The following is a 49,835-nucleotide window of genomic DNA, read 5'->3' as shown; positions in this document are numbered from 1 at the left end:
TTAAATATTTTTTGATAATGTCCTTAAAAACTCTAAAATGAAGTTTTCTCAAAAGTACAAGACACTGGAGTTTCATCCCGACAAACTACTACAATCTGCCACGTTGAACTGAAATGTGCAACATTTTTCATTAGTACTTTCAAAAATCAAATTTGTTAGTATGTCTATTAAAAATCTTTTTTAGCTATGGATGATCCGAAAGTTCAGTTTATTAGCCCTTAAGTCTATGCTATTAGCAAACCAACTCATATATGAAAATCATTATAAAAAAACAAGCTTTTCTGTTCAATACAGAAAAGCTTGTTTGGTTGTAATTTTTAATTTGAAATCTATGAATTTTCTTTTGAATTTTTATAGCCATACAAGGTATAAATCAATGCTCCAATAATTGTTACGATTCCAAAAGAGATCCATGTTTGCAGCATGTATTGACTCATAAAAGAAGCACAAATAATAATAGCTACAATAGGAAGAAATGGTACTAATGGTGTTTTAAATTCACCCTCTTTAGGTTTACCCTCATTTTTTCTCAATTTAATAATAGCATAAGACATGATAATCAAGTAAGCAAGGGTACAGATATTAACAAATTCTGCTAGAGTCGCCAGTGGAAAAACTCCTGCACAAATCATTGCTAAAAAGCCCACAACTAATGTTGCATTTTTAGGAATTTTGTTTTCTGTGGTAATTTGATGGAGGAATTTTGGTAACAATCCATCTCGACTAATGCTATAAATAATTCTAGCCAATGCGTAAGTCATTGAAATACACACTGTAATCAAGGTCATGATTGCTACAATAGAAACATAGTCAGCAGCCCAGTTTAGTCCAATGGTTCTGAGTGCAAAGGCAACTGCATCTGGGACATTTAATTTAGTATAATGAACAATTCCTGTCAATACTATTGTAACAACGATATAGAGCACTGTAACAATACCTAGTGAAAAAATAATTCCCCTTGGAATTGTTTTTTGCGGGTCTTTAACTTCATCAACAGTCATTGAAATGGATTCAAATCCTAAAAAAGCAAAGAACATGACCGATGCGCCTGCAAAAATCCCTGATTTTCCACCATAGATTTGTCCCCAACCATAAGGCGAAAAACTAGACCAGTTATTCCCATCAATGAAAAATAGTCCTACTATGATAAACAAGGCTAAAGCAGAAAATTTTAGCACCACTAATAGACTGTTAAATCTTAAAGCTGCTTTTGAATTCATAAGAACGATTGCAGTAACGAAAAACATGACTAAGACTGGTAGAATATCAATATAATGTCCTAACTTTGGATTAAAGGTACCATTAAGTGCTGCTGGAAGATGAAATCCATAATTAGCTAAAAGCCCCTTCAGATAGCTCCCCCATCCAACAGCAACACTGGAAATTGCTGTCAAAAACTCCATGATGATATACCAACCTACAATCCATGCTGGGAATTCCCCGAGGGTCGCATATACATAGCTGTAGGCTCCTCCATTTGCTGGGATACGAGATGCAAATTCAGCATAAAAGAGGGCTAGGATGCCAATAGCAATCGCCGAAAGGATAATTGAGATAGTTAGCGCTGGACCTGCATAGTTAGCTGCTCCGATACCTGTTATGGTAAAAATACCAGTACCAACCATAGAGCCTAGACCTAAAAACACTAGGTCAATGACCTTGAAATGTCTGTTCATTTCTGTTTTATTGCCTATATTATTTTTTTTCCGAAGTAGGTTCATCTTGTCTCTTTTCTATATCTAAACAATTTATTTTTACTAGTTTATCACAGTTCTCAAAGAATGTAAATTTCTCAAACCTAAAAAATTTCAAAAATCTGATAACTCTAATGAATTTATTTGTTAATTGATTTGATGATTCTATAAAACATTTATCAAAAAGAAAAAAGAACCCTAGGGTTCTTTTTTTGCGGCGTTCAAATTAGTCTTCAGTATCTGCTAGTTTTTCTTTAACTTCTTCGTAAGATAAAGCATGAACGTCAGTATCTTCAGAGTCTAAATCATTTGGCATTTTACCAGTTTCATAAATAGACTTAATTTGTGCTGCGTCTAGAGTTTCATGTTTCAGAAGCGCTTCTGCAATAAGTTTGTGAGTTTCTCTATTTTCATTGATAATGTCAGCTGCTTTGTTACGAGCTTCATTTAATAGTTCACGAACTTCATCATCAATAATACGAGCAGTGTGAGCTGAATAAGATTTCTCAGGAGAAAGTTGGCCAGGCATCATCGCATGATTACCCTCATATTGAACCGGTCCAAGTTTTTCACTCATACCATATTCAGTTACCATAGCTCTAGCCATTTGAGTCGCTTGTTCAAAATCGTTTGAAGCGCCAGTAGTTTGGGCATTGAAAATAATTTCTTCTGCGACACGACCACCCATTAAGCCTGCAAGTTGTTCTTTTAAATCATCTTTAGATAGAAGCATTTGATCTTCTTTAGGAAGTGCTATCATGTAGCCACCTGCACGTCCCCTAGGAACAATTGTTACTTTGTGAACAACACGTGCATTTGACAAGACTAAACCAACAATCGTGTGTCCTGCTTCATGATAAGCAACCATTTCTCGTTCTTTTTGAGAAACCGTACGATCTTTTTTCGATGGTCCGGCAATAACACGGTCTTCTGCTTCATCAATATCACTAGCATCAATTTTTGTTTTGTTTCGACGTGCTGCAACTAATGCTGCCTCATTTAATACGTTCTCAAGGTCTGCACCAACAAAACCAGGTGTTTGTTGTGCCACAACTTTAAGATTAACATCTTCTGCAAGAGGTTTATTCTTAGTATGAACACGCAAAATTGCTTCACGTCCTTTAACATCTGGACGACCTACTAGAACCTTACGGTCAAAACGACCAGGTCTTAGCAAGGCTGGATCTAAAACATCGCTACGGTTTGTTGCCGCAATGACAATAATGCTTTCGTTACCTTCAAAGCCATCCATTTCAATAAGTAACTGATTAAGGGTTTGTTCTCTTTCATCGTTGCCTCCCCCCATACCAGCTCCACGACGGCGACCGACAGCATCGATTTCATCTATGAAAATAATAGCACGTTCAGCTTTTTTCGCATCTTCAAATAATGAGCGGACACGGCTTGCACCAACACCGACAAACATCTCAACAAAGTCTGAACCTGAGATGCTAAAAAATGGTACGGCTGCTTCACCTGCAACTGCTTTTGCAAGTAAGGTCTTACCTGTCCCTGGAGGGCCTTCTAAAAGGACACCTGAAGGAATGCGTGCTCCTAATGCTTTGTACTTTTTAGGATTTTTTAGAAAATCAACGACTTCGACCAATTCTTGTTTTTCTTCTTCGGCTCCAGCAACGTCTGTAAACCTTACTTTAACCTTGCTTTTCGATTGTGTTTTTGCTTTGTTTTTACCAAAGCTCATGGCACCTCGAGCACCACCGCCACCTTGATTCATCATCATCATCATAAAGGCTGCAAAAATCACAATTGGTAAAAAGCTCATCAAGAACGTAATCCAAGTACCACTTGAGCTTTCTTGTTTAACTGTAATATCAGTGCCGTTTTTATCAGCAGCAGCAACCATTTCTTTCAAAATCGAATCACTTGGTAAAATCAGCGAGGTAAATTCTGTTACTTTGGTTGCCGCATTGCTTCCCAAAAACGACAAGTTTTTGTCTACAGATACTTTTTGAGGTTTGTCGTATTTTCCTTTTACCTCAATAATACTTCCACTGGGCTGATAACTCAGTGATTTAACATCTCCAGCTTTTATATGCTTGATTAGTTTTGAATAACTAATCTGTTGGCTTTGTATACTTGTTCCTTTTAAATAATATTGAAATCCTGTTATAACAATAACAATCATCAATAAATATATGAAAGAATTTTTAACAAAACTATTATTTTTATTATTTTTCATACAGTAATAATTGACCTTTTCCTATTTTGAATAGACTTCTTCCTTTAAGACACCTACGTAAGGAAGATTTCTATAATTTTCTGCATAATCTAAACCAAATCCTACAATAAATTCATTTGGCACATTATAGCAAACATAATCTGCTTCAATGTCAACCACACGTCCTTCTGGTTTGTCAAACAAGGTAGCTATTTTAATTGAGCTTGCCTTACGGTATTTGAACATGTCGCGCAAATATTTCAGTGTACGACCAGTGTCGATAATATCCTCAACAAAAATGATGTCTCTACCTTCTATATTGGTGTCAACATCTTTTAAAATTTTGACTTCTCCACTACTAGTAGTGCCCCCGTGATAGCTAGATACCACCATAAAATCAATTTCAACATGTGTGTCAATATGTTTCATTAATTCTGCCATAAAAGGCACAGAGCCCTTCAAAACACCTACCATCAAAGGGTTTTTCCCTTGATAATCCTTGGTCAGTTGTTCTCCTAGCTCTTTTGTTTTTTGGATAATTTCTTTTTCGGTGTAAAGAATTTTTTTAATGTCTTGCTCGAGCATGCCGTCACCTTTTTTCTAATTTTTCAATATACAGTTTAGCCAACATTATATCATGTTTAGAGGCTTTTCTCAAATATGTTTTATCGCCAATCATGACAAAGATGACTTGCCCATCTTGCTCACCTATAATGGCATATTGTCTATCTAGAAGAGGAATCTTTTCATCTATAAACAGCCGTCTTAATTTTTTTGAAAATTTCCCTAAAGAAATGCTATCACCTGCTTGACGATGTCGTAAAGTAATTGGGGAGTTGCTATATAAAGGGATTGTCAAGTCATAGTCCTTTTTTAAGGGAGTTTGAGCAAATACAAAAGAGTACCGTTGGTAGTGAGTCTGACTGTCATATTCTAACACAATCTTAGAAGAAGTTGACTCAGTCTTTGGAATGATTTTAGTTACTTTAAAAGATTCGCTACCAATAACTAGAACATGTTGATTTTTTAAGGGATAAATTCCTTTTTTTTGACTTCTTATGATATGAAGCAAGGTATCAAATTGTGTCTTTTTGATATTTAAATGTGAAAATTCCTCTAAGTATTGCTGCAATAAAAAATATTGTACAGACCTGGTTTGGCTTAAAAAATCGTCCAAACAGGTTGTGTCAATCGTTGAAGTAAGATCATTCAGTGCTTCAAAGAGAAGTTGACTTTCCTTAGATAAGTCACTGAGTGCTTGTTTGATTTGAGGATTTTCACGACTCAGTTCGGGTAATAATTGGTGCCTTACCCGATTACGAAAATATCGAAAACTTTCATTAGAACTGTCTTCAAAATGAAAAGTTTTTGGAAAATCTGATTTGTTAATTGTCAAAAATGGTCGAATTAACTGCCCATTGGCAAATTCTTGAACTTCTTTCATAGCAGCAAGGTGCCTCAATCGACTTCCTCGAATCAACCTCATCAAAACGGTCTCTGCTTGGTCATCGGCATGATGCGCAGTAACCACCGCAGAATAATGATAAGCTTGCATTGTTTCTTTAAAAAAGCGATAGCGGCAATCACGCGCTGCTTTTTCAGAAAATTCTCCCTCAAAATAGGCAACGTGGATAGGGATAGATTGTTCTTTGGCCCACAGCCTCAAGTAAGCTTCCTCATCATCTGATTCTGGCCTTTGCTTATGATTGATGTGAGCTATGCCGATATCAATTTGAAGTTGCTCTTTAAAATGGTGTAAAAATTGTAATAAAGTCATTGAATCGATACCACCAGAAACAGCTATTAACACGCGACGGTGGTTTTCAAAATAAGACTTGCCTTTGATAAAGTTATAAATTTCTTGATAGGTCATTTTAAAATAGAATAAACATCATCAGCGATGTTTGTAATGTCATCATAAGAAGCCTTATCTGTCATGACGGATAGGATAAATGGGGACTTGCCGTAAACAATAGCAACATCATGTTTATAGTCATAGGCATCTCCAATTTTATGGGCCACAGGAACAGGGATGTTTTTTGCTATTCGAGAATCATCAAAATCCGTTGCCGATAAGTATGAAATAATATCTCCTTTTTGATAATAGATAGCCTCCATCACATTTGCTGCGGCTTTTGAAGAAATCAGTCGTTTTTCCATATCCCAGTCAATTCCAGAAAGTGCTCTTAGCTCATTTTGGAAATCTCCTTGGTACTGCTGGCAAAGATAATAACCTAGTAAATTAGTTGCCACATTATCTGAGTGCTTAGCAACAGCCTTAAGGAGAGTTTTGATGCTGTAATCTTTATGATCTGCTGTTTTACTCATTTCGCCACTACCTGTAGGATCGTAATCACCATAAAAATGATTAACAGCATCAATATAGGTTAACATGTCATTATCAGAATATTTTTTTACATTTAATTGCTTTTGAACATGATACAAGGTAGCTAGTTTAGATATGCTTGCTGCATACATGAGTTTATCTGCATTAATTCCCGCACTTGCCTGGGTATCTAGCTGCTTAACAAAAATAGAATACTGATCCTTGTTGTATTTATTGGTCAGCATTTCTTGAACCTTGCTCATGCGGTTATCAGAAATAGAGAGGTCTTTTTCATGAACCCACCCTTTTTGATCAATCAAATAGTAAGTGCCGTGATGTGTTTGTGCCATATTACTGGCATGAACACTGACGTTTGGTTCAACGGCCATCTTTGTTTCTTTAACCCCTAAAACATAAGGACTAGGATAAATAGTCATATGTTTTTGAGTCCAAAACTTGAGGTCTACAGATGATTGGCTGATGACCTGATCCTCATAAATGATGTAACGGCTAGCTTCGATATATTTGCCGTCAGCTAACTCAAATACTGGCACTTGATGATTATTAACTCCTAGATTGACAATCTGAATAGGGGTATCAGGTTCTATCAAGTGATCTGCCACAGTCAAATCCATATCGTCATAGACAACTGAATCTTGGAAGAGATTTGGATTTTTAGGAATCTGATGATAGTATTTTGTTGATTTTACGATGTCTTGTCCTAATTGATATAGGTCAGTATTTGACAAAGGAATCACTTTTTCGGTACTAATAACAGGTAAAGGAGTCCAAAAAACTGGCATTAGCATAACAGCTAACAGTTTTTTCATTTGGTTTTGTTCTCCTTTCTACTTGTCTGCTAGCTTTTCTATGTTCTTGTCCATGAGTTTAAGGTTTTGATTTTCTTTTTCTAGCTCAGCTAGCTTGGCATCAGAAAAAGAAAGAAATGTCTCGATTTTTTCAATAATTGTTTTATTAGTCATTTTATTTTGGCAATAATCCTGGAACAGGATAAATCATTTCCCCTTCTCGTGATAGATAATACTTGGAACGAGCGTATTTTTTGACAAACTCATCGTCTTTTAGCTGTTCTACCAAAAGTTGTTCTGATTTTGTTTCTTGTTCTAAAGTTTGATACTCTTTTTGCAATTTGATGACTTGCTGCTGTTGTTTTTTAAAATCAACATAATTTTTGACTAAATTATATGTTGGAAGAATCAACAAAAACATCATACTCACTAAGAGCCATCCCATAAAGCGATTACGTTTTTGAAGTTCTTCTTCTTCAAACTTTTTTTTGACGTTCTCTTTGTTGATGTACTGATTGTTTAATTGAACAATGCTAGGCTTCTTCATTGCTATCAATCCTTTTTTCACTGATAATCTCATAAAGTTTGACAGCATCTTCTTTTTTAGTGCTATCTTTCATGTCAATAACACGCACAGACAGTAACTTATGCCCAAATCGTATATCGATTTGATCTCCTAGTTTTAAGTCCGTTGAACTTTTGGCAAGTATGCCATTTACCTTGATACGTCCTTTATCTGCAACCTCTTTGGCGACAGGACGACGTTTAATAATTCGTGATACTTTTAAGTATTTATCTAATCTCATAATTTACCCCACAATTTCTTTCATTTTATCATTTTTATTTCGTAAATGGTAGAAAAGACCATAATTTTGAACTGAAGACCCCCAACTGCTTAGAAAGCACTAAAAAGCTAAGCAATCCCAAACTAGCAGAGACAAATAAACTAAGAAGAGAGTCTAATCGTCCTTTAGATGGAAGTAGAGATTGACTGACATAGACAGTTAATAGCATAGCGCACAGAGTTAGTACATATTTCCAACTGATAAGTTCTTTTATAGACGCTCCTGTAAATGAGCTATACAAATAGTAGACTAAACCTAAACTAATAAGGGTTGACAAGGAGCTCCCAGTAATTGAAAAATAGACAGTCAACAGCGGTGTCAAGAATAACTTCGCTAATAAGCCTAACACTAAAATATTCAGTGATTTTTTCACTTGATGCTCAATAAAGCATTTGTGGTGGAAAAATTGAATCATGCTCGATACAAATATAACCATCACATAAACCATCAAAGCCCACAAGTACTTAGTATCACCAAATAACACTTTATTCATTACTCTCAGAACACTAATAAAACCTAGTGTCAAGGTAGCACTAAAATAGAAGATGAAATCGAAAAAAGTCTCGCTTTCTTTAAGATAAAGGCTGTGATTATCGTGATATAAAGCGCTTAATTTGGGCAGATAGGCTGTAAATAGAGCTGTTGAAAATAGCAATCCAAATTGGATTAACGGTTGTCCCCGATCATAACCTCCTTTGATAGCTTCTGCAATAGTGTTTGAATAGCCAAAAGTAACCAAACCATTTTTCACAAATAAGGAATCAATAAGCTGAAACACGAGTAAATAAATGGAAAACAAGATAAAGATAAGAGGAGATAGCCCTAAATCTTTAATGTCTTTTAAGGCAAAGTGGCCTTTTTGAACATAACTCCATAGCTGATAAGGGCTAGTAACTTTGAGGTAGCCTAAAATAACTAAGCTGGCCAATAAATTACCACTCGCAGCAAGGTTAGCCGTAGCATAAATATCCCAGTTAAAAATACGGTAACAAAGAGCGGCTGCGATGATGATAGACACTCTAATGAGTTGTTCGATAACCTGGCTAATAGCTGTTGGAAGCATTTGATAGTCAGCTTGAGCTAGCCCTCTATAAAAAGATATAAATGGAACTGGTATTAAGGTAATTGCTGTTATTAATAAGGCGATTTTTAACTGAGGAGCACCCATGACATTCGCAAATATTTCATGCCCCATCAATAAAACTCCCGATAAAAACCAGCATATCAATAACTGTACTTTAAACAGAGTGATGAGTTGCAAAGGATTTCGTTTTTGAGCGAGGCTAGAAATAAGATTAGGAAAGGCGATTAAAGATAAAGAAGAAATAATAGCAAGTAATGGGTAAATCTGTTGGTAAGCATAAAATCCTCTATCACCTACCAAGTTCTGATAAGGAATACGATAGATGGCAGCCAATATCTTTGACAATAACCCACTAACAATAATTAATATGCTAGAGGTTTTAGCGTGATTCTGGACGTTTTCTGAGTTTAATTTCACTGAGTGCCTCTCCAAATATGATCATTTCTTCCAATATCTCATAGTCTTTTTTATTTCGAACATCAAAGACAATCTCAACTTTTCCTTGATTATCACTAATGATGGCTTTTAATCCCGTTTTTGAAAGAGCCTCGAAATAATCCTGTGTCAAATAATAACTTAGTGACACAGTCTCAAATCGGATTGACACTTTTTGTTGTTTTCTGTCAACACTCTCAGCAAAAGCACTGTCCATGTAATATTTTAATAGCCCAATTTCTAAAAGATAAGCAACTTGGTCTGGATACTCTCCAAAGCGGTCCATGATTTCTTCTTGAAGATTAAGATAGGCTTCTTTGGAATCAATCTCACGAATGCGTTTATAAATGTCGATTTTTTGTCTCTCGTCTTTAATGTACTCGCTCGGTAAATAAGCATCTATCTGTAAATTGATTTCGGCGTTTCCTTTTTGTCTTACTGTTGATTTTCCTTGTTTACTTGCTATTGCTTGTTCTAGCAGTTGTGAATACAATTCAAAACCGACTGAGTCGATAAAACCACTTTGTGAAGCCCCTAGGATATTTCCTGCGCCTCTAATTGATAAATCTCGCATGGCAATTTTAAAGCCTGACCCTAATTCTGTAAAACCTTTAATTGCCTCTAACCTTTTTTCAGAAATTTCGGTTAAAACTTTATCAGGTTTGTGCATCAGATAAGCATAAGCAATGCGATTGCTACGACCTACTCGTCCTCGAAGTTGATATAAGGTTGACAACCCCATATGATCAGCATTTTCGATAAACAAGGTGTTAACATTAGAAATATCTACTCCTGTTTCAATAATGGTGGTAGCCACTAAAACATCGTATTCACCATTAATAAAGTCAATCAGAGTGTTTTCGAGCTGTATCTCACTCATTTGACCATGGACAAGTCCGATTGAAACTTCTGGAACTAATTCCTGAAGTTCCGATACTTTTTTGTCAATCGTGTCAACCTTATTGTAAATGTAAAAAACTTGCCCTCCTCGGTCAATCTCTCTAAGAATAGCTTCCCTAATCAATCCAGGATTAGTTTCCAAGACATAGGTTTGTACAGGATAGCGATTGGTAGGAGGAGTTTCAATGACAGATAAATCTCTGATCCCTAACATGGACATATGCAGTGTCCTAGGAATTGGTGTTGCTGTTAAGGTTAACACATCAACTTTTGTTTTTAATTCCTTTAATTTTTCTTTGTGCTTAACACCGAAGCGCTGCTCTTCGTCTATAATAATCAATCCTAAATCTGAAAAAACAACATCTTTTGATAATAATCTATGAGTCCCAATAATGATGTCAACTTGTCCTTTGGACAATGCTTCAAGTGTTTCTGTCTGTTCTTTTTTACTGCGGAAGCGACTCATAACATCAATTGCCACAGGATAGTTTTCAAATCTTACTTTAAAATTTTCATAGTGTTGTTGGGCTAGAACTGTCGTTGGTACTAAAATAGCTACTTGCTTATTGTCATTGACAGCCTTAAAGGCTGCTCTCATTGCTACCTCGGTTTTACCAAAACCGACATCTCCAACCAATAACCTATCCATAGGCTGGGCACTTTCCATGTCTGATTTTATCTCTTGGATTGATCTCAGTTGGTCTTGAGTTTCAACAAACGTGAAATCTTCATCAAAAGAGCGCTGCAAGTCATCATCTGGAGAAAATTGAAAGCCTTTTTGTTGACTTCTTTCAGCATAAAGTTTTAGCAAATCATCTGCAATATCCTCGACCTGTTGTGCAACCTTTTGCTTGGTTTTTTGAAAACGACCATCATTGAGTTTATTGATTTTAGGCTGTTTACCATCTGCAGATACGTATTTTGATAAACTTTCTATCTGTTCAACAGGTAAGGAAATACGGTCAGAATTTTGATATTGAATCGTGACATAATCTCGATGAATTCCCTGGACTTGGATGGTTTCAATCCCTAAAAACTGACCAATCCCATGAACATTATGCACCACATAGTCACCTTGGCTCAACTCATTATAATCTTTTAAACGCTCTGCATTACTAATTGCTGAACGTCGAGCCCGACGTTTTATTTTTTTATGATAGATTTCATGTTCTGTAATGACGGCTAATTTTTCATCTGCAAAGTAAAAGCCATTTGACAAACTACCGATAATAATTTGTGCTTGCTTTACAGCGATATCATTAGCAGCAACCATGGGCAGCTGAAAATCATATTCTTCAAAAGCTTTGTGCAGGCGTTCGTAAGCTTTTTGAGAGTCAAGTTGTAACAAAACGGTTGTTTTGTTTTTTTGATATCTCTTAATTTCATCAATCAATAATGGGAATTGATTGAAAAATTCTTGCATCGCATATTGAGTAAAGGAGTGAATCTTGTCAAACTTGATATTGCCTAGTCCTTTATGGAAATTTGAAAAAAATGTAGCCGGTTGATAATGACGCAAGTGTTTATAGGTATCGGCAAAATAGTTTAAAGAAGAAATAGCTTTACCCTGTTGTAAATCTTCTGTCAACAAATTGGCAACTTCTAAATCTAGTTTCGCATTCTTGTCGACTATTTTTTGAAAGTCATCAAAAAATAATGGAGCTTCTTTTGGAATGTAGTCAAAAAGACTCCACTCTTTCTCATAAAAAAGAGATTGAAATTTTCGGATGTCAGCATGCCTAAACCCATCTTTTGAGACTGCTAATAAATCCTCTAAATAGGCTTTACTTAGATCATTTGCAGATTCAATTGACTTTTCTAGGTTTTTGACGCCCCTTGAAAAATCATCTGAAGTAAATAGCAAATCACTAGCTGGAGTAATAGTGAATTCCTCTATTGCTCTTAATGATTGTTGCGTATTAGGATCGAAAATTCTAATACCATCTACTTCATCTCCAAAAAATTCAATCCGAACAGGACTCTCTTGTGTGATTTCATAGACATCTAAAATGTCACCCCGTTTGCTAAATTCGCCTGGTCCCATAACTTGCGATACTTTTTGATACCCTATCTTTACAAGTTCTTTTACAAGTCTGTCAAGTTGATATTCCATTCCAATACGGAATGATAAGGTGCTGTGCTGAAATACTTTTGGATCTGGTAACAAGGTTCTCAATCCAGCTATTGAAACAAGTAACATGCCTCTTGACTCTGAGCTTAACAAAAAAGTTAGCGCCTCTACGCGAGATATTGTCTTGTCCATAGAGGCAAAGATGAATTCTGCAGCTGCCACATCATCTGCAAAAAATTGAAAAATATGCTCTTCCCCTAGAAGACTTGACAGTTCAAAAGCTAATTTCTCCATATCATTTTGTGTCGATGTGACAATAACTATTTTTTCTTGATGAGAAAGATAGGCTGATGCCATTGCTAAGGCTTTGTTTGAACCAGAAAGTCCCATAATGAGCTGTCTGTTGGAGGTTAGAAGATCTGAATGCCACTCCTGAATAGCTTTGTTTTGACTAAATAACTCTAAAATATTCATAATTAACCGTTAAATTTTTGCATGGTCTTTTCAAAATTGTTTTCCTGTAAATAATAATTGACAGCATTGACAACTTTGTCAAGTGTTAATGACATTGTAATAGCATCATCTTTAGAAAAATCTCCCAGAACGTGGTTAATGACTGTCATTCCATCTTTCGGTCTACCGATACCAATTTTAATCCGATCAAATTCCTGTGTTCCAATATGAGCAATGAGCGATTTTATCCCATTATGACCTCCTGCAGAACCTTTTTGACGAAATCTAATCTTCCCAACCTCAATATCTAAGTCGTCATAAATCACCAATAAATCAGCTATTGAAATATTATAATAGGTCAGCAAAGCTTTTACTGCGATACCACTATTATTCATAAACGTGATTGGTTTAACAAAATAGATTTTTTCTTGGTTAATAAAAGTACTTCCTACTAGAGCCTTAAAGTTTTTTTCTTCTGTAAAGGATACGTCAAGATCTTTTACAATTCTGTCAACTGCCATAAAACCAATATTGTGTTTGGTCTTATCATATTTTGAACCTGGATTTCCCAGACCAACAATCATTTTTACCACTAGCTTATCTCCAATCTTTTTGTAAATGTCAAAAGGACTGGAATCTTTTTCCAGCCTGATGTATTGTCTAATTTAATAAATCATCACTTGGTTACACGTTAAATCGAAACTCCATGATGTCACCATCTTGAACGATGTATTCTTTTCCTTCTTCGCGTAAACGTCCTGCTTCTTTGACGGCTTTTTCTGAACCATAAGCAATCAAGTCATCATAAGACATGGTTACCGCACGGATAAAACCACGCTCAAAATCAGAGTGAATAATCCCTGCTGCTTGAGGTGCTTTAATGCCACGCTTAAAAGTCCAAGCACGAACTTCTTTTTCGCCTGCTGTGAAGTATGTCCCAAGGCCAAGTAAATGATAAGCCGCACGCGTTAATTTATCAACCCCAGACTCTGTAAGTCCAATAGCCTCTAAAAATTCTGCCTTGTCTTCATCATCAAGCTCTGAGATTTCTTCCTCAGCACGCGCTGAAATCACAACTACCTCAGCATTTTCTGTTGCTGCAAATTCACGAATTTGTTTCACATAGCTAATATCATCTGGATTAGCGACCTTATCCTCATCTACATTCGCAACATAAAGGACTGGTTTGGTCGTTAATAAAAATAATTGCCTAACGATACGCTGCTCTTCTTCTGTAAACTCAATTGTACGAGCAGACTTGCCATCTTCCAGTACAGGTTTTATTTTTTCTAAAATAGTAAACTCAGCAACTGACTCTTTATCTTTTTGAGTGCGGGCCATCTTTTCAACACGCGCATAGCGCTTGTTAATAGATTCTAAGTCAGCTAAGATCAATTCGAGGTTAATGGTATCAATATCAGCCATCGGGTCCACAAAGGCATCCTCACGCCCCTGCTCGCGCATCACATTTTCGTCATCAAATGCTCGGACAACATGTACAATCGCATCTACCTCACGAATATTAGCTAAAAATTTATTTCCCAGCCCCTCTCCTTTAGAAGCGCCTTTTACAATTCCTGCAATATCTGTAAATTCAAAAGTTGTTGGAATTGTTTTTTTAGGAACAACAATTTCTGTCAATTTTTGCAAACGTTCATCTGGGACTTCTACCATTCCAACATTGGGATCAATAGTTGCAAAAGGATAGTTAGCAGCTTCTGCACCTGCTTTTGTAATTGCATTAAATAGGGTTGATTTACCAACATTAGGTAAACCAACGATACCTGCTGTTAAAGCCATTTTATCTAGTCTCCGTTCAAAATTTCAATCAAAACTATTATAACAGAAAATAGCAGAAAAAACGGTATGATGAGAAGAAAATTTCAGACTCTCTTGCTAACATACGACTTTTCTTTTTAAATAATCTATTTAGAAACAAAGGCATCAAAAAATTCTAAAACGGTTATAATAGCTCATTTTGTTAAAGCACATATCATTTTAACATAGCCTAGAGAGGATATTCAGTATTGCAGCACTTTTTTTAGTTTGCGCTCAAAATCGTAACGACTCATCATAATAACATGCTGACAGTTAGTACACTGAATTTTAATATCGGCTCCTACTCTGAGCACTTTCCACTGATTAGCTTTTTTACCTGTTTCTTTAATGACACAGGCATGGGGTTTTTTCATTTCAATAAGTGATCCAACTTGATACATTTTCTTCTCCACTCATATTGTCTTTATCATTTATCATAACAAAAAAAGCTCCTAAAAGGGAGCCTTTTTGTGATTAGTTGGTACGAACTGGCGTAATCAACTGAATGAAACCTTCTTCATCATCTCCTGGTGTTAAGGTGAATGGTCGAACTGGTGATAAGAAATGGATTTTAACCGTTTCACTCTTAATCGCTTTTAAGGACTCAATCAAGTAAGTGGGGTTAAAACTGATGGTCAACTCTTTTCCAGATTGCGTTACGATGTCTAAGTCTTCATTCACTTTACCAACTTCTGGCGAATTAACATGGGCTGAAATACGATTTGCTTCAATTTCTAGTTTTACCGTCCCGTTTTGCGTCGCATTTGAAATCAGATAGGCACGTTCCATAGCGTGGCGCAAGGCTTGTGTGTTAAAGACCACTTCTGTTTCAAATTGATTCATGAGTAAACGATCGGTATCAGGGTAATTGCCTTCTAATAGTCGAGTGTAAAATGAAATGTGCTCACTTCTGAATAACATTTGACTTGGTGAGAAAAATACCTCAACGGTTTCAATATCGTCAGTAAAGACGGCTGAAAACTCTCTCAATGATTTGCTTGGAATGACCACATCAAAGTCATTAGAGGTTTTTTCCAAGGTAATAAGGCGTTGACTCATGCGATGCGAGTCTGTTGCTACCGCTTTGAAATCTTTATGGTTACTTAAGACAAAATGAACACCAGTCAAAATAGGGCGACTTTCTTGAAGACTAGCTGCAAAAGCTGTCTCTGCAATAATTGTCTTGAGTAGTTTAGTAGAAAGTCGTAGCGGATTCTCAGCAGAGACTTCTTGGAGACGAGGGTATTGATCAACATCTTTCCCTTTTAGAGTAATCTCTGATTTTCCACTCGTTAAAACAACTTGATGTTGTTCAATTTCTTTAAACTCAAGGCTAACGTCTGGAAGACTGGAAATAATGTTAATGAAAAAATTAGCCTCTAATAAAATCGAACCAGGTGACGTTATCAACAGTCCAGCATTCTCATTGCTGACAGGAATGGTATTTTCAATAGAGATTTGACCGTTAGAACCTGTCAAGGTGAGATAAGACTGACTAACTTCAATTTTTATGGTTGATAAAATAGGAATAGCGTTTTTACTGCTAATGGCTCTTTTAGTGGTATTCAAAGCTTGGATAAATAAAGAGCGGTTGATAGAAAATTGAATCATGGGAACTCCTTTAGTTTATAAGTATTAGATATAGTAGTAGTAGTAGGTCTTGTGTATACAGTGGATAAGTGGGCTAGGAGCTCTGCTCAAAAGGGAAAGAGGTTGTTCACAACATGTGGACAACTTTTGATTAAGATGATAAGTTATCCACAAGGCTTATTTGATTTTATTTTTGATGGTCTCAATTTCAATTCTGAGACTATCGTCTTGGGCAATCATATTTTTTATTTTGTTGTAGGCATGTAAAACAGTAGAGTGATCGCGTCCACCAAATTCTTTCCCAATTTTAGGCAGACTATTGTCAGTCATCTCACGCGCTAAAAACATCGCAACTTGTCTTGCTAGCACAATATCTTGGGTACGTTTAGTGGCTTTGATTTCTTTGACAGTGACATCATAGAATTTTCCAACTTGAACTTGTATGTCTTCGATAGGAATAACAGTCATTTTAGGACCATCTTGCTTACGAGCTCTGATAGCTTCGGCAGCAACATCAACTGTAATCGTATCAATCTGTTTAAAATTGGCAACTAGGCTGATGTCTTTTAAGGCACCTTCTAAATCTCTAACGTTAGAATCAAACTGGCCTGCTAAGTATTCAATGGTATCTTGCGGAAAAGTGAACGTGTAGTCTTGGATTTTATTGGTTAAAATAGCAACACGTGTTTCAAAATCAGGTGGAGTGATATTAACGGTCAATCCCCATTTAAAGCGCGTGACTAGACGATCTTCCAAATCATTGAGATGGTCTGGTGTGCGGTCACTTGTCAACACAATTTGTTTGTTGTTGTTATGGAGAGCATTAAAAGTATTAAAGAACTCTTCTTGGGTACCTGATAAGGTTTTTTTTGCCAGTGATTGAATATCATCAATCAGGAGCAAGTCTAAATTACGGAACTTTTCTTTTAGTTCATCCATTGTGTCTAATCGAATATGGATAACAAACTCATTGATAAAGTTTTCTGCTGTAATGTATTTGATGCGGGCATTTGGATTTTCAAGCAACACGGAGTTGCCAATGGCGTTTAAAAGGTGGGTTTTACCTAGTCCAGGACCGCCCCAGATAAATAAAGGATTGTAAGTTGTCCCAGGTGTGTTTGCTACAGCTATGGAAGCTGCAACCGCCCATCTATTTTCATCTCCTTGAATAAAATTATCAAAACTATATTTAGAATTGAGGTCTGATTTTACAGCAGGTAATTGGGGTGCAACCTGAGGTTGATATTGGTAATTAGGTTGACTTTGACGTTGCTCAATAACCAGATCTTCTTCAAAAACGTATTCAACAGTAATTTGAGCGTTAAAAATCTCAAACCCAGCTGTTAAAATAACATCCTTAAGGTTTTTTTCCCAAAATAATTCTTTCATTTGGTCCAAATAAATGGTAGCGACATGATTTTCAACTTTTAATAATCTAGCATCATGTACAAAAAATTCATAGGTAGCCTGTTTTAATTGGCTTTGAGCAAGTTCCAAGACCCTATTCCAAAAAATTTGTTCATTTTCAGTCATATGAGGTTCCTTCTTGTGGATAATTCTAGACTTATTCTACCATAAAAAAAAACAGTTTTCCACAAGAGTCTGCGATTAATCTGAGTTACGCACACCCTGTGGAAAAGATATACACACTGTTAATCTAAGTTATCCACAGGGTGTGCGTAACTTTTTAAATCCCTAAGAGACAAGCGTATTCTACTATTTTACTTGTGGAAAACTAAAACAAAAAAAGAGAATTATGAACAGCCTAATGGAGCTTGTTCATAACTCTGTTTAATTCTTCTGAGGTTGCAAAAGAGATGCGCAACTGCCCACTACCATCTTTATTTACAGAAAGTTTGGTTTCTAGTCCAAGCGCTTGTGAGAGTTCTTTTTCCAAAGAGCTTACAAATAAGTCCTTATTTTTTGTTTTTTGCTTTGGGTTATCCTTTTGCTTTACTAACTGCTCAATTTGCCTCACACTTAATCCTTGTTCGATAATTTCATGAAAATAATGCAGTTGATCTTTTGCTTTTGGCAAAGCAAGCAATGCTCTGGCATGCCCTGCACTGATGGTTCCCTCTTCAATGGATTGGCTAATTTCTTGCGGCAGTTGTAACAGTCTAATGGTGTTGCTGATGTAGGGACGTGATTTCCCCATATAAGTAGCCACTTCTGCGTGTGTCATTTTGCTTTTTTCAATCAGTGCCTGATAGGCTTTTGCTTCTTCCATGGCATTTAAGTCAGAGCGCTGCAAATTTTCAACAATTGCTTGCTGCATGCTTTCCAGACTAGACATGTCTTTAATGATAGCTGGGACCTTTGTCAAACCAGCTAATTGAGATGCCTTTAATCGCCTCTCTCCGGCAACTAATTCGTAGCCAAACACATCTGATTGACGAACAATAATTGGCTGAATGAGTCCGTTTATTTTAATTGAGGCAGCCAACTCTTCTAGCTCTGCTTGATTGAACTGAAGACGGGGTTGATAGGGATTTGCCACGATGTCCTCAATGGCAATATGCATCAATGTTTCTGTCATATCATCCTTTCAAAAGGTAAAAAACCTTTACGATATTGTAAAGGTTTTTTACAGTACTTGTCAAGTTTACTGCTGTTTTTTAGTCAAGTCCTTGGTTGTTTTTGTCAATTTAATAACTTGTTTTTTCTTGGCAGTTCCTCGGTAGAAGGTTACCTTGATACTATCGTTAATATTGTGTCCATATAAGATACTTTGCAAGTCACTGATAGCATTTACCGGTTGCCCATCAATTTCTGTAATGACATCGTATCGTTTAAGTTTACCATCAGCGGGCATGCCTTCTTGTACAAAAGCTACCACAATCCCGTTGGTAACACTGGTTGGGATGTTAATTTGGCTAAGCGCACTGGTTGATAGATCGTTGAGATTAACCATTGAAATGCCCAGTGCAGGTCGAATCACTTCTTTGTTGGATTCTAACTGATTGATAATTTTGATAACGTCACTTGAAGGAATAGCAAATCCAATCCCCTCAACAGCACCGCTGCTGTTAGCTCCTGTAGGAGTCGATGAGATTTTACTTGAGTTTATCCCAATGATTTGTCCTTCAATGTTAATTAAAGGCCCACCTGAGTTACCAGGATTGATGGCAGCATCGGTTTGAATAGCATTTGTTGATACTGTCTCACCCTCTTCATTTTTTAAGGTAACAGTACGGCTCAAGCTAGAAACAATACCTTCAGTAACTGAATTGGCATATTCGGTTCCAAGGGGGCTACCAATAGCGATTGCCACTTCACCGACATTAATTTTAGTAGAGTCTGCAAATTCCGCAACGGTTTTAATTTTATCAGAAGAGATTTTTACGACAGCCAAATCAGAGTAGGTGTCTGAACCGACAAGTTCACCGACAACCTTAGAACCATCAGCCATTAAAATTTCAATCCTTTCGGCACCATTAATCACGTGATTATTGGTAACGAGATATGCAGAATTTCCAGACTTTTTGTAAATAACCCCAGACCCTTCGCTGTAAACAGCTAATTCTTTTTCTTTTTCTGATGCTGTGTCACTGTCACCAAATAGTTTGCTGTAAGGATTTGTAATCGCAGAAGCTGGATTTTTTTGATAATTGATAACCGACACAACGGCATTTTGGATAGCTTTTACGGCTTTTGTTGTGTTTGTCGTGTTATCAAACGTCATTTTACTTGTTACAGTTCCATCAGAAGCTGGCTTTAAATTGGTGCGATTAAAACCATTTACCACAAAAACAGCCAATAGCCCCCCTAAAAATCCAATGAGCAAAACCCATAACCATTTCAATACCACTTTATACCTTGACACTAAATCACCTCCAAATATTTTTTAATAGCTTATAAAACTTCGCTTAATTATACCTTAAAAAACGTAAAAAGAAAAGTATCCACAACTTGTGGAAAACTTTTTTATCTCTGAATGAAAAGATTGCTATAATAAGATTTTTAGAGAAAAAAGTGCTTGTTAACATGTGGATAAACTGTGCAAATCTTTTTTTATATGGTACAATGGCTTCATGAAATTGAAAGTTATTTGTGTTGGAAAATTAAAAGAAAAATATTTAAAAGATGGCATTGCAGAGTATCAAAAACGCTTGTCTCGTTTTTGCCAATTTGAAGTGGTGGAGTTACCTGATGAAAAAACACCAGAAAAAGCAAGTGATGCTGAAAAGCGGATTATTCTGCAAAAAGAAGCAGATAGAATAGCCAAAAAAATAGGACCTAGAGATTTTGTGATTGCATTAGCCATCGAAGGAAAACAGTTTCCTTCAGAACAATTTAGTCAAATAATAGAGGATACCACACTCAAAGGTTATTCAGATATTAGCCTAATCATTGGTGGTAGTCTTGGGCTAGATGAGACTATTAAGAAGCAAGCAAATCTCTTGATGAGTTTTGGTTTGTTAACCCTACCTCATCAACTAATGCGATTAATCCTAGTAGAACAAATCTACCGCGCTTTTATGATTAGACAGGGCAGCCCCTACCATAAATAAGTTTCATGTGAAACTCACTAGGATTTAGGTATTAATAATTTGAGATGCAAAAAGCTCCAATGGTCATTAACACCATTAGAGCTTTTTCATTTGATCCCAGCAGGATTCGAACCTGCGACCGTTCGCTTAGAAGGCGAATGCTCTATCCAGCTGAGCTATGAGACCTTAACTTCCTTATTTTAACAAAAAGAAGCCATAGCTGTCAATGGGTAATTGATAGAAGTATGTCAATTTCTCCAGTCTTTATCAAAAATCAAAGGTCTATGGCAAGATTAGTTACTTAGGTGCATAAAAACTCTTCTGAGAGCTGATACATACCTCAAAGCAGTGAGAAGGTCTCTCAGGTAACGATAGTGATACATTAAAAACTGCTAGACAAATTTATTTAGCTTTAAAAAGGTGTTTCAAATATAACGTTGAAGCTAATCTCAGTCATTACCGGACAAGGTAACAATTATTTTTAACATCTTTAAGAAGGCCTCTAAGAACTGGTTTAATTAGACCAGAGATGACACGTTATAGTGGTGAAATTTTTTTTGAAAAAATTTTAAAAAAAGTATAGACAACCCAAAATATTCTGCTATAATAGTAAGAGTGTTAAGGAGAACTACTCCAAAACTTCTGGTCCGTTGGTCAAGGGGTTAAGACACCGCCTTTTCACGGCGGTAACACGGGTTCGAATCCCGTACGGACTATCGAGATTGTCATTGTGGCAATTTTTTTGTTTTTCCGGCATAGCTCAGTTGGTAGTAGCGCATGACTGTTAATCATGATGTCGTAGGTTCGAGTCCTACTGCCGGAGTTTTAAATACAAAAATCAAAAAAACACTTCATTAAACATGAGGTGTTTTTTTGATGATATTCTTATGAAATAGGGTTCTTTAAGGCAAATAAGAGGATGCCTATAATCACTAAGCACAATATGGCAACAGTATCGATTAATTTCCATTGCAGTAAGCGATATTTTGTACGTCCTTCACCGCCTTGGTATCCTCTAGCTTCCATAGCGATTGCTAAGGCATCGGCTCTCTTGAAACTAGAAGCAAATAAAGGGATTAAAATAGGAATAATTGATTTTACCTTTTGAATTAAGTTACCTTCGCCAAAATCAACTCCACGCGCTTTTTGAGCATTCATAATGCGCGTGGTATCATCCATCAATGTCGGAACAAAACGTAGGCTCAGAGAGAGCATAAGCCCGATTTCATGGGCAGGTACCTTTAGCCTAACTAAGGGTTTTAGCAGAGACTCAACAGCATCAGACAAGCTGAGAGGAGTCGTTGTCAAGGTTAATAGGGTGGAGAAAAAAATGATGAACACAAAACGCATAAAAATGAGGGTTGCCTGACTCAGTCCAGTGCTTGTAATTTTGATCACCCAAAACTCAGCTAGTATGGTTCCACCTTGGACAAAAAACATTTGGAATAAGGTGGTAAATAAGATAATCCCAATCATGGGCTTCACCCCATTGATAAAGAAGCTTAACTTAATTTTTGAGAGTAATACAGCTACTAGTGTAAAAACTAGCATGAGAAGATTTGTTGCGAGATTATTAGCCCAAAAAACAATAATGATGTAAATGGTCATTGCGATTAACTTACTTCTAGGGTCAAGCCGGTGAATAATGGAATTCCCTGGAATGTAGCGGCCTAAAATAAGCTTATCCATGGCGTAATACCTCGCGTAATTCTTCTAATGTAACTGGAAGATAAGGCAAAGACAAGCCATTTTTGACCAATTTTTGAGCAAATTTAGTAACTTTTGGGACCCCTAGTTGCTTGCTTTCAAGAAAGGCAACCTGTTGAAAAATGTCTCGGGGGTTTCCTGCTTTAACAACTGTTCCTGCCTCCAAAACATAGACGAAATCAGCATAATTAGCAACGTCATCCATCAAATGAGTCACTAAAACAATCGTCATTCCTGATTGATGAAGGGTTTTAAACAATTGCATTAATTCTTTTCTTCCTTTTGGGTCAAGTCCTGCGGTTGGCTCATCTAAAATTAAGACTTCAGGTTGCATCGCTAAAATCCCTGCGATAGCCACTCGTCGCATTTGCCCGCCAGACAGTTCAAATGGATTTTTAAAAAAAAGATCTTCAGAAATACCGACAAGAGCTAACTTTTCACGCGCAATCATTTCGGCTTCTTCTTTAGAGACACCAAAGTTCTGGGGGCCAAAAGCCACGTCTTTAAGGACAGTTTCTTCAAACAATTGACTCTCAGGAAATTGAAAAACTAAGCCTACCTGTTTGCGAATAGACTTGATATCTTTATTTTTAGAATGACTGGTGATTTCTTGCCCATTTACGATGACTTTTCCAGTTGTTGGGACATTGAGGCCATTTAACAGCTGCATAATTGTCGATTTTCCAGATCCTGTATGGCCTATAAAGGCGGTATAGGAGGCTTTTTTAATATCTAGAGTGATGTCAAAAAGGGCACGCCCCTCAAAAGGTGTCCCTATTTGGTATGTGTAATTTACATCTTGGAGATTAATTGACATAGCTTATTTTCCAATTCCTTTTCTGTGAGATAGGTATCTTGTATCGCATACCCTTCTTCTTTTAGCATATTAATAACAGAAGTTGTAAAAGGGATGTCAAGACCCAAGTTGATTAGCTCATCTCCTCTAGAAAATAGTTGTTCTGGTGTAGAAGCAGACTCAACTTGTCCATTTTTCATGACGAGAACCCGATCACTAAGAGCAACCTCATCAAGATCGTGGGTTATTGAGATAACAGTGATGTCGTATTGTTTCCTAATGGATTGGATGGTCTGAATCAGCTCGAGTCGGCCTTTAGGGTCGAGCATGCTAGTGGCTTCGTCTAAAATGATAATCATGGGTTTCATTGCTACGGCACCAGCAATCGCAACCCGTTGTTTTTGACCACCAGATAAGCGAGAAGGTTCTCTTTCTTTGAAAGAAGCCATGCCAACTAAATTCAGGGCTTGGGTGACTGCTTCTGCCATGTTATCATGGGGAACGCCTTTGTTTTCAAGACCAAAAGCGACATCATCTTCAACAGTAGCGCCAACAAATTGGTTGTCAGGATTTTGAAAGACCATTCCGATTTTTCGTCTAATCTCCCAAATATTCTCTTCGGACAGAAGATCTCCATCCACAAAGATATGACCTGAATCGGCTTCTAATAGCCCATCAATTAATCGCACAGTGGTTGATTTTCCAGAACCATTGTGTCCAATAATAGACAACCATTCCCCTTTTTTAACGTTAAAACTAACATGATTGAGAGTATAATCTTCTTGCTCTTGATTGTATTTAAAGGTAACATTTTTAAGTTCAATAATAGTTGTCATAGTTATTTAAAGGTATCCTTAAAAAGAAAAGCAGCTCCTTTGAAATAATCATAGCCTGAGTAAACAGTAAAACCTAAGGCCACGTAAAGAAAAATAGTGCCTATAAGAGTCCAATGACAAAGTAGGCATATAATTGCAATCATTTGTGTGGCTGTTTTAATTTTTCCAGGCATGGCTGCAGATAAGACGGTTCCACCGTTTTCGACAAGTAACAAGCGCAAGCCTGTAACGGCGAGTTCGCGACAAATAATAATTGCTGCCACCCAAGCAGGTGCTAAGTCTAAGCCAACCAACATAATAAAAGCACTCATGACAAGGATTTTATCAGCTAAAGGATCGGCAAATTTCCCAAAATTAGTTACCACATGCCATTTACGAGCAAGGTAGCCATCAAGGTAATCTGTAAAACTGGCAACTGCAAAGATAACGGCTGCAATAGTGTGCCAAAATGTAGTGGTTGATAAAGACGTGATGAGTAAAAACAAGGGAATTAAAGCTATACGACCAAGCGTTAGCAAGTTAGGAATGTTTTCTTTTTTTATCATGTTGTCACCTGACTATTGTATTTTCAGTGTAATATAGCTTAAATCAGTACTTGTAATCGCTGATAAATCTAAGGGCTGACCGTCAATGGTTATTGAAACTCCTTTTGTCACTCCCAAAGTTAACAATGATTCCGTAACGTCAGCTGGAAGTGTTGTTGAATAAGAAGGCACTTCCTTTGATAAGGTGATGCCTCCTTCGCCAATTTCTGTGTTTGTGATAGAAATCCAGCTGCTTTGAGCATCTGTTAGTGCTACCGTGATGTCAACTGTTTCTTTTGATTTCGTAATGGTAGCCGTTAGATAGTTTTCAGCCCCTTCAGTTTGAATTTGAGTTTTAGGACCAGTAGATTCAGAAGTTGCTTTGTTTTCTTCTTTATTGGTTTCTAAAAAAGACATCTCAGTTGGTTTAGCCGCATGAGTGTTTTCAAATTGTCGCCAAACAGCAAAAAAGATAATGCCTACAATAGCTAGGGAAATCAAGCTTAATAAGGTCACTGGAAGAGCGGATTTTTTATTTTTCTCATTGTTTCCATATCGGCTCAATCTTGAGATTTCAGAGTCCTTTCGAAGGAGCTTTTCTTCAGCTTTAAAACGACTAACAGGAGGAATCGTTTTGGTTGGTTTAGTAGAATTAACGCCGACAGTTTTTACAGGAATGACTAAAGTTTCTGCTTTGGTCACTCCTGTAAATTGTTTGTCTTGAGTTCTTTTTTTGCTGAGTTTTTCCTCAACGATTTGTGTTACAGATGGTTCTTGATTTTGTTTTTTTGAGCTAATTTGTAGTTGATAGAGTCTACTTAGGCTATCAAAATCCAAATCAACAATATCTGCGTATTGTTTTAAAAAGGTATAAAATTTTTCTTCTGGGATGATTTTAAATTGGTCTAGCTCCATGGCTAGTAGATAGTGGGAAGAAATACCAGTGTTGGATTCAATATCATCTAGTGTAATATGTTTGCCGACACGTGTTTCTCTTAGTAAATTACCGAGACTTGTTTCTCTCATACAGGTACCTCAAAATATTATAATAGAACTATTATATCAGATTTTAAGTTATTTGGGAAAGACCGTAAAATCTGATACCTCTGCCTCTTTAAAAAATGCATTTGCAATATCAAAGAGGTCTTTTAATGTGAGTTTTTCAATAATGCTTGGAATGTCAAAATAAGTTTCCTTATCTGATAGATACAGATTGAATTGGCTCGTCAGCTGTTCGATAGAATCAAGGCTTTGGATAAAATCGCCATACATTTCTCGTTTGAGCAGATTGAGGTGTTCAGTAGTGAGATCTGACGATTGAGCAAACTGTTTCATGGTTTTTCTGATTTTATCTGACATAGCAATGGGTTCATTAGTATCTAGGGAGATTAAGACAAATTGGAAATCTTGTTGAATTTCAATTTCTAAATCGAAGGAATCATCTATTTTACCCGCTTCGTACCACTCTTGATAAGTTTGAGATGTCCATCCAAAAAGCATCGATAACAAAAGTCTTAATGCAATTCGAGCGACTTGAAGAGAATAGTGAGATTGATCAAGTTTGCTGCGAAAGCCAACAACTAGTTTTGCCGTCGTAATATCCATATCAATAGATTGAGACTTGATGACAGGGTGGTATACGAGGGGAGCGACAGTTACAGCTGCCGTGTCTTTTTGACTTTTCTGATTTTGATATGCTGTAATTGTATTGACAGTTTGATTGACGTCAATATCACCCACAATCAACAAACTCATATTAGAAGGGTGATAAAAATAAGCATGATTGTCTTTCAACACATCTGCTGTGATGTCCTGGATTGACTCTTTAGTACCTGCAATATCCTGAGCTAGGCTAGTATTTGGGAATAAATTTTGCAGTATACCACTGTAAGCTCGGTAGTCAGGGTCATCTTGGTACATGTCAATTTCTTGCGCAATGATATCTTTTTCACGATTAACAGAGCTATCTGTAAAGTCACAGGACAAGACAAAGTCTTGTAGCAACTCAAGGTTTTTTTCCAAGTGACCAGTTGTCGAAAAGAAATAGCTGGTTTTTTCAAAAGTTGTAAAGGCGTTGGTTTCTGCCCCTAGCTCTGTGAATTGCAATGCGATATCTTCGCCGTTGTCATCTTCAAACAGTTTATGTTCTAAAAAATGAGCAATCCCACTAGGAGAAGAAATGGCTTTTTTGTTGACTGTAAAATGTGTGTCAAGAGAACCAAAATTCACCGTCAACATAGCTGTTTTTTCGAGATATCCTTTTTTCTTTATGAGGTAAACTTGTAAACCGTTTGTCAATTTGCTGTAAAAAAAGTCTTCGTTAATAGTAGGATAGTCTAACTTAGTTAATGTCGTCATGTTAGTTCCCTTCCAAGAAATATACCGTCTGAAGTTTTAGTAAATGAGCGACTTTCATAATGTCTGACTTACTAATCTTGTCAATCTCGTCAATCCATTTTTCTAAAGAATAAGAGGGATCAATGTAAGTTTTCATGTATTCTATGTCAATGAGAGATTTACAAAAGTCTTCGGAAAGCAAGGCATTATGCTGCAACATTCGCTTTGTTTTTGTGATGAGATTGCTTGAAAAGCGACCTAATTTGATTGCGGTCAGCTCCTTTGTAATTAGTTGTAAGGTTTTTGTCCTGTGTTGTCCATCTATGCCAGCGTAGATTTCAAATAATCCGGTGTAAACATCAAAGCGACAGCCAATATTATAAGCGAGTCCTTCTTTTTCACGAATGGTTGTAAATAATAAGGAGTGTGAAAAAGAACCAAGCAAACCATTCAAAAGTACCAGGGAATAGTAGTCTTTTTCGCCGAAAGTTATTGGAAAATGATAAGCCAACTCCAAAATGGATTGATTGATGGCCTTTTGCTCCATGCTTTCTTTAATAATATTAGTTGCCATTTGCGTGTAGAAAAAGGTTAATGATTTTTCACGCTTTTCAAAAGGAAACTGGTGCAGTAATTGGACGATACGGTAGTCATCAAAATCTCCCAGAACAAAAATGTCAATGCGATCTTCATTGAGCATTTTATGGAATTCTTGATAGCTGGTATAGGCGGTTTCTCGACCAATTAATTCAGGACTTCCATATTTTGAAATCTGTAGGTCTTCATGCTGATAAAATTGTTTTTTTGTTTGAAGAGCACTGTAATAAAAGGAATCTTCTTTATCAGATTCAACATAGTTAATCAAATTTGTTTTTTCCAAATCAAATACTTTTGGTTGGTATTGTGCAACAGACAGTAAAGGAGAAAAAAGCATTTCTTTGAGAAACTGAATGACCTCATCTAGGACTTTTTCGCCTTGAAAGGCGTACTGATCTTGGATAAAAGTGATGTCAATATCAACGATATGGACCAACCCTTTAGTTGACACATTAGTTGACAGGCTAGCACCATATAATTGGGCTAATTTTTCTCTAAATTGTTTGGCTGTGGGATAAGCTTCATTTGCAGTTGCTAACATTTGAGCTACTAAGACACGTTTTGCGACTGTTTTTCGAGTCAAGTCACCAGAAAAACGAAGAGTGATTTGATTGGTTTTGAATTTTTTTGTTTTTATCAGATGAAGCTGAACTCCCTGAATAATTTCCATATTACTTCCTTAATGATATAGTATAGTCTTTACGATTATACCATTTTTATCGAAGTTAGTTTAATGATAACTTTAGCTCAGCATTATCTTTGATTGCATTTTATGCTATAATGATTTGAATGACAAACGGGAGATTAATTATGGAATATAAATTGTTTACAGAATTTATTACATTACAAGCCTTGTTAAAAGAATTAGGCATTATCCAAAGTGGGGGGGCTATTAAGAATTTTTTAGCCAATACCACAGTACTATTCAACGGCGAAGATGAAAAACGTCGGGGAAAGAAAATAAGAATTGACGATGTGGTCAGCATACCGTCTCAGCAACTTGAAATTAAGATTGTGGAACCTTGTTTAGAAGAAAAAGAGGCCTATGCGATAGAGCTTGCGGAAAAAGAGCGTGTCGCTGCGCTGGTTAAACAGATGAATCAAAAAACAAAACAGCAAAAAAACACATCTAAACCAAATGTAGCAAAGGGTCATGCTAACAGCAAAAAACCAATTCGTTTCCCGGGGATATGATATGTGGCTTAAAACCCTAGATTTAAACCACTACCGCAATTATACGCAAATTTCTGCGACATTTTCACCAGGTTTAAATGTTTTTGTTGGCAATAATGCACAAGGCAAAACCAATTTTTTAGAAGCTATTTACGTGTTATCGTTGACAAAGAGTCATCGGACAAAATCTGACAAGGAGTTGATTCACTTCAATGAAAAGTCTTTTTCAATATCTGGAACTGCCAATAGACGTAGTGGGACGCTTCAATTAAGCATATCGCTATCGCCCCAGGGACGGGTAACCAAGATAAATGGACTTAAGCAAGCTAGATTATCAGATTACGTTGGATCGATGATGGTTGTTTTATTTGCACCAGAAGATTTACAGTTGGTCAAAGGTGCCCCTAGCTTGAGGCGAAAATTTATTGATATTGATCTTGGCCAGATAAAACCCGTGTATCTATCTGATTTGTCCCAATACAATCATGTTTTGAAGCAGCGCAATGCTTATTTAAAAAGCTCTCAGCACATAGACCGTGCTTTTTTGTCTGTTCTAGACGAACAGCTAGCTCATTACGGTAGTCGAGTAATGCAACACCGAATAGATTTTATCAAGTCATTGGAAACAGAAGCTAACAAACATCATCAAGCCATCTCTAACGGGCTTGAGACGCTGTCTGTCATCTATCAGTCATCTGTTTTAGTTGATAACGATTCAACTATTTATGATTGTTTTATGAAACAGCTTGAAAACAATCAGCAAAAAGATTTTCTAAGAAAAAATACAAGTGTTGGACCACATCGAGATGATTTGTTGTTTTGTATCAATGGGATGAATGCTGATTTTGCTAGCCAAGGTCAGCACCGAAGCTTAATTTTATCCTTGAAAATGGCAGAGGTTAGCCTCATGAAAACCTTAACAGGAGACAATCCTATTTTATTACTGGATGATGTCATGAGTGAGTTGGATAATACACGGCAAACCAAGTTGCTAGAAACAGTAATCAAAGAGCAAGTTCAGACATTTATTACCACAACTAGTGTAGAGCATCTGTCTCAGCTCCCGGATACGATTACTATTTTTAAGGTTGATAATGGAAGCATCACCTCAGACCAGTAGTGTTAATAGATTAAAAAAAGAAGTCCATGTATGGACTTCTTTTTGATTAAGTATGAGGTTGCTAATTATGATTTGACGATTCCTAATAAGACAGCACCAACAACAAAGCAACTGATTCCGATAATGACCCAACGCATTTCTTTTTTTGTCTTAGTCTCACCTAAGAACAAGATGCCTCCAATGATAGAAATGATAGCACCTAATTGTGAGAAACTAAAGGCAATAGCTAATCCTGCTTTTGCTGCTGCTAGAAGCATAAAGATATTTCCAATTCCCCAAAGCAACCCAACGCTGATGTTTTTAATCACGTATTGGTCAAACGACACTTTGAAAGACATGAACATAGTAGCTCCAAGCACCATCCCTACCGCCATCGGTAAGATAACAGATAAAACATCAAACTTCATGATGTTATTAAAAAGCACAGCATACATGACATATCCAATAGTTGAATACGTTAATGATACAAAACCTTTTGAAAAATGTGGCAAGTGATTGTTGCGTTCCTCAGAACTATCTTGTTTGCTTGAAAAATAAAATCCGACAATAAGCAGTAAGATAGCTAGTGTCCCAATGACAAATTGAACAGGTTTTGTCCATTCATGGAAAACCAAGACCCCAATTAAACTGCCCAAAACCAATTGTGAGCCACTTGATAGAGGGTTTGCTACAGATACTCCCATATATTGCATGGCGTGAAACTGTCCCGTCTGACCGATTGACCACAAGATTCCTCCCAGAATTCCGAAAATCCAGAGACTTGCTGACATGTCAGGACGAACAACTAACCATACAGCAAGAGCAAAAACCAAGGCTCCCAAGGTCATCCCAAAGGTTTGTTGAGAGGGTTTTCCTCCAATTTTATTACTAACAAAGCCGATACTGCCCCATGCAAACATAGGGACTAGTGCATATAAAATACCTTCCAAAATGATCTCTCCTTTATTCTAAGTTGATATTATTAATCTATATAAAAGTGCTTTCACATGAAAACTCATTATAGCTTATTTAATACAAAAAAACAATAAGATAAACTAAAAATATAAGGACTAATGAAAAAATGAACTAGCTCCAAGGCATAGTTCATTTTTCTTAGTTTTTGTTTATCGTAATAATTAAAATGATTAATGAACAGAGTAGTTAGGCGCTTCATTTGTAATTTGAACGTCATGAGGGTGACTTTCAATAAGTCCTGCTCCTGACATTTCCACAAATTGTGCCTTATCGTGCAATTCTTTGATGGTACCTGCCCCAACATATCCCATACCTGAGCGAATACCGCCAAGCATTTGAAAGACGATGTCTGAAGCAGCGCCTTTGTAGGCAACACGGCCTTCAATACCTTCAGGAACCAATTTGTTGGCTTCATTGACAGCACCTTGGAAGTAACGGTCGCTTGACCCTTTTTTCATAGCTGCGATTGACCCCATACCACGATAGGTCTTGAATTTTCGACCTTGATAGATTTCAGTTTCTCCAGGAGCCTCGTCAGTACCAGCAAACATTGAGCCTAACATAACAGCATTACCACCGGCAGCCAATGCTTTAACAATATCACCTGAATATTTGATACCGCCATCAGCGATAATGGTTTTTCCATATTCACGAGCGACAGCAGCTGCATCATAGATAGCAGTCACTTGAGGAACACCAACTCCAGCTACGACACGTGTTGTACAGATTGATCCTGGTCCAATACCAACCTTGACCACATCGACACCTGCGTCATAAAGGGCACGAGCGCCTTCTGCGGTAGCAATATTACCTGCAATAAGTGTCTTGTCAGGGAAATGAGCACGGATTTCAGAAATTTTTCTGAGAACCCCTGCTGAGTGACCGTGAGCAGTGTCAATGACAATAGCATCTGCACCAGCTTCGAATAAAGCTTCTGCACGTTCAAAAGTATCAGAGGTTACCCCAACAGCAGCAGCAACAAGCAAGCGTCCAAACTCATCTTTAGCAGCATGTGGAAATTCGATAACTTTTTCGATGTCTTTAATTGTGATAAGACCAGATAGACGACCATTGTCATCAACTAACGGTAATTTTTCGATACGGTGCTCGTGCAAGATACGCTCAGCTGTTTCAAGGTCAGTTCCAACCTCAGCTGTAATCAATTTTTCACTGGTCATGTGCTCTGAGATGCTTGCATCATAGTTTGAGATGAAACGCATGTCTCTATTGGTGATGATACCAACCAGTTTACGGTTAGCTAATGTTTCAACAATTGGAACACCACTGATGCGGTAGCGTTGCATCAACTCTTCAGCTTCAGCTACTTTATGATCAGGAGTTAAAAAGAAAGGATCGATGATAACACCATTTTCAGAGCGTTTTACTTTGCGTACTTCTTCAGCTTGCTCTTTAATGGACATGTTTTTATGAATAACACCCAAACCACCAGAACGAGCAATGCTGATAGCCATTTTACTATCAGTGACAGTATCCATTGCTGCCGTAATGATTGGAATATTCAATGTCAAATTTTTTGCCAGTTTTGTTTTCAAATTAACTTCGTTTGGAAGAACATGACTTTCTGCTGGAATCAGCAAGACATCGTCAAAGGTATATCCTTTTTTTAAAAATTTAGTGTCCCAATTTGACATTAACAAATCCTCTTTTCTTCTTTTTAGGGGATAATTTCCCAGTCTATTTTTATTGTTACTATCATATCACGCTAAAATCATTTGTCAATAAAATGATTTTATTATTTTTATCAGTCTTAGTATTGATTTTTACCTACTTAGGTTAGCAAAAAAACACCAAGTGATATCACTTGGTGTTAGGATTAAAAATAATTGATTCCCATAGCAGCTTTTACTTCGTCTAGTGTTTGAGCAGCAACAGCGCGTGCTGTTTGGCTTCCCTTTTCCAACATGCGGAAAACCTCTCCCATATCCTTGGCATATTCTAATCGACGTTTTCGGATAGGTTCCAGCTCTCTTTCTAGGATATCTAGGAGGTAACGCTTGGTTTTAACATCTCCTAGGCCACCTTTTTGGTATTGTTCTTTCATCGCTTCTATTTCAGCTTGATCTTGTTCTTGACCAAAAATATCCAAGTAATGAAATACCATGTTTCCTTCGATTTGCCCAGGATCTTCAATGCGAATATGATTAGGGTCGGTATACATACTCATCACTTTTTTACGGACGGTGTCAGCATCGTCTGACAAATAGATGCCGTTTCCAAGAGACTTAGACATTTTAGCATTACCGTCTAAACCAGGTAGGCGCCCAGCTTTTTCGTTTTCTGGGTAAAGCCCTTCAGGCTCAATCAAGCAGTCTGTTTGGTAGGTGTGATTAAAACTACGCACAATTTCTCGTGTTTGCTCAATCATTGGTTTTTGGTCGTTTCCAACAGGGATCAGATTAGCCTTGAAAGCAGTAATATCTGCAGCCTGCGAGATAGGATAAACCAAAAATCCTGCGGGAATGCTTTCTCCAAAACCTTTTTGTGAGATTTCCGTTTTGACGGTTGGGTTTCGTTCTAAGCGGGCCAAAGAGACTAGGTTCATGTAATACATGGTCAATTCAGCTAATTCTGGGATTTGACTTTGGATAAAGAGTGTCGATTTACGAGGGTCTAGTCCCACAGAAAGATAGTCTAAAGCTACATTACCAATAGATTCGCGAATGATTTCAGATTCTTTGGCATGATCAGTTAGGGCTTGTTGGTCTGCTAAAAAGACAAAAAGATTGTGTTGGTTTTCGTTTTGTAGAATAACTCGTTTTTTCAAGCTCCCGACATAGTGACCGAGATGCAATTTCCCCGTAGGCCTGTCTCCTGTTAGAATGATTGGTTTGGTCATTTTAGTCTCCTTTTCGATTGGATTATTACAATAAAAAAACTCACGCAAAAACATTGCGTGAGGACGTCATCATAGATACGCGGTACCACCTCAATTAATACCGTTTAGAGGTATTATCTCAAACTTCTCAAAAATAAGAAGCTGCACGGTAAGGGGTGCCAACCTGAAAGTTATGTGTTCCTTTCATCATAAACCACCAGTCCATTTCATCTTTTTTGCTACTAGCTTTCACCAACCGCTAGCTCTCTGGAAAACAAGTCAAAGACTACTCATCTAGTTTAGGGTTATTCTATTAAAATTTGCTATTTTTGTCAAGTTCCTCCATATTTTGACAAAATAAAGCTTGACGCTGATAACCTTTTTGCGAGATAATGAGGCTACTATTTTCAATATTAATAATAGGAGGAAAAACGTATGAAAAAAGTGAAGGATATCCTTCTTGTAACCATTGGCTCTTTTATTACAGCTATTGGGTTTAACACAATGTTTGTAGACAATAACATAGCATCAGGTGGTATGGTAGGAATTTCGGTAGTGGCAAAAGCCCTATTTGGGATCAGTCCATCACTTTTTTTAATGCTGAGTAATATTCCCTTATTGTTGTTGTGTTACTTTTTTTTGGGCAAGCAAAACCTTGTCAAAACCATTTATGGTTCTTGGATTTATCCGATAGCCATTCGCTTAACCAATCAATTTCCTACGCTGACGCACAACCAATTATTAGCAGCTATTTTTGGTGGGATTATTTGTGGCATTGGCTTAGGTTTGGTATTTTGGGGGAATTCTTCAACAGGGGGAACTGGTATTTTGACCCAAATTCTTCACAAGTATTCTCCTTTATCATTGGGAGTTGCCATGACAATTGTTGATGGCATTAGTGTTTTGACAGGATTAATGGCCTTGTCACCTGATGATGTTATGTACTCAACCATTGCGCTATTGGTTATTGGATACGTGATTAGCATTATGGAAAATGGCTTTGATTCTTCAAAGAATGTCATGATTATTTCAAGAGAATACCAGGCTATAAAAGACTATGTGACCACCGTTACTCAGCGTGGAGTGACAAAAGTCCCTATAAAAGGTGGCTACACCACTTCAGACAAGGTTATGCTAATGGTTGTGGTCTCTAGCCACGAGCTGCCTGCTTTGCAAGAAAAGATTTTAGAAATTGATGACACAGCTTTTGTTGTGGTGATGCCCGCTGCAGAAGTTATCGGTCGCGGATTTAGCATTACAAAACAATATAAAGGCGAGGACGAAGATATTCTCTTGCCAATGTAATACTATTTCCCTTTCTAATTGAAAAAAGGGATAGTTTTAGTTACAATGAAGGTTAGAGAAATAAGATGAGGTGAAAAATTGCTAACAGTTTCTGATGTATCGCTACGTTTTAGCGACCGCAAACTTTTTGATGAAGTTAATATTAAATTTACAGCTGGTAACACGTATGGCTTAATTGGTGCCAACGGAGCTGGAAAATCTACCTTTTTAAAAATCCTAGCAGGAGATATCGAACCTTCAACAGGTCACATTTCTTTAGGACCAGATGAACGATTGTCTGTTTTACGTCAAAATCACTATGATTATGATAAAGAAAGCGCCATTGATGTTGTTATCATGGGAAATGAACAACTTTACAACATCATGAAAGAAAAAGATGCTATTTATATGAAGGAAGATTTTTCCGAAGAAGATGGTGTTCGTGCAGCTGAGTTAGAGGGAACATTTGCCGAACTTGGTGGCTGGGAAGCAGAAAGTGAAGCTTCTCAATTGCTACAAAACTTAAATATTCCTGAGGAATTACACTATCAGTCAATGAGCGAGTTAGCGAACGGGGACAAGGTTAAAGTTCTTTTGGCTAAGGCTTTGTTTGGTAAGCCAGATGTTCTCTTACTTGATGAGCCAACCAATGGTCTTGATATTCAATCTATTTCATGGCTAGAAGATTTCTTGATTGATTTTGAAAACACAGTCATTGTTGTCTCTCATGACCGTCACTTTTTGAATAAAGTGTGTACCCATATGGCTGATTTGGACTTTGGAAAAATCAAGCTTTTTGTTGGGAACTATGATTTCTGGAAACAATCATCTGAATTAGCAGCACGTCTCCAATCAGATCGTAATGCCAAAGCAGAAGAAAAAATTAAAGAATTGCAAGAGTTTGTGGCGCGCTTTTCTGCCAATGCCTCTAAATCAAAACAAGCAACATCACGTAAAAAGATGCTTGAAAAAATTGAACTAGAGGAAATTGTACCTTCTAGCCGTAAGTACCCATTCATCAACTTTAAAGCTGAGCGTGAAATGGGAAATGACTTGCTATCTGTTGAGAATTTATCGGTAACCATTGATGGTGAAAAGATTCTAGATAACATTAGTTTTATTTTACGTCCAGGTGACAAGACTGCTATCATCGGTCAAAACGACATTCAAACAACAGCTTTGATACGTGCTCTAGCTGATGATATTGAGTATGAAGGAACCATCAAGTGGGGCGTTACAACTAGCCGTTCTTATCTTCCAAAAGATAATTCGCGTGATTTTGCAACCGATGAACCTATTTTAGAATGGCTCCGTCAGTTTGCATCTAAAGGTGAAGACGACGATACTTTCTTACGTGGTTTTTTGGGACGGATGTTATTTTCAGGAGATGATGTCAAAAAATCTGTCAATGTTTTATCAGGTGGCGAAAAAGTTCGAGTGATGCTATCTAAGCTAATGCTGTTGAAATCAAACGTCTTAATTTTAGACGATCCAACGAATCACTTAGACTTGGAATCTATTTCAAGTTTGAACGATGGTATCAAAGACTTTAAAGAGTCAGTTATTTTTGCCAGTCATGACCATGAGTTTATTCAAACCATTGCTAATCATATTGTTGTGATTTCTAAAAATGGTGTGATTGACCGTATTGACGAGACTTATGATGAGTTTCTTGAAAACGCTGAAGTTCAGGCTAAAGTTGCTCAACTTTGGAAATAACAGTTTAAATAAAGATGGAGGGCTAAGAAGAATTTCTTCAAAGCCCTCTTTTGTAGTCCTTTAGAGAAAGAGATGTTGCTATGAAAAACATGAATGGTTGGAATAAGAGATATGAAATTAGTAGTTTTTTCATTCCTGTTATCATAATGTTCATTGTCTTGCTACAATTTGGTATTTCGTTTAATGGTGAAAAAACTATCTTAGCCAGTGATGCATTTCATCAATACGTGATTTTTGCCCAAACCTTGCGACAAATCATGCATGGGTCAGATAGTCTTTTTTACACCTTTACAAGTGGTTTAGGACTCGATTTTTTTGTATTGATTCCCTACTACCTCGGAAGTTTTCTATCTCCTTTTGTTTATTTTTTTGATGTGCAGACAATGCCTGATGCCATTTATCTGTTTACCCTATTAAAATTTGGCTTTATTGGCTTATCAGCTTATTGTTCTTTTCATCGTATTTACCCTAGTATAAAACCTTATTTGATATTGTCGCTATCAATTTCCTATGCTCTGATGAGTTTTTTAACAAGCCAAATGGAGCTCAATAGCTGGCTAGATGTTTTTATACTATTGCCTGTCATCTTGCTAGGGTTGCATCGTCTGATAACTCAAAAGAAGATAAGGCTTTATTACCTGACATTAAGTGTTTTGTTCGTGCAAAATTATTATTTTGGGTATATGGTAGCATTATTCCTTTTAGGCTTATGCCTCGTTAATCTAGTTGCTTTAGAGACCTGGAGACAGCGCTTAGCAATCTTTGCACGTTTTATAGCCGTATCCATAGCAGCGACCCTCACTAGTGCCTTTGTTTTGCTACCAGTTTATTTTGATTTGTCCTCTTATGGTGAAAAGTTGAGTTCTGTTAATCAATTATTGACAAATCAGGCAGGTTATTTGGATATTTTTGCCAAATTATCGATAGGAGTTTACGACACCACAAAGTTTAATGCCCTTGCAATGATTTATGTGGGCCTTTTGCCCCTGATGTTAGCAGTAATCTTTTTTAACCTAAAAACAGTTAGCGTCAGATTAAGGGTAGCCTATGGCATGTTTTTAGCGATTATTATTGCTAGCTTCTATTTAAAACCACTAGATTTATTTTGGCAAGGCATGCATGAGCCAAATATGTTTTTGCATCGGTATGCATGGAGTTTTTCGACTCTTATTGTTATTCTAGCTTGTGAGGCCTTATCACGGCAAAAAGATTTTACGAAAAAAATTATAATAAAGGTGACAGCCTGTTTAACTGTATTCTTATCCTTGCCTTATTTAGTTTTTGAAAACTATTCATTCTTAAAACCAACTTTTCTGTTATTGACGGTATTATTTTTACTTGCCTATGGCACGTTATTACTCATCCATCATGAAACAAACCAATCTCTGCTATGGTTAATTGGATTTACAGTGTTTTTGACAACACTAGAAATTGGAATTAATAGTTATTACCAAGTTGCAGGTATTCATCAAGAATGGGGATTTCCATCACGTAGGAGTTATCAAGAAAAGTTGACAGATATTGACAAATCTGTCAAATGGTTGTCAACTCAAGGAAATGAATTTATAAGGACAGAGAGAATGCATCCGCAGACTGGCAACGACAGTATGAAATATGGTTATAATGGGGTGTCACAATTTTCATCAGTACGCAACAGGCTATCAAGTGGATTGTTAGATAGACTTGGTTATTATTCAAGTGGGACGAATTTAAATCTTCGTTATCAGAACAATACACTAATTATGGATAGCTTACTAGGGATACGATATAACTTAAGTGAAGATGACATTAATAAGTTTGGGTTTAAAAAGGTACATTCTTCAAAGCAAATAAAGGTCTACCAAAACAGCTATAGCTTACCTGTAGCTGTTCTTACTGAGGGTGTTTACAAAGATGTCAATATATCTGTAAACACGCTTGACAATCAAACCAATTTATTAAATCGATTAACGGGTAAAAACTACTCTTATTTTCAAAACGAGTCAGCCAATCTCATTTCCGAGAAGCAGTCATTCCAAAATCGGGTATCTGCTCACTCTACGGAAACACCTCCGATGGTTAAGGTTACTTACAGGGTTAACGTTCCTGACAATAAGCAATTGTATGTTAGCATTCCCAACATTGTCTTTTCTCATCATAATGCAAAAGAACTGTCTATTCGTGTCGGAAATCGGATTTCTCACTACACAACGGATAATGTCTTTTCATTTTTTGATTTGGGTTATTTTAAACAAGGAGAGGCGGTTGATGTGACGCTAATGTTTCCAAACAATCATCACATCACATTTGACACCCCTCATTTTTACAGCCTGTCAATAGATTATTACCGATCTGCTATTCGCATCCTGTCAAAAAACAAAGTCACTGTGACTAGTCATAAAAATAAATTAATGAGTGAGCTCACAGCACCTTCGAAAAGCTCAATGATTTTTACCATTCCATATGATAGAGGGTGGACGGCTAAGTTAAATGGTAAAAAGGTCGTGGTGGGTAAAGCTCAAGGCGGATTTGTTAAAGTTGATGTCCCAAAAGGAAAAGGCAAAATGGTACTAACCTTTGTGCCGCATGGCTTTAAACAGGGTTTAATTGTTTCAGTTATTGGAATTATTTTGTTCAGCATACTGCAAAAACGTTTATCTCAGGCAATCAAAGTAAAGGAATGATGTTTCTACACTAATGTTATCATTAAGAAAAGACTTGAAACGATCTTCTAGAAAGGACGGATTCACGTCTTTTTTATTTATAATCATGCGATATGATAGCATGGGTCTCATAATATCAATATTTCTGTAATATTTTTAATATATTTTCAATAGGTGAGTAACAATTAAACGTTATGATTGGTAACAGAGAAAAGTGAGGTTATATATTTAATGTTTAAAAAAGAAAATATGAAACAACGATATTTTAATTTTGGGATGTTAGCATTAGCTACTGCTATAATTGCAGTTCTTTTTGTTTGGTCAGGTCAAGGTGTTGTAACAGACTCCTACGCAGACAATTCACAAACCAAAAACGTAAAAGTAAAATCTGTTAAAAAAGAAGCCAAAAAAGAAAAAAAACCAAAAACGGTCGCTCCTGTTGAAAAACAAGAAGAGCCAGCGGTATCAGAAAAACCGGTAGAAGCTGAGACAACACCACCAGTTGAAGCTCCAGCACCAACACCTGTGGCTCAAGAAACAGCGGTCGCTACGCGACAAGTTGCCACACCAACGGCTGTAGCATATCATACAGGTGTCGTTCTTTCTAATGGCAATACAGCAGGTGCTGTTGGCAGTGAAGCTGCAGCGCAGATGGCAGCCAGTACAGGTGTCCCTCAATCAACTTGGGAAGCTATTATCGCTCGCGAATCAAATGGTAACCCAGCAGCACAAAATGCGTCAGGAGCATCAGGTTTGTTTCAAACGATGCCAGGATGGGGCTCTACAGCAACTGTCCAAGATCAAGTTAACGCAGCACTGAATGCTTACAGATCACAAGGCTTATCAGCTTGGGGTTACTAGGCACTTTTACTTAATAAAAATGAACGAAAAATACTGATTTAGGCATTGTTTACTACTATTCTTTTTTGGATACGTAGCAGGCGGTGCCTTTTTCTGTCAGAGCATGTAGCTTTTGTGACGTTAAAAATTAACCCTATTGTCATTTTAGTTCTGAAAGATATTATTGGAAATACAGAGCAATACTGTTATAATAGTCTATGCGTCTAAGGATGCTTCAAAATCGACCTTCAAATCGACTTTTGAAAACGACGACCTTCAAATCGTACGTTAAACGAAAAGATGGGAGAATTTATTATGACTGATAACTCAAAAACACGTGTTGTTGTTGGAATGAGTGGTGGTGTCGATTCTTCAGTAACAGCCCTGTTATTAAAAGAGCAGGGATATGATGTCATTGGAGTTTTTATGAAAAACTGGGATGATACTGATGAATTTGGTGTTTGTACGGCGACAGAGGACTATAAGGACGTGGCAGCCGTAGCAGATCAGATTGGGATACCTTACTACTCCGTCAACTTTGAAAAGGAATATTGGGATAGGGTTTTCGAATATTTCTTGGCAGAGTATCGAGCAGGACGCACGCCAAACCCTGACGTCATGTGTAACAAAGAAATTAAATTTAAGGCGTTTCTTGATTATGCCATGACCTTAGGAGCAGACTATGTAGCAACTGGTCACTACGCTCAAGTACAGCGTGATGAGAATGGTGTGGTTCATATGCTACGCGGTGTTGACAACGGCAAAGATCAAACTTATTTTCTTAGCCAACTATCACAAGAACAACTTCAAAAAACATTATTTCCTTTAGGTCACTTGCAAAAACCTGAAGTTCGAAAAATTGCAGAGCAAGCAGGCCTTACAACAGCTAAAAAGAAAGATTCTACTGGTATTTGTTTTATTGGAGAGAAAAACTTCAAAACATTTCTAGGGCAATATTTGCCAGCTCAAAAAGGTCGTATGATGACAGTTGACGGTCGCGACATGGGAGAGCACGCAGGGTTAATGTACTACACTATCGGTCAACGTGGCGGCTTAGGTATTGGTGGTCAACATGGTGGGGATAATCAACCTTGGTTTGTTGTTGGAAAAGACTTATCTCAAAATATTTTGTATGTTGGTCAAGGTTTTTACCACGACTCCTTAATGTCAACTCACCTTGACGCTTCTGTCATCCACTTTACACATGATAGGCCAGAAGAATTCACCTTGGAATGCACCGCTAAATTTCGCTACCGTCAACCAGATAGCAAGGTGACGGTTCATGTTAAAGGTGATAAAGCGCAGGTTTTCTTTGCAGAGCCTCAACGAGCGATTACACCAGGTCAAGCTGTTGTCTTTTATGACGGAGACGAGTGTCTAGGTGGCGGTATGATTGATATGGCTTATAGGGATGGACAACCTTGCCAATATATCTAGTCATTTACACGATTGTCAACATCGTTTACAAAATTGACAATGTCATATTGACAAATGAACAGCACGTGATAAAATAAATGTAGCAATTACGATGATGGTCAAAGCTCACAGGATTGCAGGTTTTTTGGCCTGCAATTTCTAGGGTTTTGGCTATTTTTGCCTTTTAAAATAATAGGAAAAGGGTACTGATGGATCAAGATTTCAGAACGTTTACAGAAAAAGCCACATTTGGTGTTCGGGCGACAGCATTGATTGTCCGTCACCACAAATTACTCTTAGCAAAAGATCAAAACAACAACTATTATCCTATTGGAGGAGCAGTTTTAGTAGGAGAAAAAACAGAAGATGCTGTTTTACGTGAAACATTAGAAGAATTAAGAATTCAGGCTGACGTTCAAAAACTGGCCTTTATTGCGGAAAATCACTTTTTAAAAGAAGGTGTTTATTGGCATCTGATTGAATTTCATTATTTGGTTAAACCTCTTGAGGAGCCTGATTTAATAATGACTGAAAACACTAGGCAATTGAACTGTGAGTGGATTGATATTGATTGTTTGCACAGCATTAATCTAGTTCCTGAATTTTTAAAAGATTGCTTACCAACCTGGTCAGGAAAAATAGAACATGTCTACAATAAATCCTGATAGCAGAAGTTGTTTTACAGAACATAAAAAAGATAAAAGGAATGCAAAATGACACACACATTTACAGAAAATTACGAAGTTATCGTTATTGGTGCAGGGCATGCAGGTGTTGAGGCTAGCTTGGCAGCTAGTCGAATGGGGTGCAAGACTTTACTTGCGACTATCAATTTAGACATGCTTGCATTTATGCCTTGTAATCCTTCAATTGGAGGTTCTGCCAAAGGGATTGTCGTTCGTGAGATTGATGCCTTGGGTGGTGAAATGGGTAAAAATATTGATAAGACCTATATTCAAATGAAAATGCTAAACACAGGCAAAGGCCCTGCGGTTAGAGCACTTAGAGCACAGGCTGATAAAAATCTCTATTCAAGAGAAATGAAACACACGGTCGAAAAGCAAGAAAATCTTACCCTTCGTCAAACCATGATTGACGACATCTTGGTAGAGGATGGTAAAGTTATCGGTGTGCTGACGTCTACAGGACAAAAATATGGTGCTAAAACTGTTATCGTAACAACGGGAACAGCCCTCCGAGGAGAGATTATTTTGGGAGAACTCAAATATTCATCAGGCCCAAACAACAGTTTAGCTTCCATAACATTGGCAGATAATTTGAAAAAGCGAGGCCTTGAAATTGGGCGGTTTAAAACAGGCACCCCGCCACGCGTGAAAGCTTCTTCTATCAATTATGATGCTACAGAAATCCAGCCAGGAGACCAAACACCAAATCACTTCTCCTTTATGTCGCAAGACAAAGATTACCTCAAAGATCAAATACCTTGTTGGTTAACATATACTAATCACAACAGTCATGACATTATCAATAATAACCTTCACCGAGCTCCTATGTTTTCAGGTGTGGTTAAAGGAGTTGGTCCGCGTTATTGTCCATCTATCGAAGATAAAATTGTGCGTTTTGCTGACAAAGAGCGTCACCAATTATTCTTAGAGCCAGAGGGACGTGATACCGAGGAGGTTTATGTCCAAGGGTTATCAACTAGTCTCCCTGAGGATGTCCAAACAGAATTGGTTCGTTCTATTAAGGGACTGGAGCAGGCAGAAATGATGCGTACTGGCTATGCTATTGAATACGATATTGTGTTGCCGCATCAGTTACGAGCAACTCTGGAGACAAAACTGATCTCAGGGCTATTCACTGCAGGACAAACCAATGGAACATCAGGTTATGAAGAAGCAGCTGGGCAAGGACTTGTTGCTGGGATTAATGCTGCTTTGAAAGTTCAAGGAAAACCTGAGCTAATTCTTAAGCGTAGCGATGCCTATATTGGTGTGATGATTGATGACTTAGTAACAAAAGGCACCTTAGAACCTTATCGGTTGTTGACGTCACGAGCAGAATACCGATTAATTTTGCGACATGATAATGCAGATGTGCGTTTAACACCAATTGGCCGCGAAATTGGTCTGGTAGATGATGAGCGTTGGCAGGCGTTTGAAATCAAAAAACATCAATTTGACAACGAGTTAAAGCGTTTGGACAGCATTAAATTAAAACCAATCAAGGAAACCAATGAACGTGTTGAAGAGTTGGGATTTAAACCATTGACGGATGCGATGACAGCCAAGGAATTTATGAGACGTCCAGGAATTACCTATGCCACAGCGGTTTCGTTTGTTGGACCAGCAGCAGAGGACTTGGATACAAGAGTCATCGAATTATTGGAAACTGAAATAAAATACGAAGGCTACATCAAAAAAGCCCTTGACCAAGTCGCTAAAATGAAGCGAATGGAAGAAAAACGTATCCCTAGTAATATTGACTGGGATGCTATTGATTCTATCGCGACAGAAGCACGGCAGAAATTCAAGAAAATTAATCCAGAAACGCTTGGGCAAGCTAGCCGTATTTCAGGGGTAAATCCAGCAGATATCAGTATCTTGATGGTTTATCTAGAAGGAAACGGAAAAGCCCGCCGTAAGGCTTAGTTTAGTCATCAAATTGTAATCTCAAAGCCATTGACAGCTCTGTATTTCAGGGCTGTTTTATGGTATAATAAACACTTAAGAGGTTAGAGGATGAAAAGATTTCGTTTTGAAACCATTCATTTAATTATGATGGAATTGATTTTATTTGGCTTGCTAGCACTTTGTGTTAGCATGATGCAATCAAAAAAGCTAATATTGTTAGCTATTTTTCTAGTATTATTGTTTGTACTTGCCCTGCTTTGGTATCAAAAACAAGTTTATGAGTTATCAGATTTAGATCACATTGAATTGTTAAACGAACAGACAGAAAATAATTTAAAAACGCTTTTAGACAAGATGCCTGTTGGAGTTATTCAGTTTGATCAAAAAACAACCGCTATTGAGTGGTACAACCCTTACGCAGAGTTAATATTTACCAATGAAGATGGTTTGTTACAAAATCAACTCATTGAAAAAATTCTTAATGAAAAACGTCAGGGAGATATTTCGCAAACCTTTGAAATATTGGGCAATAAATACACATCTTATATCGACGATTCGTCAGGGATATTTTACTTTTTTGACAGTTTTGTCGGAAATAGGGAGGCTGCGGATGCTAGCTCGTTACGCCCAGTTGTCGGGATAGTTTCTGTCGATAACTATGACGATATCACAGATAATTTATCTGATGCCGACACTTCGAAAATCAACAGCTTTGTGGCTAACTTTATTGCTAAGTTTATGGATTCAAAGCAGATTTTTTACCGCCGTGTCAATATGGATCGTTTTTACTTTTTTACAGACTATCACGTTTTAAAAGAGTTAATGGATGATAAATTTTCTATTCTAGACGATTTTCGCAAGGAAGCTCAAGACGCACAGCGTCCACTGACATTAAGTATGGGAATTTCCTTTGGAGATAGTAGCCATGCGCAAATTGGACAAGTCGCCTTAGAAAATCTCAATATCGCTTTAGTACGAGGCGGAGATCAGATTGTTATTCGTGAAAACAATGACCACACCACGCCAGTTTACTTTGGTGGTGGGTCTGTATCTACGGTTAAACGCTCTAGAACGCGGACACGAGCGATGATGACAGCCATATCAGATCGTATTAAAATGGTTGACAATGTCTTTATTGTTGGTCATCGAAAACTGGATATGGATGCCTTAGGGTCTGCTGTCGGGATGCAGTTTTTTTCAAGCAATATTATAGAAAACAGCTTTGCTGTTTATAATCCTGCAGACATGAGTCCTGACATTGAAAGAGCAATTGAGCGTCTTCAAGCAGATGGGAACACCAGATTAATCAGCGTCTCTCAAGCAATGGGCTTAGTGACGTCAAGATCTCTTTTGGTTATGGTTGATCATTCTAAGGTTTCGTTGACCTTGTCAAAAGATTTCTACGAATTGTTTAATGATGTGATTATCGTTGACCACCATAGGCGAGATGACGATTTCCCTGACAATGCAATTTTGACTTTTATTGAAAGCGGAGCAAGCAGTGCAGCAGAATTAGTCACAGAGTTGATTCAATTTCAAAACGCTAAAAAGCGCTTAAATAAAATTCAAGCAAGTGTCTTAATGGCAGGGATTATGTTAGACACGAAGAATTTCTCGACAAGGGTAACAAGTCGAACCTTTGATGTTGCTAGTTATCTACGTAGTCGAGGAAGTGATAGTGTTGAGATTCAAAACATCTCTGCTACCGATTTTGATGATTACAAGCAGGTTAACGAGATTATCCTGAGGGGCGAGCGACTTGGCGACACCATAATAGTAGCTGATGGTGTTAAAGGAAATCAATACAGCAATGTTATTGCAAGTAAAGCAGCAGATACGATTTTATCTATGGCTGAAATCGAAGCTAGCTTTGTTATTGTTGAGACCAGCAAAAACAAAATTGCTATTTCTGCAAGAAGTCGTAGTAAAATTAATGTGCAACGCATTATGGAAAAACTTGGAGGCGGTGGCCACTTTAATTTAGCTGCCTGTCAAATGCAAGATATCGATTTTGATGAGGCCAAACAACTATTGATCGAAACGATTCGAAATACAATGAAAGAAACAGGAGAGGTAGAGTCATGAAAGTTATATTTTTAGCTGATGTTAAAGGAAAAGGTAAAAAAGGGGAAATTAAAGAAGTCCCAACTGGATATGCACAAAACTTTTTAATTAAGAAAAATCTAGCAAAAGAAGCGACCAATCAAACGATTGGTGAACTGAAAGCCAAACAAAAAGCAGAAGCAAAAGCTCAAGCAGAAATTTTGGCAGAAGCAAAAGCTGTTAAGAAAGTTTTGGATGACGACAAAACACGTGTGCAGTTCAAAGAAAAAGTTGGTCCAGACGGTCGTACTTTTGGCTCTATAACCACAAAAAAAATCTCCGAAGAATTGCAGAAACAATTTGGCGTAACAGTTGACAAACGTCACATTATTTTAGATCATCCTATTCGCGCCATTGGGCTTATTGAAGTTCCAGTTAAATTGCATAAGGAAGTCACAGCAGAAATTAAGCTAAGCATCACTGAAGCTTAAGTGTCATGATAGAAAAATTGGAGGTAGGCAAGATTGTCTGAACTACCTGAATTACGAGTCCAACCACAAGACTTATTAGCAGAGCAGTCTGTATTGGGGTCAATCTTTATTTCACCTGATAAGTTGATCATGGTTCGAGAATTTATCAGCCCAGACGATTTTTATAAGTATTCTCATAAAATCATTTTTAAAGCAATGATTACCCTTGCAGATCGAAATGATGCCATTGATGCAACAACTGTAAGGACCATTCTTGATGACCAAGGCGATCTACAGAATATTGGAGGATTGTCTTACATTGTTGAATTGGTTAATAGTGTGCCTACAAGTGCCAATGCCGAATACTATGCTAAAATCGTTTCTGAAAAGGCTATGTTGCGAGACATTATTGCTAGGTTGACAGATGCTGTCAACCTTTCTTATGAGGGAGCATCCAGTCCAGGCGATATCATAGCCAGAGCTGAGAGGGCCCTGGTTGAAATCAATGAACATAGTAACCGCAGTGGTTTTCGAAAAATTTCTGATGTTTTAAAAGTTAACTACGAGAGTCTAGAGATGCGTTCTCAACAGACGTCAGATGTGACAGGTTTACCGACTGGTTTTCGTGATCTTGACAAGATTACAACAGGTTTACACCCTGATCAACTTGTTATCTTGGCTGCCCGTCCAGCGGTAGGTAAAACAGCTTTTGTTCTTAACATAGCTCAAAATGTTGGGACCAAGCAGAAGAAACCTGTCGCCATATTTTCTTTGGAAATGGGAGCTGAGAGTTTGGTTGATCGCATGTTGGCAGCTGAAGGAATGGTTGATTCCCATCGGTTGCGGACAGGTCAACTAACCGATCAAGATTGGAGCAATGTAACAATTGCCCAGGGGGCTTTGGCAGAAGCACCGATTTATATTGATGATACTCCTGGGATCAAAATTACTGAGATCAGGGCAAGAGCTCGCAAGCTTTCTCAAGAAGTAGACGGAGATTTAGGACTTATTGTCATTGATTATCTTCAGCTGATTACAGGGTCAAGACCAGAAAATCGTCAGCAAGAAGTATCTGATATTTCTAGACAGCTTAAAATTTTAGCAAAAGAGCTAAAAGTTCCTGTGATTGCGTTGAGTCAGCTTTCTCGTGGTGTTGAGCAAAGGCAAGATAAAAGACCTGTGTTGTCTGACATTCGTGAGTCAGGTTCGATTGAGCAAGATGCTGATATAGTTGCTTTCTTATATCGAGAGGACTACTACCGTAAAGAAAATGACGATGCCGAAGAAACAATTGAAGACAATACCATTGAGGTCATACTGGAAAAAAACAGATCTGGAGCGCGTGGGACTGTCAAATTAATGTTCCAAAAGGAATATAACAAATTCTCCACAATAGCCCAATTTGAGGAAAAATAAGAAAGCGAGAAACAAGATAATATGAGTGATGCATTTGCAGATGTTGCCAAAATGAAAAAAATTAAAGAGGAAATTAAGGCTCATGAAGGTCAATTGGTTGAATTGACGCTAGAAAATGGCCGCAAGCGTGAAAAAAACAAGATTGGCCGTTTAATTGAGGTTTACACTTCTGTATTTATTATCGAATATAACGAGAATTCTAGTGCTCCAGGGACAAGTAGCAATTCTTACGTTGAGTCGTACACTTATTCAGATATCTTAACAGAAAAAACATTGATTCGTTATTTAGATTAAAGCAAGAAGCTCTTAGGAGTTTCTTTTTATTTAGACAAGAAATGATTTACATTGCGAAAAAGTTATGTTATAATATAGTTTGTGCGAAATAATAGCAGAAAAATATGAAGCTCGTCAACAGGTCGTTAACTAAATTGAGTAACCTTTGCTGTTTAGGCGAAAACCACCTGCACGAATCAGGATTTTTCAAACAGTTATTTCCTCATTATATTATTAGAGGAGGACATAATACATGTCACGTTATACTGGTCCATCATGGAAACAATCACGCCGCCTAGGTTTATCACTTACAGGCACAGGTAAAGAATTGGCACGTCGTAACTACGTTCCAGGTCAACACGGTCCTAACAACCGTAGCAAACTTTCAGAATATGGTTTGCAACTTGCTGAAAAACAAAAACTTCGTTTTTCATACGGTTTAGGCGAAAAACAATTCCGTAACTTGTTCGTACAAGCTACAAAAATCAAAGAAGGAACTCTTGGTTTCAACTTTATGGTTCTTTTGGAGCGTCGTCTTGATAATGTTGTTTACCGCTTAGGTCTTGCAACCACTCGTCGTCAAGCACGTCAATTCGTTAACCATGGTCACATTCTTGTTGACGGTAAACGTGTTGATATCCCATCATTCCGCGTCGAAGTTGGGCAAGTTATTTCTGTTCGTGAAAAATCAATGAAAGTTCCTGCAATCGTAGAAGCAGTTGAAGCAATCGTTGGACGTCCAGCATTTGTTTCATTTGATACTGAAAAACTTGAAGGTTCATTAACTCGTCTTCCAGAACGTGATGAAATCAATCCAGAAATCAACGAAGCACTTGTCGTTGAATTCTACAACAAAATGTTGTAATATTTTATTGAACAAGAGAGGCTTAAAAGCCTTGATATTAAGCACTTTGGAGCTTTATTCCAAGGTGCTTTTTTGTGTTTAACTACCCTTTTAGTTATCCCTTGTTTGATTTTTGTATAGTAAGAGGGTAGCCTCAAAGTGGGATACCCTTGTTAGTTATAAATTGCTGATAGCTGCTTCAAATATGGAGACAGCTTTTTTAGCGCCTTCTTTTGTAGCATGGACGTAAGTATTCAATGTCATTGAGATATTAGAGTGACCTAGCCGATACTGTAAAATACTAGCATATAACATGATTGTGGCATGGGTATGACGAAAACCATGAAAGCCTATATTAGTTACTTTGGCTCTCTTAAAATGAGTTTTTAATCGAGTTTGTAGAGTTCTATTACTAGGATAATCGTGGATAAAGTCTGAGAATACAACCATTTCAGTATGTCCTAGTTTCCAAGCTTCTTGAATTTGTCTAAGCTGATAGCTTTTAATCATAGAAAGAGTCGCCTGATCAATATCAATATCTCTATGGCTAGCTTTTGATTTTGGAGTATTGATTTCTTGTTTATAGTTTAGGGTTTTTGTGATATGAACAACAGCATTATCTAGGTCAATATCTGACCAGGACAGGGCTAGCGCTTCATTGATACGGCAACCAGTAGCAAGTAAAAACCTGTATAATGTACTCGTGGTACTAGTTAA

General features: G+C 37.3%; 43 protein-coding genes, 3 tRNA genes and 1 other annotated feature. Of the genes, 17 read left to right on the top strand and 29 right to left on the bottom strand.

Annotated elements, in window-relative coordinates:
• Positions 1–329: 329 nt before the first annotated feature.
• The 17 genes from AKK44_RS05240 to AKK44_RS05165 all read right to left on the bottom strand — a co-directional run bounded on the left by AKK44_RS05240 (position 330) and on the right by AKK44_RS05165 (position 20,030).
• Positions 330–1,721, bottom strand: coding sequence for an APC family permease (locus tag AKK44_RS05240; protein WP_054278815.1), 1,392 nt, complete (start codon positions 1,719–1,721; stop codon positions 330–332).
• Between the two features lie 199 nt (positions 1,722–1,920).
• The gene (gene ftsH / locus AKK44_RS05235) at positions 1,921–3,894 is read right to left on the bottom strand and encodes an ATP-dependent zinc metalloprotease FtsH (protein ID WP_054278814.1); all 1,974 of its coding nucleotides are present in this window, start codon (positions 3,892–3,894) and stop codon (positions 1,921–1,923) included.
• 21 nt (positions 3,895–3,915) lie between these two features.
• Positions 3,916–4,458 carry a hypoxanthine phosphoribosyltransferase gene (gene hpt / locus AKK44_RS05230; protein ID WP_037595837.1) on the bottom strand — a complete coding sequence of 181 codons (543 nt, stop codon included), beginning with the start codon at positions 4,456–4,458 and terminating at the stop codon, positions 3,916–3,918.
• 4 nt (positions 4,459–4,462) lie between these two features.
• Positions 4,463–5,746, bottom strand: coding sequence for a tRNA lysidine(34) synthetase TilS (tilS, locus tag AKK44_RS05225; protein WP_054278813.1), 1,284 nt, complete (start codon positions 5,744–5,746; stop codon positions 4,463–4,465).
• The gene (locus tag AKK44_RS05220) at positions 5,743–7,029 is read right to left on the bottom strand and encodes a serine hydrolase (protein WP_054278812.1); all 1,287 of its coding nucleotides are present in this window, start codon (positions 7,027–7,029) and stop codon (positions 5,743–5,745) included. The genes tilS and AKK44_RS05220 overlap by 4 nt, the downstream gene beginning before the upstream one ends.
• Before the next feature lie 18 nt (positions 7,030–7,047).
• Positions 7,048–7,182: an SP_0009 family protein gene (locus AKK44_RS09330; protein WP_269082442.1), complete on the bottom strand. Its 135-nt coding sequence runs from the start codon at positions 7,180–7,182 to the stop codon at positions 7,048–7,050.
• A 1-nt stretch (position 7,183) separates the two neighbouring features.
• Positions 7,184–7,555 (bottom strand): FtsB family cell division protein, encoded by a 372-nt coding sequence (locus AKK44_RS05215; RefSeq protein WP_054278811.1) that lies wholly within the window; start codon positions 7,553–7,555, stop codon positions 7,184–7,186.
• On the bottom strand, positions 7,542–7,814 hold the full coding sequence (locus AKK44_RS05210; protein ID WP_054278810.1) for an RNA-binding S4 domain-containing protein: 273 nt from the start codon (positions 7,812–7,814) through the stop codon (positions 7,542–7,544). Before AKK44_RS05210 ends, AKK44_RS05215 begins: the two co-directional genes overlap by 14 nt.
• A gap of 34 nt (positions 7,815–7,848) precedes the next feature.
• Positions 7,849–9,354 (bottom strand): oligosaccharide flippase family protein, encoded by a 1,506-nt coding sequence (locus AKK44_RS05205; RefSeq protein ID WP_054278809.1) that lies wholly within the window; start codon positions 9,352–9,354, stop codon positions 7,849–7,851.
• Positions 9,317–12,817: a transcription-repair coupling factor gene (gene mfd / locus AKK44_RS05200; RefSeq protein WP_054278808.1), complete on the bottom strand. Its 3,501-nt coding sequence runs from the start codon at positions 12,815–12,817 to the stop codon at positions 9,317–9,319. Before mfd ends, AKK44_RS05205 begins: the two co-directional genes overlap by 38 nt.
• Before the next feature lie 2 nt (positions 12,818–12,819).
• Positions 12,820–13,389: an aminoacyl-tRNA hydrolase gene (pth, locus tag AKK44_RS05195; protein WP_054278807.1), complete on the bottom strand. Its 570-nt coding sequence runs from the start codon at positions 13,387–13,389 to the stop codon at positions 12,820–12,822.
• 91 nt (positions 13,390–13,480) lie between these two features.
• Positions 13,481–14,596, bottom strand: a complete 1,116-nt coding sequence (gene ychF / locus AKK44_RS05190; protein ID WP_054278806.1) for a redox-regulated ATPase YchF — start codon at positions 14,594–14,596, stop codon at positions 13,481–13,483.
• Positions 14,597–14,817: 221 nt separating this feature from the next.
• Positions 14,818–15,015: a DUF951 domain-containing protein gene (locus AKK44_RS05185; RefSeq protein WP_054278805.1), complete on the bottom strand. Its 198-nt coding sequence runs from the start codon at positions 15,013–15,015 to the stop codon at positions 14,818–14,820.
• Between the two features lie 73 nt (positions 15,016–15,088).
• Positions 15,089–16,225, bottom strand: coding sequence for a DNA polymerase III subunit beta (dnaN, locus tag AKK44_RS05180; RefSeq protein ID WP_037595851.1), 1,137 nt, complete (start codon positions 16,223–16,225; stop codon positions 15,089–15,091).
• Positions 16,226–16,381: 156 nt separating this feature from the next.
• Positions 16,382–17,737, bottom strand: a complete 1,356-nt coding sequence (gene dnaA, locus AKK44_RS05175; protein WP_054278804.1) for a chromosomal replication initiator protein DnaA — start codon at positions 17,735–17,737, stop codon at positions 16,382–16,384.
• Positions 17,738–17,969: 232 nt separating this feature from the next.
• Entirely contained in the window at positions 17,970–18,743 is a 774-nt protein-coding gene (locus AKK44_RS05170) for a ParB/RepB/Spo0J family partition protein (protein ID WP_054278803.1), read from the bottom strand.
• A 66-nt stretch (positions 18,744–18,809) separates the two neighbouring features.
• Positions 18,810–20,030, bottom strand: coding sequence for a S1C family serine protease (locus AKK44_RS05165; RefSeq protein WP_054278802.1), 1,221 nt, complete (start codon positions 20,028–20,030; stop codon positions 18,810–18,812).
• A gap of 208 nt (positions 20,031–20,238) precedes the next feature.
• Between AKK44_RS05165 and rlmH the strand changes: the two genes are divergently transcribed.
• Complete coding sequence (gene rlmH, locus AKK44_RS05160) at positions 20,239–20,718, top strand: 23S rRNA (pseudouridine(1915)-N(3))-methyltransferase RlmH (RefSeq protein ID WP_037595854.1); 480 nt, start codon at positions 20,239–20,241, stop codon at positions 20,716–20,718.
• Between the two features lie 91 nt (positions 20,719–20,809).
• On the opposite strand, the gene AKK44_RS05155 is transcribed toward rlmH, so the two are convergent.
• Positions 20,810–20,883 (bottom strand) — tRNA-Arg (locus AKK44_RS05155).
• 458 nt (positions 20,884–21,341) lie between these two features.
• Between AKK44_RS05155 and AKK44_RS05150 the strand changes: the two genes are divergently transcribed.
• Together AKK44_RS05150 and AKK44_RS05145 are read left to right on the top strand one after the other, a co-directional pair.
• A tRNA-Glu gene (locus AKK44_RS05150) sits at positions 21,342–21,413 on the top strand.
• Between the two features lie 33 nt (positions 21,414–21,446).
• Positions 21,447–21,520 (top strand) — tRNA-Asn (locus tag AKK44_RS05145).
• A 62-nt stretch (positions 21,521–21,582) separates the two neighbouring features.
• On the opposite strand, the gene AKK44_RS05140 is transcribed toward AKK44_RS05145, so the two are convergent.
• The 7 genes from AKK44_RS05140 to yfmF are packed head-to-tail and all read right to left on the bottom strand — an operon-like array spanning position 21,583 to position 28,164.
• The gene (locus AKK44_RS05140) at positions 21,583–22,386 is read right to left on the bottom strand and encodes an energy-coupling factor transporter transmembrane component T family protein (RefSeq protein ID WP_054278801.1); all 804 of its coding nucleotides are present in this window, start codon (positions 22,384–22,386) and stop codon (positions 21,583–21,585) included.
• Entirely contained in the window at positions 22,379–23,221 is an 843-nt protein-coding gene (locus AKK44_RS05135; protein WP_054278800.1) for an energy-coupling factor transporter ATPase, read from the bottom strand. Before AKK44_RS05135 ends, AKK44_RS05140 begins: the two co-directional genes overlap by 8 nt.
• Positions 23,197–24,036, bottom strand: coding sequence for an energy-coupling factor ABC transporter ATP-binding protein (locus AKK44_RS05130; protein WP_054278799.1), 840 nt, complete (start codon positions 24,034–24,036; stop codon positions 23,197–23,199). Before AKK44_RS05130 ends, AKK44_RS05135 begins: the two co-directional genes overlap by 25 nt.
• Positions 24,037–24,038: 2 nt before the next feature.
• Entirely contained in the window at positions 24,039–24,581 is a 543-nt protein-coding gene (pgsA, locus tag AKK44_RS05125; protein WP_054278798.1) for a CDP-diacylglycerol--glycerol-3-phosphate 3-phosphatidyltransferase, read from the bottom strand.
• A 12-nt stretch (positions 24,582–24,593) separates the two neighbouring features.
• Positions 24,594–25,586 (bottom strand): helix-turn-helix domain-containing protein, encoded by a 993-nt coding sequence (locus AKK44_RS05120; RefSeq protein ID WP_054278797.1) that lies wholly within the window; start codon positions 25,584–25,586, stop codon positions 24,594–24,596.
• A gap of 48 nt (positions 25,587–25,634) precedes the next feature.
• Positions 25,635–26,918, bottom strand: a complete 1,284-nt coding sequence (yfmH, locus tag AKK44_RS05115) for an EF-P 5-aminopentanol modification-associated protein YfmH (RefSeq protein ID WP_054278796.1) — start codon at positions 26,916–26,918, stop codon at positions 25,635–25,637.
• 1 nt (position 26,919) lies between these two features.
• The gene (yfmF, locus tag AKK44_RS05110) at positions 26,920–28,164 is read right to left on the bottom strand and encodes an EF-P 5-aminopentanol modification-associated protein YfmF (protein ID WP_054278795.1); all 1,245 of its coding nucleotides are present in this window, start codon (positions 28,162–28,164) and stop codon (positions 26,920–26,922) included.
• Between the two features lie 140 nt (positions 28,165–28,304).
• Between yfmF and yaaA the strand changes: the two genes are divergently transcribed.
• Positions 28,305–28,688 (top strand): S4 domain-containing protein YaaA, encoded by a 384-nt coding sequence (gene yaaA, locus AKK44_RS05105; protein ID WP_054278794.1) that lies wholly within the window; start codon positions 28,305–28,307, stop codon positions 28,686–28,688.
• Position 28,689: 1 nt separating this feature from the next.
• The gene (gene recF / locus AKK44_RS05100) at positions 28,690–29,787 is read left to right on the top strand and encodes a DNA replication/repair protein RecF (protein WP_054278793.1); all 1,098 of its coding nucleotides are present in this window, start codon (positions 28,690–28,692) and stop codon (positions 29,785–29,787) included.
• 65 nt (positions 29,788–29,852) lie between these two features.
• Here the strand turns inward: recF and AKK44_RS05095 are convergent, their stop codons facing one another.
• From AKK44_RS05095 to trpS, 3 genes are all read right to left on the bottom strand, one after another.
• Positions 29,853–30,716, bottom strand: coding sequence for a GRP family sugar transporter (locus AKK44_RS05095; protein ID WP_037595870.1), 864 nt, complete (start codon positions 30,714–30,716; stop codon positions 29,853–29,855).
• Between the two features lie 195 nt (positions 30,717–30,911).
• Positions 30,912–32,393, bottom strand: coding sequence for an IMP dehydrogenase (gene guaB, locus AKK44_RS05090; RefSeq protein WP_037595872.1), 1,482 nt, complete (start codon positions 32,391–32,393; stop codon positions 30,912–30,914).
• Between the two features lie 182 nt (positions 32,394–32,575).
• Positions 32,576–33,598, bottom strand: coding sequence for a tryptophan--tRNA ligase (gene trpS, locus AKK44_RS05085; protein ID WP_054278792.1), 1,023 nt, complete (start codon positions 33,596–33,598; stop codon positions 32,576–32,578).
• Positions 33,599–33,654: 56 nt separating this feature from the next.
• Positions 33,655–33,889 (bottom strand) — a binding site (T-box leader).
• Between the two features lie 123 nt (positions 33,890–34,012).
• On the opposite strand from trpS, the gene AKK44_RS05080 reads away from it, so the two are divergent.
• From AKK44_RS05080 to rpsD, 12 genes are all read left to right on the top strand, one after another.
• On the top strand, positions 34,013–34,882 hold the full coding sequence (locus AKK44_RS05080) for a YitT family protein (protein WP_037595876.1): 870 nt from the start codon (positions 34,013–34,015) through the stop codon (positions 34,880–34,882).
• A gap of 78 nt (positions 34,883–34,960) precedes the next feature.
• Positions 34,961–36,580, top strand: coding sequence for an ATP-binding cassette domain-containing protein (locus AKK44_RS05075; protein ID WP_054278791.1), 1,620 nt, complete (start codon positions 34,961–34,963; stop codon positions 36,578–36,580).
• Positions 36,581–36,660: 80 nt separating this feature from the next.
• Positions 36,661–39,243: a YfhO family protein gene (locus AKK44_RS05070; RefSeq protein WP_054278790.1), complete on the top strand. Its 2,583-nt coding sequence runs from the start codon at positions 36,661–36,663 to the stop codon at positions 39,241–39,243.
• A 210-nt stretch (positions 39,244–39,453) separates the two neighbouring features.
• On the top strand, positions 39,454–40,083 hold the full coding sequence (locus AKK44_RS05065) for a transglycosylase SLT domain-containing protein (protein ID WP_054278789.1): 630 nt from the start codon (positions 39,454–39,456) through the stop codon (positions 40,081–40,083).
• Positions 40,084–40,377: 294 nt separating this feature from the next.
• Entirely contained in the window at positions 40,378–41,499 is a 1,122-nt protein-coding gene (gene mnmA, locus AKK44_RS05060; protein WP_054278788.1) for a tRNA 2-thiouridine(34) synthase MnmA, read from the top strand.
• A gap of 188 nt (positions 41,500–41,687) precedes the next feature.
• Positions 41,688–42,143: an NUDIX hydrolase gene (locus tag AKK44_RS05055; protein ID WP_054278787.1), complete on the top strand. Its 456-nt coding sequence runs from the start codon at positions 41,688–41,690 to the stop codon at positions 42,141–42,143.
• A 48-nt stretch (positions 42,144–42,191) separates the two neighbouring features.
• Complete coding sequence (mnmG, locus tag AKK44_RS05050) at positions 42,192–44,090, top strand: tRNA uridine-5-carboxymethylaminomethyl(34) synthesis enzyme MnmG (RefSeq protein ID WP_054278786.1); 1,899 nt, start codon at positions 42,192–42,194, stop codon at positions 44,088–44,090.
• A gap of 90 nt (positions 44,091–44,180) precedes the next feature.
• Complete coding sequence (locus AKK44_RS05045; RefSeq protein WP_037596475.1) at positions 44,181–46,157, top strand: DHH family phosphoesterase; 1,977 nt, start codon at positions 44,181–44,183, stop codon at positions 46,155–46,157.
• A complete protein-coding gene (gene rplI / locus AKK44_RS05040; RefSeq protein WP_054278785.1) occupies positions 46,154–46,606 on the top strand; it encodes a 50S ribosomal protein L9 in 453 nt (150 codons plus the stop codon). The genes AKK44_RS05045 and rplI overlap by 4 nt, the downstream gene beginning before the upstream one ends.
• Positions 46,607–46,639: 33 nt before the next feature.
• The gene (gene dnaB, locus AKK44_RS05035; RefSeq protein ID WP_054278784.1) at positions 46,640–48,001 is read left to right on the top strand and encodes a replicative DNA helicase; all 1,362 of its coding nucleotides are present in this window, start codon (positions 46,640–46,642) and stop codon (positions 47,999–48,001) included.
• 21 nt (positions 48,002–48,022) lie between these two features.
• Positions 48,023–48,295 carry a Veg family protein gene (locus AKK44_RS05030; RefSeq protein ID WP_037596479.1) on the top strand — a complete coding sequence of 91 codons (273 nt, stop codon included), beginning with the start codon at positions 48,023–48,025 and terminating at the stop codon, positions 48,293–48,295.
• A gap of 232 nt (positions 48,296–48,527) precedes the next feature.
• Positions 48,528–49,139: a 30S ribosomal protein S4 gene (gene rpsD / locus AKK44_RS05025; protein ID WP_037596482.1), complete on the top strand. Its 612-nt coding sequence runs from the start codon at positions 48,528–48,530 to the stop codon at positions 49,137–49,139.
• A 156-nt stretch (positions 49,140–49,295) separates the two neighbouring features.
• On the opposite strand, the gene AKK44_RS05020 is transcribed toward rpsD, so the two are convergent.
• Positions 49,296–49,835, bottom strand: a 540-nt coding sequence (locus AKK44_RS05020; protein WP_152911064.1) for a site-specific integrase, incomplete at its 5' end; no start/stop codon positions are given.

Source organism: Streptococcus phocae, from assembly GCF_001302265.1.
Classification (GTDB): domain Bacteria; phylum Bacillota; class Bacilli; order Lactobacillales; family Streptococcaceae; genus Streptococcus; species Streptococcus phocae.
The sequence above is the reverse complement of the archived record's forward strand: the minus strand, read 5'-3'. Positions and strand labels throughout refer to the sequence as shown.

Excerpts from the sequence above, each read along its gene's own strand:
- guaB (WP_037595872.1), bottom strand. The coding sequence starts at position 32,393 with ATGTCAAATTGGGACACTAAATTTTTAAAAAAAGGATATACCTTTGAC.
- yfmF (WP_054278795.1), bottom strand. The coding sequence starts at position 28,164 with ATGGAAATTATTCAGGGAGTTCAGCTTCATCTGATAAAAACAAAAAAA.
- AKK44_RS05220 (WP_054278812.1), bottom strand. The coding sequence starts at position 7,029 with ATGAAAAAACTGTTAGCTGTTATGCTAATGCCAGTTTTTTGGACTCCT.
- rplI (WP_054278785.1), top strand. The coding sequence starts at position 46,154 with ATGAAAGTTATATTTTTAGCTGATGTTAAAGGAAAAGGTAAAAAAGGG.
- AKK44_RS05170 (WP_054278803.1), bottom strand. The coding sequence starts at position 18,743 with ATGACAGAAACATTGATGCATATTGCCATTGAGGACATCGTGGCAAAT.
- AKK44_RS05140 (WP_054278801.1), bottom strand. The coding sequence starts at position 22,386 with ATGGATAAGCTTATTTTAGGCCGCTACATTCCAGGGAATTCCATTATT.
- AKK44_RS05185 (WP_054278805.1), bottom strand. The coding sequence starts at position 15,015 with ATGTATCAAGTTGGATCACTTATTGAAATGAAAAAACCCCATGCCTGT.
- AKK44_RS05130 (WP_054278799.1), bottom strand. The coding sequence starts at position 24,036 with ATGACAACTATTATTGAACTTAAAAATGTTACCTTTAAATACAATCAA.
- AKK44_RS09330 (WP_269082442.1), bottom strand. The coding sequence starts at position 7,182 with ATGACTAATAAAACAATTATTGAAAAAATCGAGACATTTCTTTCTTTT.
- tilS (WP_054278813.1), bottom strand. The coding sequence starts at position 5,746 with ATGACCTATCAAGAAATTTATAACTTTATCAAAGGCAAGTCTTATTTT.
- hpt (WP_037595837.1), bottom strand. The coding sequence starts at position 4,458 with ATGCTCGAGCAAGACATTAAAAAAATTCTTTACACCGAAAAAGAAATT.
- AKK44_RS05240 (WP_054278815.1), bottom strand. The coding sequence starts at position 1,721 with ATGAACCTACTTCGGAAAAAAAATAATATAGGCAATAAAACAGAAATG.
- dnaA (WP_054278804.1), bottom strand. The coding sequence starts at position 17,737 with ATGACTGAAAATGAACAAATTTTTTGGAATAGGGTCTTGGAACTTGCT.
- AKK44_RS05045 (WP_037596475.1), top strand. The coding sequence starts at position 44,181 with ATGAAAAGATTTCGTTTTGAAACCATTCATTTAATTATGATGGAATTG.
- AKK44_RS05135 (WP_054278800.1), bottom strand. The coding sequence starts at position 23,221 with ATGTCAATTAATCTCCAAGATGTAAATTACACATACCAAATAGGGACA.
- mnmG (WP_054278786.1), top strand. The coding sequence starts at position 42,192 with ATGACACACACATTTACAGAAAATTACGAAGTTATCGTTATTGGTGCA.
- rpsD (WP_037596482.1), top strand. The coding sequence starts at position 48,528 with ATGTCACGTTATACTGGTCCATCATGGAAACAATCACGCCGCCTAGGT.
- yfmH (WP_054278796.1), bottom strand. The coding sequence starts at position 26,918 with ATGACGACATTAACTAAGTTAGACTATCCTACTATTAACGAAGACTTT.
- trpS (WP_054278792.1), bottom strand. The coding sequence starts at position 33,598 with ATGACCAAACCAATCATTCTAACAGGAGACAGGCCTACGGGGAAATTG.
- AKK44_RS05055 (WP_054278787.1), top strand. The coding sequence starts at position 41,688 with ATGGATCAAGATTTCAGAACGTTTACAGAAAAAGCCACATTTGGTGTT.
- AKK44_RS05120 (WP_054278797.1), bottom strand. The coding sequence starts at position 25,586 with ATGAGAGAAACAAGTCTCGGTAATTTACTAAGAGAAACACGTGTCGGC.
- mnmA (WP_054278788.1), top strand. The coding sequence starts at position 40,378 with ATGACTGATAACTCAAAAACACGTGTTGTTGTTGGAATGAGTGGTGGT.
- rlmH (WP_037595854.1), top strand. The coding sequence starts at position 20,239 with ATGAAATTGAAAGTTATTTGTGTTGGAAAATTAAAAGAAAAATATTTA.
- recF (WP_054278793.1), top strand. The coding sequence starts at position 28,690 with ATGTGGCTTAAAACCCTAGATTTAAACCACTACCGCAATTATACGCAA.
- AKK44_RS05210 (WP_054278810.1), bottom strand. The coding sequence starts at position 7,814 with ATGAGATTAGATAAATACTTAAAAGTATCACGAATTATTAAACGTCGT.
- AKK44_RS05215 (WP_054278811.1), bottom strand. The coding sequence starts at position 7,555 with ATGAAGAAGCCTAGCATTGTTCAATTAAACAATCAGTACATCAACAAA.
- dnaN (WP_037595851.1), bottom strand. The coding sequence starts at position 16,225 with ATGATTCAATTTTCTATCAACCGCTCTTTATTTATCCAAGCTTTGAAT.
- pgsA (WP_054278798.1), bottom strand. The coding sequence starts at position 24,581 with ATGATAAAAAAAGAAAACATTCCTAACTTGCTAACGCTTGGTCGTATA.
- mfd (WP_054278808.1), bottom strand. The coding sequence starts at position 12,817 with ATGAATATTTTAGAGTTATTTAGTCAAAACAAAGCTATTCAGGAGTGG.
- AKK44_RS05065 (WP_054278789.1), top strand. The coding sequence starts at position 39,454 with ATGTTTAAAAAAGAAAATATGAAACAACGATATTTTAATTTTGGGATG.
- AKK44_RS05030 (WP_037596479.1), top strand. The coding sequence starts at position 48,023 with ATGAGTGATGCATTTGCAGATGTTGCCAAAATGAAAAAAATTAAAGAG.
- ychF (WP_054278806.1), bottom strand. The coding sequence starts at position 14,596 with ATGGCTTTAACAGCAGGTATCGTTGGTTTACCTAATGTTGGTAAATCA.
- ftsH (WP_054278814.1), bottom strand. The coding sequence starts at position 3,894 with ATGAAAAATAATAAAAATAATAGTTTTGTTAAAAATTCTTTCATATAT.
- yaaA (WP_054278794.1), top strand. The coding sequence starts at position 28,305 with ATGGAATATAAATTGTTTACAGAATTTATTACATTACAAGCCTTGTTA.
- AKK44_RS05080 (WP_037595876.1), top strand. The coding sequence starts at position 34,013 with ATGAAAAAAGTGAAGGATATCCTTCTTGTAACCATTGGCTCTTTTATT.
- AKK44_RS05070 (WP_054278790.1), top strand. The coding sequence starts at position 36,661 with ATGAAAAACATGAATGGTTGGAATAAGAGATATGAAATTAGTAGTTTT.